This window comes from Azospira sp. MPR-E4 (assembly GCF_058809645.1).
Genome location: NZ_JBXAST010000011.1, coordinates 1 through 48,745, shown reverse-complemented (window position 1 = coordinate 48,745; position 48,745 = coordinate 1). Strand labels below are relative to the sequence as shown.

The following is a 48,745-nucleotide window of genomic DNA, read 5'->3' as shown; positions in this document are numbered from 1 at the left end:
CCCCGGAAAAAAATCCGGAAAAAAAAAAACGCGGCTCCGCGGAGCCGCTTTTTTTATTGCCCGGATTATTGTCCGGGCTTAGTCCAGGAGTGCCGGCAGTCCTACTGCTCCCCTTCCGGAAACACCGCCCCCCGCCGTGCCGCCATGCTGCGGCCGACGGCGGCCGCCTGCTCGGGGGACAGCAGGCGCCGCCCCAGGGGCAGCAGCTCCCGGGTTTCCAGATCGATGTGTCCCAGATAAAGCTCGGCCAGCCCTTCCACCATGGCCGCCGGCAGGGCCTCGCTGCACTCTCCCGGCTGGGCTGCGACGATGGCCTGCAGGCGGGCCAGCACCTCGTCCCGGGCCCGGTCCATGCGCCGGTGGTCGGCCAGGATGCGCTCGATGAGGGCCTCCACCTGGGCCGCCACCGCCGCTTCCCGGGCCACCGCCTGGCTCGCCCGCAGGGCGGGAAAGAGGTCATCCTCCTCGTCCGCATGGTGATGGGGAGCGGCCACGGAGAAATAGCGCAGCACACCCTGGGCCGCCTCCCGGGCGGCCTGGTCGGCGCCGTGCCGGGGCAGGTGCTGCACCAGGCGACGCAGGGTCTCGATCTGGGCCTGGATGCGACCGTGACAGGCATCCAGCATTTCCAGGGGTTCGTCGAAACTGGGGGCGGCGGCGCCCAACAGGCTGTGGCTCATGCAATTCCTTTCACAGACCGGCGAAGAAGCCGGCGGGATGACGCGTCAGGGCAACGGAAACGATATAGGCGAAACACGACAGGGCCATGACGAAAAAGATGCCCCGCACCGCCTTGCTGCGTCCCCGCTTGAGGGCCACGCTGCCGCAGCCGATGTAGGCCAGCAGGGCCAGCACCTTGGCCGTCAGCCAGCCCTGGACGAAGGGATACTGGCCGGAGAGAAAGGCCAGGGCCAGGGCGCTGCCGAGCAGCAGGGTATCCACCACATGGGGCGCCACCCGCGGCAGGCGCCCCTGCAGGCGGGGCGACTCCTGCAGCATCCAGAATCCGCGCAGGAGGAATCCGAGGCCGGAGAGGACGACGCAGGTGATGTGCAGATGCTTGAGGGCCAGGTACATGGGATGGCTCCGCGATCCGTCAGCCGGGCTGGCCGTCGGGCCGGGGCCGCAGGTACATGGCGCCGTGGCGCCGCACCCACAGGGCGAACACCAGCAGCCAGGCCAGGCTGGCCAGCCACTGCAGGTTGAAGGGGCCGGACAGGGGCAGGAACTCGCCGGCGATGCGCAGCAGGGGCACGCTCTGGAACAGCCAGAACAGGGGCCAGGTGGTCTGATCCCCGGCGTTGATGGGCCGGCCCGAATGCCCCAGGGTGACCCGGGTGACCATGCCCAGCAGCATGGAAACGAAATAGCCGATGCCGATGGCATGCAGGGGCGCCAGTCCGCCGAAGCTGCCGCCCAGCGCCAGGGCCAGCCCCTGGCAGGCATAGAGCACCAGCCCCAGGCCCAGCCAGACGGTGGCGCCATGGATCATGGCCAGCATGGGCACCGCCAGGCTGCGCCGAAGCTGCCACTTCCAGGAGAAATGAATGACCACGGCGGCGGCAACGGCGTCCGGCAGCCACAGGGCACCGTGCCAGCCGGCCAGAGCCAGCAGGGCGTGGCCGAGGAAGCAGGCCAGCACCAGCCACAGCAGGGGCATGGGCCGGTAGATGGTGTAGTTCTTCAGCACCGCTGCAGTGAAGAAGGGCAGCATGCGATGGCTGACGATGAAGAACACCGGCAGCAGGCAGCCCCACAGCCCCAGCTCGATGCCGGCCCGCACCCCGTCGCCGGCCATGGCCGCCAGGCCCCAGGCATAGGCCCAGAGGGCGACCAGACCCAGACCCAGGGCGGCCAGCAGCGCGTAGGCGTGGGAACGGTCCGGGGCGAAACCCCGGGGCTGGGGCCAGGTCACGGCCCGGGCCAGGGCGACCAAGCCCCACAGCCAGCCGAGGGACGCCACCACCAAGCCGGACACGGCCAGGGGCGCCGCCAGCAGGCCGCCCCAGAAGAGCAGCCAGCCGCCGGCCAGCAGAGCGAAGGCCGGCAGGTACTGGCCCCGCGTCAGGGCCGGGGCGCTCACCCACTTGGGCAGGGCCGTCATGAGAAAGCCGAAGATGAAGGGGGGAAACAGGCCGAACAGCATCAGGGCCCCATGCAGCCAGATGCCGGGCAGGGTCCAGGCCGGAGCCCCATAGAGGCCGGCATAGCGGCCGCCCAGGTCCGCCGCCCAGAACAGCACCGCCAGCAGGCTCTGCAGGGCGCCGAGGGCGAACATGACCCGGTGGGGGGCGCTGAAAAAGGCCTTGAACATGGAATCTCCGAAAAATCAGGCAGCCGCGGCGAGCTGCTCGCCGATATGCCGCAGGTGCCGCCGATAGACCTGCAGACAGCGCCAGAGGTTCACCAGCAGCCACAGGTTGGACAGCAGCAGGGCCAGTCCGGCCGGCCAGGCGAACCAGGCGGGGCGGACCACGGCGGCCAGCAGCAGGGCCAGGGAAGCGGCATGGGCCGCCATCTGCCGCGCCATGGCGCTCTCGGCCAGGATGCGCTTCATGTTCGGCGCCAGCACCCGGCCCTGGCCCGCGTTCTGCAGATGCAGCCAGATGAGGAAGGGCACGATCTTGTACAGCATGCCGGTGATCACGGACATGAACCCGCCCACCAGCAGGAGCATGCCCAGCAGCAGGGGCAGCCCGGGCCACAGGCCCAGGGCCGGCCACAGCTGCCCCACCGCCCACAGGGCCGCCCCGCCGACGGCGCAGGCCAGCCCCAGCCGCCAGTAGCGCTGGGTGGCATCGAGCCGGGCCCGCTTGCTGCGCACCAGCAACCACAGGGTTGCCAGGGCAAAGGTGCCGCAACCGGCCGCCACCAGGGCCGCCAGGAGGGGGGCACCGCCCCAGCCGGCCGCCTCGGCGCCGCTCCACAGGGCCAGCAGCAGGAACAGCAGGGGCGCCAGGAGCCGGGTCAGCCAGCCGGGAAAGGCCGGCGTCAGGAGGAACATGGGCACCACCACGTAGGCGACGCCGGACAGCAGCAGCACGCCCCAGCCCACCAGGCCCCAGGCCAGGTGGATGCCGGTGATTTCCAGCAGTGGCCAGGACAGCCCCCAGGCCAGGTTGACCAGCATGGACAGGCCCAGCAGCACCGTCACGCCGAGGCCGGCCACGGCCAGCTTGAGGGCCCACTGGATGGTGCTGCCCATGGGAATCTGGGCCAGGGCCCGGCCGACGGCAACGAGGAAGATGAGGACGCCGCCACCGAGACACAACAGGGCGCCCTGGAACAGTTCGCTACGGTAGGTGAGGAAGCCCCCCACCAGGAACAGCAGCCCCAGGGTGAGCAGGCCGTGCACCGCCCGGGCCACGCCCAGGGGCCGGGCCACGCCGGCGCCGGTGGCCACCGGCAGGATCTGCAGCAGGGCGCCGACCATGGTCTGCAACATGAAGCCGGCCGTCAGCAGGTGGGTGAAGGCCAGGGCGCCGGCGGTCCAGCGGGAGGCCAGCAGCTCCGGCCCGAGGAGCAGCAGGAGCAGGCCGGCGGCGGCCGCGAACAGGGGGGCGCTGAGGAAGAAGCGCAGGGGCGCCGCCAGGGGCGGGGCCTGGTCGAAGGACAGCATGGCTTGCATGGGAAGCGTCCTGGGCGGCGGCGTGACGATCAGCGGCGACGGGCCGGCGCCAGGGACCTCAGGCCGCCACCTTCCAGATGAGAATCTCCACCGTGCCGTCTTCTGCGGTCTGGGAACGGTAGGTATAGCCGTTGTTCACCAGGGTGCGGTACAGGGGATGGGGCTCCCGGTAGAGCAGGAGCAGCATCTTTTCCCCGTCCTTCAGCTCATCCAGGCCCTCCATGGTGCGCACGAAGGGTTCGGGCGGCTCCATCATGCGGGCATCCACCACCAGGGCGGCTTCGTCGCGGGCACTCATGACTGGGCACTCCCGGCGGTCTTCTGCAGCAGGGGCAGCAGCTCGCCGGCATGCCCGGCCAGATGTTCGTCGCACATGGGATACAAGACGTTTTCTTCCTTCAGGTTGTGCTGCTGCATGAGGATCAGCAGGGTCTCGGCCGCCCCCAGGTAGTCGTCCTGGTCGCCGGCGGCCAGGGCCTGGCGCGCCTCGTCCATGAGACTGCGCATCTGCACATGTTCCAGCCGCATCATCTGGGTGGGCCCCATGCGGATGCCGGTGGCCTGCTCGAAGGCGGGAAAGAGGGTTTCCTCCTCCGCCTGGAAATGGGCCAGGGTGGCTTGGCAGAAATCGGCGAAGAGCCGGGCCGGCAAGGCCGGGTCGGGTTGGGAGAGGGACTGCTCCACGGCCGCGAACAGGTCGTCGCAGCGGCGGTGGTCGCCACTCATGTAGTCTCGGATGGGGGTCATGCCTGCTTCCTCTCTGGGGTTCAGGCGGATTCTGCCCAGCCCGGCAGGAGGACTCCTTGACTGGAATCAAAAGCGCCGGACAGGTGTCCGGCGCCGGGCGAAACAGGGGGGCGGGAGGCCGTTCAGCCGCGCAGGATGCCGACCTGCAGCTCGTCGAACCAGTTGATGAAGCGCTGCACGTCGGCTCCCTGGTAGATGGCGCCGTGCTGGGGGCAGAGCATGTCGATTTCCATCTGGGCCACCCGTTCGCACCAGCGGCGCTTGGCTTCGTTGGAGCCCATCCAGCGGCGGTGGAAGCCTTCGGCGTGCTTGATGTGGCGGTCGAAATCCTCGACGAACAGACCTGCCTCCTCGGGCGGCAGCAGGGCTGCGCCGACGTCGCCGGAGAAGTACATGCGGGCCTGGCGGTCGTAGAGGTGGAAATTGCCGGAGGAATGCAGGTAGTGGGCCGGCACCGCCGTCAGGGTGAGGCCGTTGAGGCCGATCTCCATACCCTCGTCGGGAATGGGCACGAAGGTGTCGCTGGTGCCGCCGAAATGGGGAATGAAGCTCTCCCAGAGCCAGCTGGTGTAGCAGTGCATCTTGGGATTGAATTCCAGCCACATGGCCAGGGAGGAGATGATGTCCGGGTCCTGGTGGGAAGCGAACAGGCCGACCACTGCGGACGGATCGAACTCGGCCGCCAGGGCGGAGAACACCGCCGGGAAAATCTCGGCGCCGCCCGGGTCCAGGATCAGCCCCTGGACGCCGTTGGCCACCAGGTACTCATTGGTGTCGATGAGGGAATCGGGACGTTCCGGATCGCGCACGATGGCCACCCACTTGTGGGTGCCGTCCTGAAAGATGGTCTGGGTCTTTTTCATTATCTCCCCCCGAAGAAGCTGGATTTTTTCAGGGTCTCCAGGGAACCGCGGATCTCTTCGACAATGCCGTCGAACTCGCCGGAAACCTGGGCGAGGGCCCCGGCGAAGCTTTGCCCGTAGGCGGCTTCGATCTTGGCCGACTTGGCCAGCACGCCGCCCAGCTCCACCAGCTGGAAAGCATCTTCCAGGGCCAGCTTCAGCTCACGCCGCAGGCGGGAAAGGGTCTCGCGCCGCGCCTGGGCCTCCCGGTCGCGCCGGCGCAGCACCTCTTCCAGGCGGGCGTTGCCGCCGGAAAGCTGGACACCGGCCGCCAGCAGGCGGGAATAGCGGGAATGCTGCAGCAGGCGGGACACTTCCACCACGGAGGCATGGATCAGCTGGCGCAGGGACTCCATCTGGGTCCGCAGGTCCCGGGAAAAGACGCGCAATTCGTTGGAGAGAACGCCGAAGCCGAGGGCGGCACTGCCGGCCCGCTTGGCCAGGAAGATGGCGTTCAGGGCCATGATGTTGATCTTGAAGGCGACGGCCACCACCGCCTTGATCTGTTCGTTGATGCGCACGATGCGCAGCAGGTCCAGGGACGCCCCGGCAGTTCCTTCCGCGGCACGAATACCGGAAGGGGATGCCGGGTAGGTGTCGGAAACCTGCAGCGCCGTGGAGGTCATGTGAAGACGGGTTTTTCGCCAGTCAGCAGATAATGCATCAATTCTCGCACGGGGCGAATGGCGGAACCAAACGGCAGGCTGGAGGCGCCGCGGAAGAACAGGCCCTTCTGCACGTCGCCGGTGACGGCGGCAGCCAGCTGGTTGTCGATGCAGAACTGGCCGTGCTTGGGGTTGCTGTCCCGCAGGCCGCACTGCAGCAGGCAGTCCCAGGCCAGGGTGCATTTGTGCTCCTTGCCGGCGGCGGCAGCCATGAGCTTTTCTTCCCGGTTCAGGTACTTTTCCAGCCAGGGGGTCTTCACTGCCCGGGCCGGCAGGCCCGCACAACTCATGAAGTCCACCACGTCCTTGTCCTTGGCGCCGGCCAGGACCTTCTTGAATTCGATGTCGGCGTCGCCCTCTTCGGCCACGGCGAAGGCACTGCCCAGCTGCACGGCGGCGGCGCCCATGTCGATCAGCTCCCGCACCCGTTCGTGGCTGTTGATGCCGCCGGCGGGGATCAGGGGAATCTTCTCGGAAGCAATGCCCATTTCCTCGAAGGCTTCCAGCACGCCGGGGATGACCACCTCGAAGTTGAAGCGAGGATCGTTAACATCCTCCTTCTTGGCGGCACCCAGGTGGCCGCCGGCGTAGCGGGGATGTTCGATGACGATGGCGTCGGGGAGGCGGTTCTTGCGCATCCACTTCTTCAGCAGCAGCACGATGCCGCGCACGTCGGAGAGGATGGGCACCAGGGCCACGTCCGGGTAGCCCTCGGTCAGTTCGGGCAGATCCAGGGGCAGGCCGGCACCCATGACGATGGCCTCGGCGCCGGACTGACAGGACTGACGCACGTAATCCTGGTACTGGGTCACCGCCCGCATGACGTTCACGGCGATGACGCCGCGGCCCTGGGCGATGTCCTGGGCCATCTTGATTTCCCGGTCGAGGGCGATCAGGTTGGCCTTTTCGATGGCTTCCCGGTTGCGGGAACGGCCGGTCTCGGCCATCAGGTCCGGGTGGTGGCGGCGCAGATCGACGCTGGCGATGGTCCCCACCCCGTTAAGGGAGGCGACGGTACCGGCCAGGCGGTGGGCGGAAATACCGACCCCCATTCCCCCCTGGACGATGGGCACCAGGGTCTTACCTTTGATTTTGAGAGGGGGGAAAGCGGTGGAGCTCATCGAGTCTGGGGCCTAAAAACAAAGCCGCTCACGATATCACAATCCGGGATGCTTGGCTTGATCTGGATTAAGCCTTTTGTCGTAGCTCCCCCGCCGGACTTTCCCCTTCCCATGCCTGCCTCAGGGTTCCAGCACGTAGGTGCCTGGCGCCGGCGCCAGGGCCGGAAAGTCCTTGTGGGGCTTGGGCGGGGCCACCAGGGCGCCACTCTTGGGCACCAGCCACTGCACCCAGTCCTCCCACCAGCTGCCAGGACGCTTCTCGGCCGCCGCTTCCCAACGCTCGATATTCTCGCCCCGCTCCGGCTCTCCCACCCAGTAGCTGCGCTTGGGCGGATTCACCGGCGGATTGACGATGCCGAGGATGTGGCCGGAAGTGGACAGCACGAACCGGGTGGGCGCACTGACGTACTTGCGGATGCGATAGCACTGGCGCCAGGGGGCGATATGATCGTCCTCCGCCGTCACTGCATAGAGAGGCTGGGTGATGCGTTCCAGGTCGATGGCCTCACCGCCGATGGTAAGGGCATCCTTCTTCACCAGATTATTGTTGAGGTACATCTCCCGCAGGTAGTAGGAATGCATGGCGTAAGGCATGCGGGTGCTGTCCACGTTCCAGAACAGCACGTCGAAAGGCGCCAGGGGCTCGCCGTAGAGGTAGCTGTGCACGTAGTAGTGCCAGATCAGGCTGTTGGAACGCAGCATGCGGAAGGAGGACATCATTTCCTTGCCGTCGAGGTAGCCCTTCTTGGCCATGGAATCCTCGATCCACTTGACGCTGGCCGGATCCACGAAGACCTCGATGTCCCCGGGACGGGAGAAATCCGTCAGGGTGGTGAACAGGGTCCAGGAGGACACCGGCACCTTGTCGGCACTGCCGAACTTGCGGTTGGCCCAGGCCATGTAAGCCGTCAGGGTGGTACCGCCGATGCAGTAGCCCACCGCATTGACCTGAGGCACCTTGCAGATGGTGCGGGCGGCTTCCATGACCTCATGCACGCCCTCAGTCACATAGTCTTCGTAGGTGACCTGGGACATGTCCTCGGTCGGATTTTTCCAGCTGGTGATGAAAACCGTGAAGCCCTTCTCCACCAGATAGCGCACCAGGCTCTTCTTGGCGGTCAGGTCCAGAATGTAGAACTTGTTGATCCAGGGCGTGACGATGACGATGGGCTGCTTGTAAACCTGGGCCGTGGTCGGGGTGTACTGAATCAGTTCCACCAGCCGGTTGCGGAACACCACCTGGCCGGGCGTGGTTGCCAGATCGACACCGACCTTGAAGGCATCCTCATCCACCATGCGCACGGTGCCGGACTGGCTGTCCTTGAGATAGTTCTCCATGCCCTTGGCCAGGGATTCCCCCTTGCTCTCGACAAACTTGCGCAGGGCCACCGGGTTGGTCCAGAAGAAATTGGTGGGCGCCACGGCATTGAGCCATTTGCGCAGCCAGAAGGCGGCGCGGCGGCGCTCCTTGTCCGACAGGCCGGGGGTCTCGAAGTACATGTCCTCCAGCCGGTGGGTCATGGCCAGATACCACTCCTTCATGATGTCCCAGGTCGGGGACTGCTCCCATACCGGATCGGAAAAGCGGCTGTCATCCTCGTGGGGGCGCACCACATCCTCGGAAGGCAGGCCCAGGGCCCGGCGCATGACGTGGGCCTGGAGGGCCAGCAGGTCGCCGGAAAGGCCCGTCATGACGCGGCTCAGCTCCTGGGGATGCATCAGCCAGGCGGCCTGGGCATTGAGCATGGAAGTGGTGATGCCAAAAGGATCGACCTGCTTCTCCAGTTTCTCCCCCATGTCTTCCAGGGGACTGGCTCCCGAGAGGTTGATACTCTTGTGGTGCTTGGAGGAGGAAGCTGAATTGGGGTTGGCCGCCATGGTTTTCTGCCTTTTTAGGACTGACGCTGGAAGAGGAATTTTATATCAAACTATGACAGGGTCGTTGCAACGGGCTACGGCCACGTTGGCCCAGCCGTAGCGCTGTTCGATGGCATCGCGCAGGGCCTGGGCGGCCTCCGGCTCGCCATGGACGACCCGCACCTGGCCCGGCGCCCGGGAAAAGTGCCCGACCCAGTCCAGCAGCGCCTGCTGGTCCGCATGGGCGGAGAGGCCGCCGATGGTATGCACGTCCGCCCGCACCGGCACGATCTGGCCGAACAGGCGAACGGTCCGGGCCCCATCCACCAATCGACGCCCCAGAGTGCCCGCCGCCTGGAAGCCGGTGATCAGCACCGTGCTCTCGGGACGGGGCAGGTTGTAGGCCAGGTGGTGCTTGATGCGTCCCGCATCGCACATGCCGCTGGCGGAGATGATCACGGCGCCTTCCCGGATGTCGTTGAGGGCCATGGACTCTTCCACGTCGGCGGTGAAATGCACCCGCACCGCCTGGGGATTGGCTTCCTGCCAGGCCATCAGGTCCCGGGTTTCGTCGTCCCACAGATGGCGGTACTTGAGGGTGATGCGGGTGGCCGCATCGGCCATGGGGGAATCCACGTAAATCTTCAGGTGGGGCAGCCGCCCCTGCCGCACCAGGCCGCCCAGGACATAGAGGATTTCCTGGGTCCGCCCCACGGCGAAGGCGGGAATGATGATGTTGCCGCGCTTCTCGCCGAACGTGTGCTCAAAGGCCCGGATCAACTCCGCCTCGGTATCCTCCAGGGGCCGGTGCACCCGGTTGCCGTAGGTCGATTCGATGCACAGCAGGTCGGCCTCGGCGATGAACTCGGGGTCCCGCAGCACGGGGCGCCCCGGCTGCCCCAGGTCGCCAGAGAACACCAGCTTGCGCGGACCGTCGGCCGTGTCGATCTGCACCTCCAGAATGGCCGAACCCAAAATGTGGCCCGCATCCCGGAAACGCACGCTGACACCGGATGCCGGATGCAGGGGGGTGTCGTAATCGACGGCACGCAGCAGCTTCAGGCACTCCTGGGCCTGGGTCACCGTATAGAGCGGCGGCTGCAGACCCCGCCCGCCGCGGCCGGAGCGGTGGCTGCGACGCAATTGCCACTCCGACTCCTTCTCCTGGATATGGGCCGAATCGAGCAGCAGCACCTGCAGCAGGTCGGTCGTGGCGGCGGTGGCGTAGATGGGGCCGCGATAGCCCAGCATGGCCAGGCGCGGCAGCAATCCGGAATGGTCGATATGGGCGTGGGTCAGCAGGACGAAATCCAGATGGCGCACGTCAAAAGCCAGCGCGCGCTGGTTCTTGCCGTAGGCATCGCCGCCCCCCTGGAACATGCCGCAATCCACCAGGAAGCGCAGCCCTTCCATTTCCACCAGGGTGCACGACCCGGTGACCTCACCGGCCGCACCATGCATGCTGACCTGAATCTTGCCCTGCAGCGACATCGATACACTCCTTGCGTTTATGCCATTCTCGCCCCAAGAGTGGCTAGGGTTTTGACTTCCGTCAAAACTGACTTAGGATGGGGCCTAGAGATTTTTTCCCATAGAGGAGCCCCTCACATGTTCAAGCACATCCTACTCCCTACCGACGGTTCCGAACTCTCCCGCGAGACGGCCAAGAAGGCGGTCTCCTTCGCCAAGGAATGCGGCGCCCGCATTACCGCCTTCTACGCCAAGCCCGAATACCCCGTCACCTACTACGGTGAAGGCGCCCTGATCGATCCGACCACGCCGGAGAAATTTGCCGAATTGGCCGACAACCAGGCCAACGAATTCCTGGGTCAGGTGGAGCAACTCTGCCAGGCCAATGCCGTACCCTGCACCAAGGTCGCCGTCACCAGCGACATTCCCTATGAGGCCATCATTGAGACGGCCGAAAAGTCCGCCTGCGACCTCATCTTCATGGCCTCCCATGGCCGCAAGGGCATCACCGGCCTGTTACTGGGCAGCGAGACCAACAAGGTCCTGACCCACTCCAAGGTGCCGGTGCTGGTGTATCGCTGATCCCGGATCAGTTGCCGCAAATGAAAAAGGCCTGGAAATTCCAGGCCTTTTGCTTTGACGGAGACCGGATTACTTCTGACCGGGCTTCTCGTTCATTTTCTTGCTGAAATAGACGCCGAAGTAGGCGCCCATCACCACCACAAAGCCGATGGTGAAGAGACTCAGCAGACCGATATCAGTGGAAAACAATTCCTTCCAAGCCATGGTGTTACCTCCCGTTATTAACGATTAGAAGAAGAAACCGGTGCGGTCACTTTCATAGACAGCGACTCTTGCTTTTCCATTGCCCACTCGGCAGACAGACGCCAGTTGCCGGATTCGTCCTCAAGACGCACCAGCCAGCGATTGCCGACGATGGGATTATTCAATTTGCCACTATAGGCGCCCTGACCATCGGATGCCAGGGTAATTTCCTGATCGAATCCGGCCTTGGCCGGGTGGGCCAGTTTCAGGCGCACTTTCTCCGGCAGGGCCGCACCCTGGGTGCTCGTGAGCAGGACGCGGAAGCTGCCGTTGTTACCGGCGAAGACTTCCGCCTGGAGCCCCAATTCCTCGGCCCTGCGATCCCGCTGAATGACCTGGTTCACCTCCAGGCCCTGCTTGTAGTAATCGTCCGCCACCAGGCCGTCGTTGCTCTTGATGGCAAGCCAGACGGTGACGATGCCTGCCAGGATGACAGCGACAGGGCCGGCAGCCAGGATCCAGGGCCAGGGCTCGCGGTACCAGGGTTGTGCAGCAGTTCTCATAGGGGCTCGCTTGAAAAATCAGGGAAGCATGAAACTGGCCTTTTCACTGACGCGCACCTTGTCGTGATTCTGGGCCTGGATTTCAAAGAAAATATGGTTGGCACCCTTGGTACCGGACTCGGGGGGCACACGCACGGACACCAGGACCGACTCGGTGGTGGCGGCAGGCACCTCGACGATGCGCTCACCGATGATCTCGGCTCCCGGCAGCCCGCTGACGCTGAGGGCATAGCGCCGCGGCGCTTCTTCGGTGTTCATGATGCGCAGGGTGTAGATATTCTCGATGCGCCCGTCGTCGGCTTCCCGGGCCAGGGTCGCGCGGTCGCGGATGACGTCCACCTTGAGCGGAATGCGGGTACCGAGCCCCCAGGCTGTCGCCAGGATGATCATGCCGAGAATGGCGGAATAGAGCAGCACCCGGGGCCGCATCACATGGGCCACCATTTCCTTGGGCGTGTAGTGCTTGGCCAGGGCATTCTCCGTGGAGTAGCGGATCAGGCCCCGCGGATAGGACATCTTGTCCATCACCTCGTCGCAGGCGTCAATACAGGCGGAACAGCCGATGCACTCGTACTGCAGTCCGTTGCGGATATCGATACCGGTCGGACAGACCTGAACGCAGATGCCACAATCGACGCAGTCGCCCTTGCCCTCGCTACGGGGGTCAATCCCTTTCTTGCGCGCGCCCCGCGGCTCACCCCGTTCCGGGTCATAGGTGATGATCAGGGTATCCGGATCGAACATGACCCCCTGGAAACGGGCATAGGGGCACATGTACTTGCACACCTGCTCCCGCAGGAAGCCGGCCTGCATGTAGGTGAAACCGGCGTAGAACAGGATCCAGAAGATTTCCCAGGGGCCGAAGCCGAAGGAAGGAATGGAGGCCACCAGTTCCTTGACGGGGGTGAAATAGCCCACCAGGGTAAAACCGGTCCACAGCGAAAGGATCAGCCACAGGGCATGCTTGGTGGCTTTCAGGCGCAGTTTGCGCCCATCCAGCGGCCCCTTGTCCAGCTTCATGCGGGCGGGCCGGTCACCTTCGACCTTGGCTTCTATCCAGAGAAATAGTTCGGTGTAAACGGTCTGGGGGCAGGCATAGCCGCAAAAGAGCCGCCCGGCCACCGCAGTAAACAGGAACAGGGCATAGGCGGAAATGATCAGCAGCAGCGCCAGGTAAAAGACATCCTGGGGCCAGAACACCATGCCGAAAATGTAGAACTTGCGCTCGACCAGATGGAACAGGACCGCCTGGCGGCCATTCCAGTCGACCCAGCAGAGCCCGTAGAACAGGGCCTGGGTGAGGAACACCATCCCCCAACGCCAATTGTTGAAGAGGCCGGAGGCGGCCCGCACGTAGATCTTCTTGTGCTTTTCGTAGAGAGACCCGTTCGCTTCCGGTACAGCTGAATTGCCGTTCTCGATCTGGCTCATTGCTTGCTCTTAACGTTTATCAGAATCGCAGTACCGGGTCATGCCCGCACTGCGATTTTGATACAGGTCACAGCTCATACACGGTGAAAAAAAAGCGCGGCACAGAATCTCTGCACCGCGCTTCCTTTTGACTACAGCATTACTTCTTCTCGGCGCCGGACAGGCTCAGCACGTAGGCGGCCAGGATGTGCACCTTGCCTTCACCCAGGAAGTCCTTCCAAGCCGGCATGCGGTTGTTGCGGCCGTTCTTGATGGTCTCGGTGATGGTGGCCTCGGAGGAGCCGTACAGCCAGACCTTGTCGGTCAGGTTGGGGGCGCCCAGAGCCGGGGTGCCGGTAGCTTCCGGACCATGGCAGCCGGTGCAACCAACGGTACCGAAGGCTTCCTTGCCCTTAGCGGCCAGCACGGCATCGTGCGGCAGACCGGACAGGGAGCGGACGAAGTTGGCCAGGTTCTTGATGGTCTCGTCGCCCAGTTGAGCGTGAGGAGGCATCACACCGTTACGACCTTCCAGGATGGTGGTCTTGACGGTATCGGCCTCACCGCCCCACTGCCAGTCGGCATCAGCCAGGTTCGGGAAGCCCTTGGAACCGCGGGCATCAGAACCGTGACACTGGGAGCAGTAGGTCAGGAACAGGCGCTTGCCCATTTCGTTGGCTTCCTTGTCGGCAGCAACAGCCTTCAGATCCATCTTCAGGTACTTGTCGTAGATGGGACCGTAGGTGTCGTCAGCTTTCTTCACTTCAGCCTTGTACTGGCCAACGGAAGACCAACCCAGCACGCCCTGGAACTTGCCCAGGCCGGGATACAGGGCCAGATACACCAGAGCGAAGACGATGGTGATGTAGAACATCCACTTCCACCAGGCAGGCAGAGGGTTGTTGTACTCAGCCAGAGTCTCGTCCCACACGTGCCCGGTGGTATCCGTGGAGCCCTTGTGGACGCTCTGAAATTTCAAGAAAATGCCGCAGCCGATGATAGACACCAGCGAGATTACGACGACGTACAAGTTCCAAAACTCGCTAACGAAATCGCTCATGATGTTTTCCTCTCTTCTTTGCGGGAGAGATCGGTGATCACTTCCGCATCGTCATCTGCGAAGGGCAAGTTGGCCGCTTCGTCAAAGCCCTTGCGGGCCCCCTTGCCATAAGCCCACCAGACGATGCCGACGAACGACATAAATGCCAGCACCGTCACGATGGAACGCAGATCGTTGATGTCCATACCTTACTTAGTGTTCTTCAGGGCAGTGCCCATGCCTTGGAGGTAGGCGATCAGAACGTCGAGCTCGGTCTTGTCGCCAATCTCGGCCTTGGCACCGGCAATCTCCGCGTCGGTGTAAGGAACACCGACCTTGCGCAGAGCCCGCATCTTGGCCTCGATGTCGGCACCCACGCTGTCCTTGGCCTTGCTCTTGGCCAGGAAGGGGTAAGCCGGCATGTTGGACTCAGGAACGACATCGCGAGGATTGTTCAGGTGAGCAACGTGCCACTCGTTGGAGTAACGCTCGCCAACACGGGCCAGATCGGGACCGGTACGCTTGGAACCCCACTGGAACGGGTGGTCATAAACGAACTCACCAGCAACAGAGTAGTGACCATAGCGCTCGGTCTCGGCCCGGAACGGACGGACCATCTGGGAGTGGCAGTTGTAGCAGCCTTCCCGGATATACACATCGCGGCCAGCCAGGCGGACGGGATCGTAAGGCTTCACGCCTTCAACCGCCTGGGTCGTGGACTTCTGGAAGAAGAGCGGAACGATTTCCAGAGCGCCACCGAAACTGATCACGATGACGGTCAGAACGATCAGCCAACCAGCGTTCTTTTCGATTTGTTCATGCGTAAGCATTTGTAGCGTTCTCCCTGATTAAGCGTGATGAGCGGCAGGGGCCATGATGCGCTCGTCGGCGCCTTGGCTCTGACCGATGGTCTTCAGCACGTTGTAGAACATGATCAGCATACCGCCCAGGAACAGAACACCACCAACCAGACGGATGGTCCAGAACGGGTAGGAGCCCTTCACCGCTTCGACGAAGCTGTAGGTCAGGGTGCCATCAGGGTTGAAGGCGCGCCACATCAGGCCTTGCATCACACCGGCGATCCACATGGAAGCGATGTACAGCACCACGCCGATGGTAGCGATCCAGAAGTGCACGGTGACCAGCTTGACGCTGTACATCTGCTTGGCGCCGAACAGGCGGGGGATCAGGTAGTACAGGGAGCCAACGGAAACCATCGCCACCCAGCCCAGAGCACCAGCATGCACGTGACCAACGGTCCAGTCAGTGTAGTGGGACAGGGCATTCACGGACTTCACGGACATCATCGGACCTTCGAAGGTCGACATACCGTAGAAAGACAGGGAAGTGATCAGGAACTTCAGGATGGGATCGTCACGCAGCTTATGCCAGGCGCCGGACAGGGTCATGATGCCGTTGATCATACCGCCCCAGGAGGGAGCCAGCAGGATCAGGGAGAACAGCATGCCGATGGACTGGGTCCAGTCGGGCAGGGCGGTGTAGTGCAGATGGTGAGGACCTGCCCACATGTAGGTGAAGATCAGAGCCCAGAAGTGCACCACGGACAGGCGATAGGAGTAAACCGGACGCTCAGCCTGCTTCGGCACGAAGTAGTACATCATGCCCAGGAAGCCGGCGGTCAGGAAGAAGCCCACCGCATTGTGGCCGTACCACCACTGCACCATGGCATCCTGCACGCCGGCGTAGGCGGAGTAGGACTTCAGCATGGAGACCGGGATTTCGGCGCTGTTCACCAGGTGCAGCAGAGCCACAGCCAGGATCATGCCGCCGTAGAACCAGTTGGCAACGTAGATGTGGCTAACCTTGCGCTTGATCAGGGTACCGAAGAACACCAGGGCGTAGGCAACCCACACCAGGGTGATCAGGATATCGATCGGCCATTCCAGTTCGGCATATTCCTTGCCGGTGGTGATACCCAGGGGCAGGCTAACAGCAGCCAGCAGGATGACGATCTGCCAGCCCCAGAACGTAAAGGCGGCCAGTCCGTCGGAGAACAGACGAGTGTGGCAGGTACGCTGCGCCACCCAGTAGGAGGTTGCAAACAGCGCACAACCGCCAAAAGCGAAAATCACTGCATTGGTATGCAGCGGACGAAGACGACCATAGGTCAACCAGGGCCCGAAATTGAGCTCCGGCCAGACCAGCTGGGCGGCAATGATGACACCGACAAGCATGCCAACAATGCCCCAGACTACGGTCATGATGGCAAATTGCCGTACTACCTTATAGTTGTATGTGGATTGCGTTTCCGACATGGACCCACCTCTCGACTAGGAAAAGATAATCTTCATGCCACCTCCCTATGAACCCTTGGGCAGCATCGCAGGGATGCTATTGTAGCGGAGCCCCGCGCCTTTTGACATAGATCAAGCCGTCTCGCACAAAGTCAAAAAGGCGGCGGACCACATCAAAAAAATGGGCAAAAAAAAGGGTGCGTTACAAACGCACCCCAACCCCAACAGAGAAACAAACTTGGCGAAGCCCCCAACAAAATGAGGGACTTCCAAAACGAGAAGGATTCTCTCTGATGCCCCGTTTGGGATTGTTGACCCAGATCAAACCTGGGTTATTTCTCCCCCGCTCCCTCCTCCGCTCCCTTGGCAGCCGCCGCCCCATCCCGCTTCCCGGGCAGTTCGTCGTCCATCAGGATGCGGTAGGCAGGGCCCTCCAGATCGTCGAACTGGCCGTTGCGCACCGACCACCAGAAGGCGACGCCAATGGCGAAGACCAGAACGACCGAGAGGGGAATCAGCAGATACAGGCTTTCCATGGACGAAACTCCGCTAAAGGGGGCGTTGCAGCCGCAGGGAATTGAGCACTACCAGCAGGGAACTGCCGGACATGCCGATGCCGGCCATCCAGGGCGTGATGAAACCGAACATGGCCAGGGGCAGGGCGATGAAATTATAGGCAAAGGACCATACCAGGTTCTGCCGGATGATGCGTAGCGCCTTGCCGGAAAGGGCAATGCCGCGCCGCAGATGATCCAGGTTCTCCGACAGCAGGATCAGGTCGGCCTGGGTCCGCGCCAGCTGGGCGCCGCCGCCCATGGCCACGGATACCTGGGCCTGGGCCAGGACCGGGGCGTCGTTAACCCCATCCCCCACCATGGCCACCACGGCGCCGGCCTCCTGCAGGCGGGAGACAAAATCGTGCTTGCCTTGGGGCGAGACACCGCCATGGACGTCCTGGATGCCGAGCAGGGCGGCCACCCGGGCTGCCGCCTCCGGGGCATCGCCGGAAAGCAGCACCACCTGGCGCCCCGAGGCCAGCAGATCGGCCACCAGGGCCGGCGCCTCGGCCCGGATCTCGTCCCCCAGGGCGAACAGGGCAATCCAGCCGCTCGCCGCCCCCAGGGCAATCACCGTATCGCCCCGGGCGGCAAGGCCCCGGGCAGAGTCAGGCAGGGCAGCCCCCACCAGCTCGGCGACGAAGTCGGGACGGCCGATACGGTATTCGACACCGCCCAGCACCCCGGAAATGCCGCTCCCCGGAATACTGGTGACGACTTCGGTGCCATGGGGCCAGGCGGCCAGCTGCGCCGCCTCGCTGCGGAATACCTGGGCGATGGGATGCTCGGAAGCCCCTTCCAGCGCTCCCGCCAGCCGCAAACTGTCCTCGGCGCCGACAGCCCCGAGCGGCAGGACCTCCAGCAGGCGCATGCGGCCCGAGGTCAGGGTACCGGTCTTGTCGAAGACGACATGGGTGGAGCGGGCCAGGGTCTCGATGGCATGACCCCGGGTCACCAGCAGCCCTTCCCGGGCCAGCACACCGCTGGCCACCGTAAGGGCGATCGGGGTGGCCAGGGACAGGGCGCAGGGGCAGGTCACCACCAGCACGGAAACGGTGATCCACAGGGCCCGGGCCGGATCGATGAACCACCAGGCCAGGGCGACGGCCGCCGCCACCAGCAGCAGGGCGGCGACAAAACGGCTGGCGATGCGATCAGCCATCTCGACGATCCGCGGCTTTTCCATGGCCGCCCGTTCCATGAGGCGCACGATGGCGGAGAGCCGGGTGCCCTCCCCTACCTGTTCGACCCGTACCACCAGGGGGCTTTCCACATTGATGGCGCCGCCGGTGACTGTATCTCCGACCCGCTTGGACACCGGCAGGCTCTCGCCGGTGAGGAGCGATTCATTGACCGAACTCGTCCCTTCCAGCACCCGCCCGTCGGAGGGAATGGTGCCGCCGGGACGCACCAGGACGACATCCCCCGCCTGCAGGTCGACCACCACCACCTTGCCCGGCGTGCGGTCCTGGGGATAGGCGACGAGGCGCTCGGCAAAGGCCGGCAGCAGCTTGGCCAGGGCTTCGGTGACGCCGACGGCACGCTGGCGCGCATTCATTTCCAGGAATCGCCCGCCCAGCAGGAAAAACACGAACATAGTCACCGAGTCGAAATAGACCTCGCCATCGGCAACGAAAGTGGCCCAGATGCTGGCGGCGAAGGCCGAACCGACGCCCAGGGCCACCGGCACGTCCATGCCGACCCGGCGGAACTTGAGGTCGCGCCAGGCATTGCGGAAGAAGGGGGCCGCCGAATAGAAAACCACCGGCAGGGTCAGCAGCAGGCTGGCCCAACGCATCAGGGATTCGATGTCCGCCGTCATGTCCCCTTCCGCCATATAGACGGGGATGGCGTACATCATCACCTGCATCATGCCGAAACCAGCCACCCAGACGCGCCACAGGGCGTCCCGGCGTTCCTTGCGGGCCAGCTCCTCGGTCCGGGCCGGATCATAGGGGTAGGCCCGGTAGCCGATGGCCGAGATGGCCGCCAGGATGTCGGAAAGCTTGATCTTGCTCTCGTCCCAGCGCACCCGGGCGCGGCGCGTGGTGTAGTTGATATCCACCCCGGCAACCCCGGGCAGATGGGAGATGTGCTGTTCGTTGAGCCAGATGCAGGCGGCGCAGGTAATGCCTTCCAGGATCAGGGAGGCTTCCCGCTCGTTCTCGCCCAGGGCGCGCACGAAACTTTTCTGGAAATCGGCGTGGTCAAAGAGGCGCAGGTTGTCCAGCACCTCGGGCAGTGCTTCCCGCTTCGATTCGGGCAGGGCATCCCGGTTGCGGTAGTAGTCGTCCAGGCCGTTGTCCACGATGGCCTGGGCCACCGCCTGGCAACCGATACAACACATGGCACGGGGAGATTCGGAGACCCGGACCGTCAGATCGACGTCATCCGGAACGGGCTGACCACAGTGGTAACAGGCGCCTTTGCTCATGGCTCGCAAATAAGAAAGGCGCGAGCATTGCCCGCGCCTTTGGGTGGGACTGACAGGCCCGCAGTATAAGTTATTTCGCCGCCATGCGAATGGCGCCGTCCAGACGGATCACTTCGCCATTGAGGTAGGAGTTCTCCACGATGTGGCGCACCAGGGCAGCGTATTCGGCCGGTTTACCCATGCGGGAGGGGAACGGCACCATCTTGCCCAGGGAGTCCTGCACTTCCTGGGGCATGCCCATGAGCATGGGGGTTTCCATGATGCCGGGGGCGATGGTCATGACGCGGATGCCGCTGCGGGCCAGTTCCCGGGCGATGGGCAGGGTCATGGCTACGACGCCGCCCTTGGAGGCGGCATAGGCAGCCTGGCCCAGCTGCCCGTCGAAGGCAGCCACGGAGGCGGTGCTGACGATGACGCCGCGCTCGCCCTGGGCATTGGGTTCGCCCTTGGCCATGACTTCGGTGGCCAGGCGGATCATGTTGAAGGAGCCCACCAGGTTGATGTTGATGACCTTGGCAAAGCTCTCCAGGCGATGGGGACCTTCCTTGCCCAGCACCTTCTCCGCCGGCGCCACGCCGGCGCAGTTCACCAGGCCATTGAGCTTGCCGAAGGTGGAGACGGCCAGTTCGATGGCCGCCTTGGCGCTGGCTTCATTGGTTACGTCGGTTTCGGCGAAGCGGGCATTGGCGCCCAGTTCCGCCGCCAGGGCCTCGCCGGCTGCCTTGTTCACGTCGGCCAGGACCACCTTGCCGCCGCCGGCCACGATCATGCGGGCCGTCGCGGCACCCAGGCCGGAACCACCGCCGGTAACAACGAATACGCTCTCTTTGAGTTCCATATTGTGTTCTCCTCGTCCTCAAATTAATGACCGACGGATTCTATAGCATTTCCAGACGGTAGCGTATGGAGACGACGGCAAAATTTGGTACTCCTCCCAGACAAATTCAGGCGCCCAGGCAGAAAACGGGAAAGCACAAAATGCAGTTACAGAAAAGCAAAAAGCCGCACAGGGCGGCTTTTTCACTGCTGCAAGGCCAAAGGAAATGGTGCCGGAGATAGGAGTCGAACCTACGACCTTCGCATTACGAATGCGCTGCTCTACCAACTGAGCTACACCGGCATCTACTACTCAAGACCCGCAACAGAGGGTCGGATTCTAGCAACGAAACCCCACCTAGTGAACACTTCTGCCGCCCCGGCGCGGAACAAATGAAATATTTTCGTCTCGTTCGGTAACGGCAGGGATTAAAGCAGTTCCTTGGGCAGAGGGAAGTTCACCTCCGGCTCCCCATCCCCCAACTGGCGCACATTGCCGGCGCCCAGCGCCTGCAGGCGGGAAATGACCCCCTGTACCAGGGTCTCCGGTGCGGAGGCGCCGGCGGTGACGCCAATGGTGTTCACCCCCTGCAGCCATTCGGCCTCAATCTGCTCGGCCCCATCCACCAGATAGCCCCGCACACCGCGCAGCTTGGCCACTTCGAGCAGGCGGTTGGAATTGGAGCTGTTGCGGGAGCCCACCACGATCACCAGGTCGCAGGATTCGGCCAGATGCTTCACCGCATCCTGGCGGTTCTGGGTGGCATAGCAGATGTCGTCCTTGCGCGGTCCTGCGGCATCGGGGAAACGCCCGCGAATGGCCTGGATGACGTTGGCGGCGTCGTCCACCGACAGGGTGGTCTGGGTGACGAAGCCCAACTGCTCGGGGAACCGCACCATCAGCTGGTCCACATCCTCCCGGGTTTCCACCAGGTGCATGCCGCCATTGACGCTCTGCCCCATGGTGCCCTCGACTTCGGGATGGCCCTTGTGGCCGATCATGATGACTTCCCGTCCCTGTTCCCGCATCTTGGCCACCTCGTTATGCACCTTGGTGACCAGGGGACAGGTGGCGTCGAACACTTTGAGGCCGCGCCGGTCGGCTTCCTCGCGCACGGCCTTGGCGACGCCGTGGGCGCTGAAGATGACCGTGGCACCGGCAGGCACTTCGTCCAGTTCCTCGACGAAGACGGCGCCCTTGGCGCGCAGGCCGTCCACCACGAACTTGTTGTGCACCACTTCATGACGCACATAGATGGGGGCGCCGAAACGCTCCAGGGCCCGTTCGACGATGGCGATGGCCCGTTCGACGCCGGCACAGAAACCGCGGGGATTGGCGAGGATGACTTCCATGGATGACTCTCAGTTGGGCCGGGAGCCACAGCTCCCGGCACCGGGGGTTGGACGCGGCGGGGCCAAGGCCCCGGGGCAAGCCTTTAGAGGATGCCGATGATCTCCACCTCGAAGCGCACGGACTTGCCGGCCAGGGGGTGGTTGAAATCGAAGAGGGCGTGGCTTTCCGTCAGTTCCCGCAGGAAGCCGGCGAACTCGGCACCCTCGCCGTCGTTGAACTCCACCACGGAGTTTTCCTTCAGTTCCATGCCCGGCGGCAGGGCTTCCCGGGCGATGCGCTCCACCAGCCGGGGGTTGTGTTCGCCGAAGGCCTGGGCCGGTTCCAGCAGGAAGACGTGGCGCTGTCCGGCCACCTGGCCGAGCAGGCACTTCTCCAGGTTCTCCGCCAGCTGGCCGCTGCCCATCTGCAGGGTGGCGGGCTTCATGTCGAAGGTGTTGAGAATCTCGCTGCCGTCGCCGGTGGTGACGCGGTAGTGCAGGGTGAGAAAGCTGTCCGGCTGGACCGTTGCTTGATCGACTTGGCTCATCAGGAATACCGCTCTTCTTTCCAGGGATCTGCTTCGTTGTGGTAGCCGCGCACTTCCCAGTAACCGGGACGGTCTTCGGCGTGGAATTCGATGCCGGAGAGCCATTTGGCGCTCTTCCAGGCGTAGCGTTTGGGCAGCACCAGGCGCACCGGGCCGCCGTGTTCGACGGACAGGGGGGCGTCGTCCACCGTGTGGGCCACCAGCACGTCGTCGTCCAGCAGCGCCGCCAGAGGCACGTTGGTGGTATAGCCGTCGTAGCTGTGCAGGGTGACGTGGCGGGCTTCCGCCAGGGGGCCGGCCAGATTCACCACTTCCCGGGCCAGCACACCCTCCCAGGGCACGTCCAGCCGGGTCCAGGTGGTGACGCAGTGGAAATCGCTGGTCCGCTGCACCTGGGGCATGGCCAGCAACTGTTCCCAGTCCAGCACCACTTCCTGGGCCACCAGGCCGAACAGGCGCAACTGCCAGTTTTCATGGTGGATGTCGGGATGGATGCCCAGGTCCAGCACCGGAAAATCGGTGACGTGGCGCTGGCCGGGAGGAATGCGGTGGTCGCTCATGAACGGGCCCTGACGTTAGGAAGCGGAAGAATCCGGATTCCCTTGGACAGGTTTACGCCGGATTTGCTCCCAGGCCAGCAAAATTGCCCCCACGGTGATGGCGCAGTCGGCCACGTTGAAGGCCGGGTAGTACCAGCCGGCCACGTGGAACTGCAGGAAATCCACCACGGCGCCGAAACGCACCCGGTCGATGACGTTGCCCAGGGCGCCGCCCATGATCAGGGTCAGGGAGAAGCACAGCAGGCGCTCGGCCAGGTGCTGGCGCAGCATCCAGGCGATCCAGCCGGACACTCCCAGGGCCAGCAGGGTGAAGAACCAGCGCTGCCAGCCGGGCTGGTCGGCGAGGAAGCTGAAGGCGGCGCCCCGGTTGAAGACGAAGACCCAGTCGAAAAAGGGCGTCACGGTGACCGTGTCGCCGTAGTTCAGGCTCGCCAGCACCGCCCATTTGGAGAGCTGGTCGAGAACGATGACCAGGGCCGCCAGCCCGTACCAGCGGCCCAGGGAGGACTTAGGCACGCTCGCGTACCTCGCCCTCGCCGTGCAGGTTGCTGTCGCAACGGCCGCACAGTTCGGGGTGTTCCGGGTTGCTACCCACGTCCTCCCGGTAGTGCCAGCAGCGCTCGCACTTCTTCTGGGTGGAGGCCTCGGCGGCGATGGCATCGGCGCCCTGGGCCACGCTCACCTTGGAGCAGATGAGGACGAAGCGCAGGTCGTCGCCCAGGCTGGCCAGGGCCGCGTACTTGTCGCCCTCGGCGCTGATCCGCACTTCGGCCTGGAGGGAGGAGCCGATCTTGCCTTCCTCGCGCAGGGCCTCCAGGGCCTTGGTCACTTCGCCGCGCACCTCCCGGATCAGGGTCCACTTGGCCAGCAGCTCGCCTTCGTCGGCCTGGGCCGGCAGGTCGTGCCAGGTGTGGAACATGATGGACTGGTCCGCATCGCCGGAGAGGATCTGCCACACTTCCTCGGCGGTGAAGGAGAGGATCGGCGCCATCAGGCGGATGAAGCTCTGGGTCACGTGCCACAGGGCGCTCTGGGCCGAGCGGCGGGCCTTGGAGGCCGGTGCCGTGGTGTACAGGCGGTCCTTCAGGATATCCAGCCAGAAGCCGCCCAGGTCCTCGGAGCAGAAGGTCTGCAGGGCCTGCACCACGCGGTGGAACTCGTAGCGGTCGTAATCGGCCTGGGCCTGGGTCTGCAGCTGGCGGGTCAGGGCCAGGGCGTAGCGGTCGATCTCGAACCACTCGGCCACCGGCAGCATGTCCTTGGCGGCGTCGAAGTCGGCGATGTTGGCCAGCAGGAAACGCAGGGTGTTGCGGATGCGGCGGTAGGCTTCCACCACCCGGGCCAGGATTTCCTTGGACATGGCCAGCTCGCCGGAGTAGTCCGTGGCGGCCACCCACAGGCGCAGGATGTCGGCGCCCATCTTGTCCGAGACTTCCTGGGGCAGGATGGTGTTGCCCAGGGACTTGCTCATCTTGCGCCCCTGCTGGTCCACCGTGAAACCGTGGGTGAGCAGGGCCTTGTAGGGCGGATGGCCGTCGATGGCGGCGCCGGTGAGCAGGGAGGAATGGAACCAGCCCCGGTGCTGGTCCGAGCCTTCCAGGTAGAGGTCGGCCCGGGGGCCGGTGGCGTGGCCGTCGTTATGGGAGCCCCGCAGCACGTGCCAGTGGGTGGTGCCGGAGTCGAACCACACGTCCAGGGTGTCGCTGATCTTTTCGTACTGGGCGGCTTCGCCCCCCAGCAGTTCTGCCGCATCCAGCTTGAACCAGGCTTCGATGCCTTCCTTCTCCACGCGCTGGGCCACGGCTTCCATCAGCTCCACGGTGCGCGGATGCAGTTCCCCCGTTTCCTTGTGCAGGAAGAAGGGAATGGGCACGCCCCAGTTGCGCTGGCGGGAGATGCACCAGTCGGGCCGGTTGGCGATCATGGATTGCAGGCGGGGCTTGCCCCAGGCCGGATAGAAGGCGGTGGCCTCGACCCCGGCCAGGGCCTTTTCGCGCAGGGACTTGCCGTCGGTGGGCAGGCGGTCCATGCCGACGAACCACTGGGCGGTGGCCCGGTAGATCACCGGAGTCTTGTGGCGCCAGCAGTGCATGTAGCTGTGGCTGACATTGCCGTGGGAAAGCAGGCAGCCCACTTCGGACAGCTTGTCGCAGATGGCCTGGTTGGCCTTCCAGATGGAGAGGCCGCCGAAGAAGGGCAGCTCGTCCACATAGACACCGTCGCCCTTGACGATGGAAATGATCTCGTCGTTGCCGCGGCCGTAATGGCGCCAGGCGTTGAAGTCGTCCACGCCGTGGGCGGGGGCGCAATGGACGATGCCGGTGCCCGCATCCAGGCCCACGTAGTCGGCCAGGTAGACAACGGAAACCCGGTCGTAGAAAGGATGGCGGAATTCCAGGCGTTCCAGGGCCTTGCCCTTGACGGTCGCCAGCACCGTGCCTTCGCAGCCGTAGCGCTTGAGGCAGTCGGCCACCAGCTCCTTGGCCAGCACCAGCAGGCGATCACCCGCGTCCACCAGGGCGTACTCGTGTTCGGGGTGGATATTGAGGGCCTGGTTGGCGGGAATGGTCCACGGGGTGGTGGTCCAGATCACCGCATAGGCGGGCTTGGGCAGGGCGTTGAGGCCGAAGGCCGCAGCCAGCTTGGGGGCATCGGCTTCGCTGACGGGGAAAGCCACGTCGATGGTGGGGGACTTCTTGTCGGCGTATTCCACCTCGGCCTCGGCCAGGGCGGAGCCGCAGTCGAAGCACCAATTGACGGGCTTCAGGCCCTTGAAGACGTAGCCCTGCTTGACCATCTCGGCCAGGGCGCGGATCTCGCCGGCCTCGTTGGCGAAGTTCATGGTCAGGTAGGGGTTGTCCCAGTCGCCCAGCACGCCGAGGCGGATGAATTCCTTCTTCTGCACTTCCACCTGCTCGGCGGCGTAGCTGCGGCACAGTTCCCGCACCTTGTCGGCGGGCAGGTTCTTGCCGTGGGTGACTTCGATCTTGTGCTCGATGGGCAGGCCGTGGCAGTCCCAGCCCGGCACGTAGGGCGCATCAAAACCGGCCAGGGTCTTGGAGCGGACGATGATGTCCTTGAGGATCTTGTTCAGGGCGTGGCCCAGATGCAGGTTGCCGTTGGCGTAGGGAGGGCCGTCGTGCAGGATGAACTTGGGCCGGCCGGCGCAGATCTCGCGAATCTTCTGGTACAGCTTCTTTTCCTGCCATTGCTGCACCCACTGGGGCTCCCGCTTGGGCAGGTCGCCGCGCATGGGGAAGGGAGTGTCGGGAAGATTCAGGGAGTTCTTGTAGTCAGCCATAACAGCCTCAAATGCCTAAGGTTTTCTTAACGCTGGAAAAATGCGCGGGCGGCTTCCGCGTCCTGGCCGATCTGGGCCACGAGCGCGTTGAAGTCGGGGAATTTCATCTCGTCCCGCAGCTTGTGCAGGAAGGAAACGGAAAGGTGGGCGCCGTAGATGTCGCCGTCGAAATCGAAGAGGTGCACTTCCAGCAGGGGCTGCAGCTGGCCGCCCACGGTGGGGCGCACCCCCAGGTTGGCCACCCCGTTGAGGGGCCGGCCGGCGACGCCGGTGACGCTCACGGCGAAGACGCCGGTGAGCGGCAGGGGATTGTGCTTGATGCGGATGTTGGCGGTGGCAAAGCCCAGCTGGCGCCCCAGCTTCTGGCCGTGCACCACGCGACCGTCGATGCTGTAGGGACGGCCCAGGAGACGGGCGGCCCGGGCCATGTCGCCGGCCGCCAGGGCCTCGCGCACGCCGGAGCTGGAAGCCCGCTCGCCGCCCTGCACCACGCTCTCCATGGCCTCCACCTGGAAGCCGAAGGAGGCGCCGGCGGCCTGCAGCAGGGCGAAATCGCCGGCCCGGCGGGCGCCGAAGCGGAAGTCGTCGCCGATGATGAGGTGGCGCACCTTGAGACAGCGCACCAGCACCTGCTCGATGAACTCGTCCGCCGTCAGGGCCGCGAAGACGGTGTTGAAGGGGCTGACGCAGGTGAGGTCGGCGCCGTAGTTCTGCAGCAGTTCCAGCTTCTCGCGCAGGGTGGTGAGCCGGGCCGGGGCCGAGGCCGGGTCGAAGAACTCGCGGGGATGGGGCTCGAAGGTCAGCACCGCCGCCGGCAGGCCGCAGGCCCGGGCAGCCTGGCCGACGCGGGCAAGCAGGGCCTGGTGGCCAAGATGCACGCCATCGAAATTGCCGATGGTCAGCACCGTGGCACTGGGGGCCGGGGTTTTAACGCCGCGCAGGACGAGCATGGTGGAAGCCGGAATCCTTCTTATGCCCCGGGCGGGGCGCGAAAAAAGGCTGAATTATAACGGTTTTACCCCCGTCCTGCGGCACCGCCGCCCGCTCCGGGAGAGAACCGCCACAGGGGGCTGCCCGCCAGGGCAGAAGGGACGGCCCTGGACGGCATGACCTGCCTGCAAAGGCCGTCCCGCCTGCCTCTCCGGGCAGGCGTCAGAGACAGTGGGGACTTTGGCTCAGTCGAGCCGGGCCAGCCTGGATTTGGCCAGGGGCGGATTCTTGGCGAAGTACTGGCGGATGCCCTTGAGCATGGCCTCGGCCATGCGGTCCTGGTAGGCGTCGTCGTTGAGGCGCTTTTCCTCTTCCGGATTGCTGATGAAGGCCGTCTCCACCAGGATCGAGGGAATGTCCGGCGCCTTCAGCACGGCAAAGCCGGCCTGCTCCACGGTGGCCTTGTGCAGGGCGTTGATGCCGCCCAGCTCCCCCAGCACGGCCTTGCCCAGCTTGAGGCTGTCGTTGATGGTGGCGGTCTGGGAAAGGTCCAGCAGGGTGCGGGCGAGGAAGGGGTCCTTGACGCCGATGTTCACGCCGCCGATGAGGTCGGCCTCGTTTTCCTTCTGGGCCAGCCAGCGGGCCTGGGAACTGGAGGCGCCCCGCTCGGACAGCACGAACACGGAGGAACCCCGGGCATCGGGCTTGATCCAGGCGTCGGCATGGATGGAGACGAAGAGGTCGGCCTGGACCCGGCGGGCCTTCTGCACCCGCATGTGCAGGGGCACGAAGAAGTCCGAATCCCGGGTCAGCACGGCCCGCATGTTGGGCTCGGCGTCGATCTTGGCCTTCAGGCGCTTGGCGATGGACAGCACCACGTCCTTCTCGTGGCTGCCGCCCTTGCCCACGGCCCCCGGGTCTTCGCCGCCGTGGCCCGGGTCCAGGGTGATGGTGACGAGACGATCCACCACCGGCTTGGTGTTGCGCTTGGCCGGTTCCGCCGGCCGGGCTTCCTGGGCGCGGCCCGGGGCCTGCTGGGTCTGGGACGGCGCCTCGGCCACCGGTTCGCGCCGGCCGGCCTCGGCGATGGCATCCAGCCCGTCGCCGTCCTTCTTGTCCAGCAGGGACAGTAGGGGATCGGGCGGATTGGCCGGATAGACGTCCAGCACCAGCCGGCTGCCGTACTCGCCCACCGGCTTCAGGGAAAAGACCTGGGGCTGCACCTCGGTCTTCAGCTCCATGACCAGGCGCACCACGCCGGGCTTGAAGCGGCCGGCCCGCAGCAGCTTGATGTAGGGATCGTCCGGCGCCACCTTGTTGGAGAGGCCGTCGAGGACGCTGTTGAATTCGATGCCCTCGATATCCACCACCAGACGCTCGGGATTCTTCACCGAGAACTGGGTGAACTTCAGGGGAGCGCCACCCGGGGCGTCATGCTCCAGGGTGACCCGGGTGTAATCGGCGGCGGGCCACACCCGCACCGAGAGAATGGAGGGCGACTTGCCGGCGGCGGCCCGGGCCAGGGGCGTGACGAGCAGGACCAGGGCGGCCCCGCCGGCCTTCAGCAGGGCCCGGCGGCGCTCGACAGGCGGGACATGAGAGCGTTTACGCATTGCTCACCTCCCGGAGAATGGGGTTGCAGCAGGAGATCACGGCCGTCATCGTCGCGGAAGCGGAAAGCCAGGACGAGATCGGGCGGCAGCACAAAGCCCGCGGCTTTGTCCGGCCATTCCACGAGGCACAGGGCCCCTTGGCGGAAATAATCATCCAACCCAGCATCGACAAACTCTTCCGGCGACTCGAAACGATAAAAATCAAAGTGATACAAGTATAAGCTCGAAAGTTTGTAAACTTCAACCAAGGCGTAGGTCGGGCTCTTCACCGGACCGGTGTGGCCCAGGGCCCGCAGCAGGGCCCGCACCAGGGTGGTCTTGCCCGCCCCCAGGTCCCCTTCCAGGTAGATCACCAGGCCCGGCCCGGCGGCCTGGGCCAGGGCGGCCCCCAGGGCCTGGGTCGCCGCTTCGTTCGCCAGCAGCAGACTTTGGCCTGGATTAAGGGATTGGGCAGCAGATTCGCTATGATCGGGCATATGGAACCAACGGAAGAAATGCAGCAAACGGGAGCCGGCACCCCCGCCCGCCCGGCGGCGGCGGGAGGAGCGGCCCCGGACTGGCCCGGACTGGCCGCCCGCCTCAAGGGCTGGGGCCGGGAACTGGGCTTTGCCGAGGTGGCCGTCGGCCGGGCCGAGATCGGCGAGGCCGGGCAGCGGCTGCTGGCCTGGCTCGACCAGGGGCGCCACGGGAGCATGGATTATATGGCCAAACACGCCCCCCTGCGGCTCGATCCGGGCCAGCTGGTGCCCGGCGTGCAGACCGTCATTTCGGTGCGCCTGCCCTACCTGCCCCGGGGCGCCGAGCCCGAGCAGGTGCTGGCCGATCCGGCCCTGGGCTATGTTTCCCGCTACGCCCTGGGGCGGGACTACCACAAGGTCATCCGCAACCGCCTGCAGAAGCTGGCGGACCGGCTGCAGGCCGAGATCGGCGACTTCGGCTACCGGGTCTTTTCCGACTCGGCCCCGGTGATGGAGGTGGAATTTGCGCGCAAGTCCGGCCTGGGCTGGCGCGGCAAGCACACCCTGCTGCTGACCCGGGAGGGCTCCTGGCATTTCCTCGGCGAAATCTACACCGACCTGCCCCTGCCGGCGGATGCCGAGGTGAGCGATCACTGCGGCGCCTGTACGCGCTGCATCGACATCTGCCCGACCCGGGCCATCGTCGCTCCGTACCAGGTGGACGCCCGCCGCTGCATCTCCTACCTGACCATCGAGCTGGACGGCCCCATCCCCGAAGAGCTGCGGCCCCTGCTGGGCAACCGCATCTACGGTTGCGACGACTGCCAGCTGTTTTGCCCCTGGAACCGCTTCGGCCAGCAGGGCGATGTGGAATTCACCCCCCGCCAGGGCCTGGATGCGGCGCGGCTCTCGACCCTGATGGCCTGGAGCGAGGCGGATTTCCTCGAACGCATGGCCGGCAGCCCCATCCGCCGCATCGGCATTGAACGCTGGCGGCGCAACATCGCCGTGGCCCTGGGCAACGGCCCGGCGACGGAGGAAGCCAGGGCGGCCCTGGCCGCCCGCCGGGAGGACGACTCCGCCGTGGTGCGGGAGCACGTGGCCTGGGCCGAGCGGCAGCTGGAAAAGAAAACGCCGCCCGCAGGCGGCGTCTGAGGCCTCTTCAGGCGGCGGGGCCGTCGCCTCCGTCGCCCCTCTTCTTCCCGTCCCCCACGCTACCGGCGAAGCGCGCCTTGAGGCGCTCCCAGTAACGATCTTCCAGGGACAGATTGATGGCGGCGCCACGGGCCAGGCTCAGCTGGCTCATCAGCAGGCAGAGGCGCTGCCAGGCGGTACCGCGCTCCACCTCGTCGAGCAGTTCCAGTTCGGCACGCAGTTGGGCGATCTCCCGCCGCAGCCCCACTTCCGGCGGGATGTAGCCGGCATTCTTGAGGATGCGCTGGGCCAGGCGCTGGTCTTCCGGCACCAGCAGGTCGTCGCCCAGCTCCAGGGGCTGGCCGCTGCCGGGCAGGTCCGATAGCTCGCCCTTGGCCAGGGCCTCGTTGATGCGCTGTTCCGCCAGCAATTCGAAGGCCAGCACCGCCCGGCCCTTCAGCGCTCCACCGGCCGTGCCGGATCGGCGCACCACTCGCTCCAGGAGCCGGCGTAGAGCCGGGCACCGGGCAGGCCGGCGATTTCCATGGCCAGCAGGTTGTGGCAGGCGGAAACGCCGGAGCCGCACTGGTGCACCACCTGTTCCGGCGCAGCGCCGGCCAGGGTCGCCATCCATTCCTGGCGCAGCTGATCGGCCGGCTTGAAGCGGCCGTCGGGCCCCAGGTTGTCGCGGAAGAAGCGGTTGCGGGCGCCGGGGATATGGCCGCCCACCGGGTCGATGCTTTCGTTTTCGCCGCGGAAACGGTCCGGCGCCCGGGCATCGACGATGACCCGGTCCGGCCGGCCCAGGCCGGCCAGCACCTGGTCGGCGTCCAGCACCCAGTCCCGGGGCGCGGGCGTGAAGGTGCGGGCGGCAGGCTCGGGCATCACGGTGCTCAGGGCGCCGCCGGCGGCAGTCCACGCAGGCAGGCCGCCGTCCAGCAGGGCCACGGCCTCGTGGCCGAGCCAGCGCAGCAGCCACCACAGGCGCCCGGCCATCATGCCGCCGCAGTCGTCGTAGGCCACCACCTGGACCCCGGGGCCGATGCCGGCCCGGCCCAGAGCGGCGGCCAGGGTGGCGATATCAGGCAGGGGATGGCGGCCGTTGCGGCCGTTTTTCGCAGAGGAAAGGTCCCGGTCCAGATGCAGGAAGACGGCTCCGGGAATGTGCCCCCGGGCGTAGGCGGCCTCCCCGGCGGCCGGGTCGGCCAGATCATGGCGGCAATCCACCACCACCCAGGCCGGATCGCCCAGGCGGGCGGCCAGGGTGGCCCCATCCACCAGGGTGGTGTGGATGGCCGCAGGCATCAGATGACGTCCTGCTCGGCCAGCCAGGCCTTGGCTTCGGTTTCGTCGGAGAAGACGCGGATGCTGGCATCGACGAAGGCACGGGAGAGCCAGGCGCTCCAGGTCACCCACTGGCTCTCGGTGATGACGGCGATGCGCTCGAAATCGTTGGCGTGGGCCTTGGAGAAGCGGATTTCCTCCAGGGCCGTGTCCAGGGTCACGTCGGCCATCTGGCGCAGATCGAAAAAGAGATTCACCGGGCCTTCGAACTTCACCTTGAAATTCACCAGCTCCTCGAACTCCTTGTAGTCGGCCAGGGTGAATTCACCGAAAACGGCGACGGAAACCAGGTTGTCCTGGTGGTCGGTAACGATCATGGCTTGCTCCGTGTTGTTATGTGGATATGAGTTTAACTTGGAATGGGGCGACCAGCGCAGCCATGGGCGGGCCCGGCGGCGCCTGGTGCCGGCCTAGTCCTGCTCCGCCGGATTGGCCCGGGAGAAGCGGGTGGCGGCCATGCCGGAGAGGACGATGATGGCGATGGCCAGCCAGGCGGCGAGGGAAAGCACCTCGCCCCAGAAGAGCATGCCGAACAGGCTGGCGAAGACCACCGCCGTGTAGGCCAGGCTGGCTGCCACCAGGGTGCGGCCCCGGCTGTAGGCCCGGGTCATGGCCAGCTGGGCCAGGGTGGCGAAGATGCCGACCCCCAGCAGCAGGCCGGCGCCGCGCAGGGTCAGGGGATGAAAGCGGAAGAAGAGCATCCACAGGCCGGCGCCGAGGGTGGACAGCAGGGAGAAGTAGAACACCGTGCGCCACTCCGGCTCCCCCTTCTGCCCCAGTTCGCGCACGTTGTAATAGGCCAGGCCGGCGAGGACGCCGGAAGCCAGGCCCATCAGGCCGCCGGCCAGCTGGTCCGCATGGAAGGTGGGCTGCAGCAGCAACACCACCCCGGCAAAGCCGGCCACCAGGGCACCCACCAGGCTGGCGGGCAGGCGGGCGCCGGAGAGACCGGCGAGGAACAGGGCCAGAAACAGGGGCGAGGTGTAGTTGAGGGTCACCGCCGTCGCCAGGGGCAGCCAGGCGATGGCGTAGAAGTACAGCATGAGGGAGATGAAGCCGGAGACGCCCCGGTAGATCTGGAATTTCCAGTGGGGAGTGCGCGGATCGAGGCGTCCCCAGAGCATGGAGGCGCTCATCAGGGCCAGGGCGATGGCGTTGCGGTAGAAGACGATTTCCGCCGGGGAATAGCCCGCCTCGGCCGCCAGCTTGACGCACACGCCCATGCAGGCGAACAGGAATGCGGCGGCGACCATCCACAGGGATTGCATGGGCAGGAAATCCTTCAGCGATGAAGCCGGAAAAACGGCGCCGCAGAAACCGGCGCGGGGGAAACAAAAGGGGCGCCCGCAGGCGCCCCGATGCTTGGGCTGGGAGAATTCTACTTCAGGTGGGGCTCGACGATGCGGCGGTAGAACTCGTGGAAGTGCTGCATGCCGTCCTCGGTGGGGGACTGGTAGGGGCCCACTTCGTTGCGCCCCTCCTTGAGCAGCTGCCAGCGGCCCCGGTCCATGCGCTCGCCGATGTCGTCGTCCTCGATGGCGGTTTCCATATAGGCGGCCTGCTCGGCCTCGATGAATTCCCGCTCGAACTCGACGATTTCCTCGGGGTAGTAGAACTCCACCACGTTCATGGTCTTGTTCACCGACTGGGGGATGAGGGTGGACACCACCAGCACGTGGGGATACCACTCCACCATCACATTCGGGTAGTAGGTCAGCCACACGGCGCCCTGCTTGGGCTGCTCGCCCCGGGCGCCGTAGAAGTCCTTGACCGCCTTCTGCCAGCGGCCGTAGGGGGCGGAGCCGACCTTGTCCAGGTTGGTGATGCCCACCTTCTGCACGGAATACCACTCGCCAAACTGCCAGGTCAGGTCGTCACAAGTGACGAAGTTGCCCAGACCGGGGTGGAAGGGCACCACGTGGTAGTCCTCCAGGTACACCTCGATGAAGGTCTTCCAGTTGTAGTTGCACTCGTGCATCTCGACCCGGTCCAGCTTGTAGCCGGTGAAGTCGAACTCGCCGGCCACGTTCATCCCGGCCAGGTCTGCCTGGGCGTTGCGCGGACCCTTGAAGAGCAGGCCGTTCCAGGAATCCAGCTTGCGCTTGTTGAGGTTGAGGCAGGGATTGGCGGGGAAGTGGGGCGCGCCCTTGAGGCTGCCTTCGCTGTCGTAGGTCCAGCGGTGGATCGGGCAGACGATGTGCTCCGCATTGCCGCTGCCCTGCAGCATGATGGCCTGGCGGTGGCGGCAGATGTTGGACATGTCATAAACCCCGTCCGGCTGGCGCACCAGCATGCGGCCGTGGTCGCGCCACTCCATGGTGCGGTAGTCGTGCACATTGGGCACCATCAGCTCGTGGCCGACGTACCCCGGGCCCTGCTCGAAGAAGAGTTTCATCTCCAATTCGAACATTTTTTCGTCGAAATACCATTCGACGGGGAATTGGCTAACGGCAGGAGCCAGTTTGGTGCTGGATGCGATGTCGGACATGTCCACACCTCCGGAAAAAGGCAATGGGTGAAAAATGAAGCAAAATCAAAGAAGGCGGGATTCTACCCCGGCGCAAATTTGACCAAAAGCCCCGTGATACGGTATTTTTTGCATTTCCACCGGTTATTGATATGGATCAATCGCCCATGCCCGCTTCCACCAGCGCCGGCGGCCAGACCGGAACCCCTCCCGGCTCTCCCTCCTCCCCCTCCTTCGAAGAAGCCCTCGCCGACCTGGAGCACATCGCCCAGGCCATGGAAGGCGGCAACCTGTCCCTGGAAGAATCCCTGTCCGCCTACAAGCGCGGCGTCGAACTGCTGAAACTGTGCCAGGGCCAGCTGGCCGATGCGGAACAGCGGGTGCAGGTCCTGGAAAGCGGTACACTGAAGGACTTGAACAGCCCCGAGGCCTGAAGGCACGGCCCCACCTGCGCCTTCGCACCTCTTCTCCAGGTTTTCCCATGGCATCTTCCGACGCTTCCGCCCTGCCCTTCCCCGACTGGATGGCCCAGACCCAGGCCCGCACCGAGGCCGCCCTGGGCCGCTTCCTGCCCGCCGCCGAGACCATCCCCCAAGTCCTGCATGACGCCATGCGCTACAGCGCCCTGGGCGGCGGCAAGCGGGTCCGCCCCCTGCTGGCCTTCGCCGCCGGCGAACTGTGCGGGGCCACGGCGGAAGCCCTGGACTGCGTCGCCTGCGCGGTGGAGATGATCCACGTCTATTCCCTGGTGCACGACGACCTGCCCTGCATGGACGACGACGTGCTGCGCCGGGGCCGCCCCACCTGCCACGTGCAGTACGACGAGCCCACCGCCCTGCTGGTGGGGGATGCGCTGCAGTCCCGGGCCTTCGAGATCCTGGCCGCCCAGCCCTGGCCGAGCCCGGCCCAGGGCCTGGAACTGGTGCGCCTGCTGGCCCACGGCAGCGGCTCCTGCGGCATGGCCGGGGGCCAGGCCATCGACCTGGCCTCCGTCGGCAAGAGCCTCGACCAGCCCCAGCTGGAACTGATGCACGCCCTGAAGACCGGGGCGCTGATCCGCGCCGCCGTACTCATGGGCGCCCACTGCGGCACGCCCCTGAGCGCCGCCGAACTGGAGCGTCTGGACGCCTTCGCCAAGCGCGCCGGCCTGCTTTTCCAGGTGGTGGACGACATCCTGGACTGCACCGCCAGCACCGCCACCCTGGGCAAGACCGCCGGCAAGGACGAGGCGGCCGACAAGCCCACCTACGTCCGCCTGCTGGGCCTGGAAACGGCCCGCCAGCTGGCCGACGACCTGCGCCGCGACGCCCTCGGCGCCCTGGAGGGCTTCGGCCCCCGAGCCCGGCGCCTGATCGAACTGGCCCACTACATCACGACCCGCAAGTTCTAGAGCGGGCCTTCGCGCATCCACCGAATTCGAGCGCCGCACCATGATGACCGCCACACCCCTGCTAGACACCATCGACAGCCCGGCCCAGCTGCGCCGCCTGGACAAGCGCCAGCTGCCCCAGCTGGCCGAAGAACTGCGCACCTTCATCGTCGAATCGGTGTCCCGCACCGGCGGCCATCTCTCCTCCAACCTGGGCACGGTGGAACTGACCATCGCCCTGCACTACGTTTTCGACACCCCGGAAGACCGGCTGGTGTGGGACGTGGGCCATCAGACCTACCCCCACAAGATCCTCACCGGCCGCCGCGCCGGCATGGCCAAGCTGCGCATGCACGGCGGCCTCTCCGGCTTTCCCAAGCGCTGCGAATCGGCCTACGACACCTTCGGCGTCGGCCACTCCTCCACCTCCATCTCCGCCGCACTGGGCATGGCCCTGGCGGCCAAGCAGAAGGGGGAGAACCGCAAGGCGGTGGCCATCATCGGCGACGGCGCCATGTCCGCCGGCATGGCCTTCGAGGCCCTCAACAACGCCGGTGTCGCCGACGCCAACATGCTCGTCATCCTCAACGACAACGACATGTCCATCTCGCCCCCGGTGGGCGCGCTGAACAAGTACCTGGCCCGCCTGCTCTCCGGCGGCCTCTACTCCGCCGCCCGCCGCGCCGGCGAAAAGGTGCTGGGCGTGGCCCCGCCCCTGCTGGAACTGGCGAAACGGGCCGAGGAGCACGTCAAGGGCATGCTCACCCCGGGCACCCTGTTCGAGGAGCTGGGCTTCAACTACATCGGCCCCATCGACGGCCACGACCTGGATGCCCTGGTGCCCACCCTGCAGAATCTGAAGGGTCTCAAGGGGCCCCAGTTCCTCCACGTCATCACCAAGAAAGGCCAGGGCTACAAGCTGGCCGAGGCCAACCCGGTGCTCTACCACGGGGTTTCCAAGTTCCAGCCGGAAGTGGGCATCCAGAGCGGCAAGGGCGGCGGCAAGCTGACCTACACCCAGGTCTTCTCCGACTGGCTGTGCGACATGGCGGCGGCCGAGCCGCGCCTGGTGGGCATCACCCCGGCCATGGGCGAAGGCTCCGGCCTGGTGCGCTTTGCCGAGCTGTACCCGGAACGCTATTTCGACGTCGGCATCGCCGAGCAACATGCCGTCACCTTCGCCGCCGGCCTGGCCTGCGAAGGCCTGAAGCCGGTGGTGGCGATCTACTCCACCTTCCTGCAGCGAGGCTACGACCAGCTGGTGCACGACGTGGCCCTGCAGAATCTGCCGGTGGTCTTCGCCATCGACCGGGGCGGCCTGGTGGGCGCCGACGGTGCCACCCACCACGGCGCCTTCGACCTTTCCTTCATGACCTGCATCCCCAACCTGGTGATCATGGCCCCGGCGGACGAAGACGAATGCCGCAAGATGCTGACCACCGCCATGGGCATCGACGGCCCCAGCGCCGTGCGCTATCCCCGCGGCGGCGGCAGCGGCGTGACGCCGGAAACGGCCCTCACCGCCCTGCCCGTGGGCAAGGGCGAGATCCGGCGCCAGGGCAAGGGCGTGGCCCTGCTGGCCTTCGGCAGCATGGTGCAGGCGGCCCTGGGAGCCGGCGACGTTCTGGATGCCAGCGTCGCCAACATGCGCTTCGTCAAACCCCTGGACCGGGAGCTGCTGGCCGAGCTGGCGCGGAACCACGAGTTGCTGGTCAGCGTCGAAGAGAATGCCCTGATCGGCGGCGCCGGCAGCGAAGTGGCCCGGGCCCTGGAAGAGATGGGCCTGACCGTGCCCCTGCTGCGCCTGGGCCTGCCCGACCATTTCATCGACCACGGCGACCAGAACCTGCTGCTGGCCGGGCTGGGCCTGGACGTGGACGGCATCGTCCGCCAGGTGCAGCAACGGCTGCCCGCCTGAAGGCCGGGAAAGCGCGCCCCCATTGGCTCACCGCCCGGCTGGAAGGCGCATCCCGATTGCCTCTCCGCCCGGCCCACTGCAGATAAGCCCGCCATGACTACTTCCCAGACTCCCATTCCCGACGTCCAGAACAGCGAAGACACCCGCCGCATTGCCATCAACAAGGTGGGCATCCGGGCCATCCGCCATCCGGTGAAAATCCGCGACAAGGGCGGCGACGTGCGCCACACGGTGGCCAGCTTCAACATGTACGTGGGCCTGCCGCACAACTTCAAGGGCACCCACATGTCCCGCTTCGTGGAGATTCTCAACAGTCACGAACGGGAAATCTCGGTGGAATCCTTCCCCACCATGCTGCAGGCCATGGCCGCCCGCCTGGAGGCCCGCAGCGGCCACATCGAGATGAGCTTCCCCTACTTCATCGCCAAGACCGCCCCGGTCTCCGGCGTGCAGAGCCTGCTCGACTACGACGTCACCCTGATCGGCGAAATCGCCGACGGCCGCATCACCTCCACGGTGCGGGTGGTGGTGCCGGTGACCAGCCTGTGCCCCTGCTCCAAGGAAATCTCCAACTACGGCGCCCACAACCAGCGCTCCCACGTCACCGTCACCGCCCGCCTCAACGCCTTCCTCTGGATCGAGGACCTGGTGCAGATGGTGGAAGCCCAGGCCTCCTGCGAACTGTTCGGCCTGCTCAAGCGGCCGGACGAGAAGTGGGTCACCGAGCGGGCCTACGACAATCCCAAGTTCGTCGAGGACATGGTGCGGGACGTGGCCGCCCGCCTCAACGAAGATCCCCGCATCGACCACTACGTGGTGGAATCGGAAAACTTCGAGTCCATCCACAACCACTCCGCCTACGCCCTGATCGAGAAGGACAAGCGCGCCTGATAGCGCAAAACATTGCGAACCATTCTTGATAACGACTGACTAATCCGGCGAGTCCCCGGGGCGGGACACCAAGCCGAGGAGCTGCAATGTCAGGCAAGTGCTGCAAGAAGGGTTGCAAGAAATGTCCCTGGCGCAAGAAGAAGTAGCGCCGGAGGAATTCAGGCATAAAAAAAGGGCGCCTTGCGGCGCCCTTTTCATGGCAACGGCCAAACAGCTTAGCCGCGCTTGAGGACCAGCTTTTCCTTGATGCGGGCGGACTTGCCGGAACGGTCACGCAGGTAGTACAGCTTGGCACGACGCACGTCGCCGCGACGCTTCACTTCGATGGAAGCGATCAGGGGGGAGTAGGTCTGGAAAGTCCGTTCCACGCCTTCGCCGGAGGAAATCTTGCGCACGGTGAAAGCGGAGTTGAGGCCGCGGTTGCGCTTGGCGATGACCACGCCTTCGTAGGCCTGGACCCGCTTGCGGGTACCTTCCACCACGTTCACGCCAACCACCACGGTGTCGCCGGGGGCGAATTCGGGGATGGTCTTGCCGGCGGTCAGGCGGGCGATTTCTTCTTGTTCCAGTTGTGCAATCAGGTTCATGTGAGTACTTCCTAAGTTAAGAACTGCTTTTCATCTCACCGCATTGCTCCGCTTGCGCTTCTCTTTCGAGTTCGCCGAGGAGTTGCGTAATTTCCTTGGAAAGCTTTTTGCCTCCCTCGGTCTGTTGCGTCAGCCATTTGGCGTACAGCTCCGGGCGACGCTCCCGGGTCCGCGCCAGCGACTGTTTCAGTCGCCAGCGGCGAATGTCCTTGTGGTGGCCGGACAACAGCACCGGCGGCACCGGCATTTCTGCATACACCTCGGGGCGGGTGTAATGGGGGCAATCCAGCAGTCCGTCCACGAAGGAGTCCTGCTCGGCCGAGGTGGCATCGTTAAGCACCCCCGGCAATTGCCGCACCACGGCATCCATCAGGGCCATGGCCGGAATCTCGCCGCCCGAGAGGACGAAATCCCCGATCGACACTTCCTCGTCAACGCAGCGTTCGATCAGACGCTCGTCCACTCCCTCGTAGCGGCCGCAAAGCAGGATCAGACCCGCTTCTTCCTTCAGCCGCATGACGCTGGCGTGAGTCAGGGGACGGCCCTGGGGTGACAGATAGATCACCCGGGGCTGGGCCACCCCATTCTGCCGCTGGGACTCCTTGGCCGCCGCAATGGCTTTTTCCAGAGGCTCAGGCAGCATCACCATGCCCGGGCCGCCGCCATAGGGGCGATCGTCCACGGTCCGGTAATTGTTGTCGGTGAAATCCCGCGGGTTCCAGGTGTTCAACACCCAGCGCCCGTCCTCCAGGGCCCGACGGCTGATGCCGAAGTTGGCCAGGGCGGCGAACATCTCCGGAAAGAGGGTGACGACGTCGAAACGCACGCTCAACCGATCCTCGGAGGCGAAGCCGGGCGGACTTTCACCAATCCTTTTCCCACTCGACGCGAATGCGGTGGTCAGCCTGCTCCACCGCCAGCACCACCGCGGCAACGAAGGGCAGCAGACGCTCCTCCCCGTCTTCGGCGGCGACGCGCAACACGTCGTTGGCCCCGGTTTCGATCAGCCCGACCACCTGGCCCAGCTTCTCGTCGCGGGTATTGACCACGTCCAGACCGATCAGATCGGTCCAGTAAAACTCGTTTTCCGACGTAGCCGGCATCGCTTCCCGGGGAGCGCCCACCAGAAACCCTTGCAGGGCCTCGGCGGCATTCCGGTCGTCAACGCCTTCAAGCCTTGCAACCAGCCCGTCTCCGTGCCAGCGGCATTGCTTCAACTTGCAGGAGCGCCATTGTGCCAAAGGCACTTCGGCCGCCCCGTCCCCCTTCTCCGTTGCCACCCACCACTCGGGCATTTTGGCCCAGGCGAGGGGATCGTCGGCGAAGGGGTGGATTCTGACCCAGCCCTGGATACCGTAGGGGACGGTGATCTTCCCCAGGACGATGACCGGGTTGGTATCAGTTGCCGTCACGCTTTATCAGGCAGCCTTGGCAGCGAACTGCTTGACCAGGCGGGCCACGGTCGGGGACAGCTGGGCGCCGTTGTCGGTCCAGTAGGTCAGGCGATCCATCTTGATCACCAGGCCTTCGGCATTACCGGAGGCCACGGGGTTGTAGAAACCCACGCGCTCGACGAAACGGCCGTCGCGACGGTTACGGGAATCGGTAACCACCATGTTGTAGAAGGGGCGCTTCTTGGCGCCGCCACGGGCAAGGCGAATGACAACCATCGTTGTTCTCTTCCGAAATCAGAAAAAGGGCAAGATTATAACAATAAACCGCGGCAAAACAAGCAATAAAACAAGCCCCTACTTTGCCCCGGCGGAAACGGGAAGCAAATCCGCCCCGCCCCCGCCGCCTGGCGGCCGGGAACTCCCCGGAAACGCCCGCCTGTCGGGCAAATCCCTGGAGATGGCGACACGGCACGCTATAATCCACGCACCTTTACACTCCCGCGGGCGCCCTTGAGCCGGCGCCGCCGCCCCTAGCCGACCACGCCATGAGCGAACCGTCCTCCGTTCCCCCGGAAACCGCGCCGCCCCCCCTGGGCATCACCGCCATCATCGAATGGCTGGGACTGCCGCCGTCCGGCGACCTGGGGCAGGAGCTGACGACCCTCAAGGGCCACCTGCTGGCCATGGAGGACACAGCGGCCAGCGCCCAGCAGCGCCACCGGGTCCTGGACCTGATCCACGCCCGCAGCGTTGCCGCGGTGGCCCGGCTGACCCCCAGCCTGGATGAGGCCGGCCTGCCCCTGCCGCGCAAGCTGCGTGCCCTGGTCAAGTCCGCCCAGGAACTGCTGGAACTGCTGGCCCGCAACTTCCTTGCCATTCTGCAGGACCAGGTGGACGAACACCTGGTGAAGGGCCTGCGCCAGCCCCAGGACGTGATTCTCTGGCGCGCCCAGCACCTGCTCAAGCAGCACCTGCTGATCAGCGCCCTGGTAGCCTCCCCCGCCGCCGTCGGCATCTGGGAAGCCGCCCACCGCACCTACGCCCTGGCCCGGGAACGGGGCCTGCAGGGGCAACTGCCCGAAGGCACCGCCTCCAGCATCGAGAACGAATACGCCAGCACCCTGCTCCTGGCCTGCGCCCAGCCGGCCTCCTTCAGCGCCCGGGAACTGGAATTCATTGCCGACATCGCCCAACGGCACGGACACCGGCTGGAATTCCTCAGCATCACCGACGAGCGCCACCGGGGCCTGTTCTGGATCGATCCCAACCGGGACAGCCCGGCCGTGGCTCTGGCCCGCCGCCTGCCGCCGCCGGAAACGCCGGTGCTGTGGTTCTCCTGCGACCAGCTGGCCCATTTCCTCGAGCGGCAGCTGCACACCCTGGAATCCGGCAGCCAGCGGACGGGCACCAGCGAACTGCCCGAATTCGCCGCCACCTTGAGCGGGCGCAGCGTCCTGCGCCGCCTCATCCGCTTCTGGGGCAACCCGGCCCGGCGGCGCTTCCCGCGCCGGCGCCAGAGCTACCGGGTGACCCTGCACGCCGGCCTGGAACCCCTGGCCGGCCTGCTGCGCGGCCCTGCCCTGGAAGAAGGCGAAGGTTCCTCCTGGATGATCACCAACGAGAGCCCGGACGGCTACGCCCTGATGCACCTTGCCGGCACCTCGGAAAAGCTGGAAGTGGGCGACGTGGTGGCCCTCAAGCCGGAAAACCACCCGCCGGGCCGCGGCGGCTGGCAGGCCTGCATCGTGCGCTGGGCCCTCTCGGAAAATCCGGAGCACCTGGAGATCGGCCTGCAGATCCTGGCCCCCAAGGCCCTGCCCGCCACCATCGCCCTGCCCGGCGAGAATGCCAGCGCCCACCCCCATGTCCTGGTCCTGCCCGCCGTTCCGGGCCTGCGGCCCAACGACTCCCTGGTGACGCCGGCCGGGCTGCTGCCGGCGGACCAGGGACGCTTCGTACTGCTGGTGGAACGGGACAACCTGGAAATCAAGGAAGTGCGCACCACCAGCCTGGACGAACAGACGGCCCGGGTGGAGATTTTCTCCATCGCCGTCGAGGAACAGCCGGACTAGCCCACCAGGATCAGATGCACCCGGTAAGGCCCGTGGGCGCCGAGGGTCACGGTCTGCTCGATGTCGGCGGTGCGGGAGGGGCCGGAGACGAAATTGACGGCCCGGGGCGCCTCGCCCTTTTCCGCCCGCAGCAGGGCGAAACCGTCTTCCATGAGGGGCACCACCCGTTCCACCGGCACCACGGCGATGTGGGTTTCCGGCAGCAGACTGGTGGCCGCATGGGTGTCGGCGCCGGAGAGCAGCATCAGGGTGCCGGTGTCGGCCACGGCGCAGAAGGTGGAAGTGATGCCCACCAGATCGTCGCCCCGGGAGGGACGGGCCTCCACCTGCAGGCCAGCGCCGGCCCAGGCCTGGTCAGCCAGGGAGGGCCAGCACACGGCCCGGGTCGGCAGCTCCCGGGCAATAAGATAGGCAGCGGCCGCCGCCGGCACTTCGGCCCAGGATGGCACCCGTTCCACCGTGGAGGCGAGGGCCGTGGCCCGTTCAGTGAAGCGCTGCAGCAGGCCTTCCCGGCTGTCGCGCCAGGCGCCGCCGGGGGCGGGGCCCCGGGTGCGGGCCGCCAGATGGGGCGCCAGCACGGCACCGTCGGCCGGGGCACCGCGGCCGATGGAGGCGCGGATGCGGGAGAGGATCAGGTCGCGGGAACTCATCGGTGCAGCTCCTATCAGTGCAGGTTTTTGCGGGCGCGGTAGAGCTCGCGGAAGGTCTTGCCCGCCGGCGCCGGGAAATCCCGGCCGTCGGTCCAGCCGCCGCCCAGGGGCAGGCGGTGGATCAGCTTGTCGGCGCCGCCCAGGCGCTTGAGGAAGCGGGCGGCGATGGCCGTGCCGATGCCGTAGAGCCAGGACTGGCTGGCGCTCCAGCCCCACAGCTTGAGGGAAAGGCGCTCCTGCCAGGGCCGCAGGCCGGCCTCCACCTGCATTTCCCGCTCCTTGCGCATCAGTTCGGGCAGGGGAATGCGCACCGGGCAGACGGCGCTGCACTGGCCGCAGCCGGTGGCGGTGTGGGGCAGCTCGTGGGCGTGCTCCATGCCGGCGTAGGAGGGGGTCAGCACCGAACCCATGGGACCGGGATAGACCCAGCCGTAGGCGTGGCCGCCGACGGCCTGGTACACCGGGCAGTGGTTCATGCAGGCGCCGCAGCGGATGCAGCGCAGCATCTCCTTCAGCTCGGAACCCAGCACCCGGGAGCGACCGTTGTCGAGCAGGACGATGTGGAACTGCTCCGGGCCGTCGCTATCGCCATTGCCGGCAATGCCGGTGTTCATGGAAACGTAGTTGGTGATGGGCTGGCCGGTGGCGGAACGGGGCAGCAGGCGCAGCAGCACCGACAGGTCCTCCAGGGTCGGCACCACTTTTTCGATGCCGGTGAGGGCCACGTGGATGCGGGGCACGGTGGTGCACAGGCGGCCGTTGCCCTCGTTGGTGACGATCACCGTGGAGCCGGTCTCGGCCACCAGGAAGTTGGCGCCGGAAATGCCCATGTCGGCGGAGAGGAAGTGGGGCCGCAGGATTTCCCGGGCCTCCCGGCACAGGGCGCCGATGTCCTCGGTACGGGGCTTGCCGTGCTTGGCGTGGAACAGGTCGGAGACCTCGTCCCGGGTCTTGTGGATCACCGGGGCGACGATGTGGGAGGGCGGCTCGTGGTCGTTGATCTGCAGGATGTACTCGCCCAGATCGGTCTCGACGGGCGTCACGCCGGCCGCCTCCAGGGCGTCGTTGAGGCCGCACTCCTCGCTCACCATGGACTTGGACTTGACCACCTTCTTCACGCCGTTGGCCTGGGCGATGCCGACGATGATGGCATTGGCCTCGGCCGCGTCCCTGGCCCAGTGCACCCGGGCGCCGCGGCGGGTGGCCTCCTGCTCGAAGCGTTCCAGCCACAGGTCCAGGTTTTCCAGGGCCCGGTTGCGGATGTCGCGGCCGGCATCGCGCAGGGCCTCGAAGTCGCCGAACTCGGCGGCAGCGGCGGCCCGGCCGGGGACGAACTTCACCTGCACCAGCTTGAGGGCCTTCTGCAGGTTGGGATTGGCCAGGGCCTCCCGGGCCCGGGCCTTGAAGTCGTTGGAATGGATTTCCATGGCGGATCCTGATGAGGGCGGAAGAAGGGCGCCCGGCGGCAGCCGGGGCCGGGGTGAAACGGAATCTAGTCGAGCTTGCCGGCCAGCACTTCGGCCACGTGCAGCACCTGGGTCTTGCGGTCACCCTTGCGGCGCAGGCGGCCTTCGATATTGAGCAGGCAGCCCAGGTCGCCGCCGACGATGGCGTCGGCTCCGGTGGCGCAGGCGTTCTCACACTTGTTGTCGGCCAGCTTGGTGGAGATGTCGCCAAACTTGAGGGAGAAGGTGCCGCCGAAACCGCAGCAGGTCTCGGCCTCGCTCATTTCCTTGATTTCCACCTGGCCCATCTTGCCGAGGAGCTGGCGGGGCTGCTGCTTGATGCCCAGTTCCCGCAGGCCGGAACAGGAGTCGTGGTAGGTGATGCTGCCGGCGAAATCGCCGGGCACACTTTCCAGCTTGGCCACATTCACCAGGAAGTCGGTCAGTTCATAGGTGCAGGCCGCCAGCTTCTTGGCCCGGGCCAGCAGGGCAGGATCGTCCTTGCACAGTTCTTCGTAGTGGGCGCGGATCATGCCGGCGCAGGAGCCGGAGGGCAGCACCACGTATTCGTAGCCTTCAAACTCGTCGATGACCTTGCGCGCCAGGGTCAGGGCGGTGGCCCGGTCGCCGGAGTTGTAGGCGGGCTGGCCGCAGCAGGTCTGGGTCTCGGGGACTTCGACGGTGCAGCCGGCGAGCTTGAGCAGTTTCAGGGCGGCAAAAGCCACATTGGGCCGCATCAGGTCGGCCAGACAGGTGACGAAGAGGGCAACGCGCATGACGGTTCTTTCCCGGGCAGTGTTGGCGCCACGATAGCGCGCCGGCCCGCAAGATGAAATTGGGGAAATCCCCGTTTCCGGGGCAGGGGGCGATTGGACTCCCAAGCCAGGGCCCAGTCAACACGGCCCTGTCGGGGCAGGCACCGCCGGCAGGTCCGTCCCGTCTGCCTCCCCGGCCATGCCCCGTCAGCGTTCGGCCTGGCTCGACTCCAGGGCGCACTGCACCAGTTCGGCCAGGGAGCGCACTCCCATCTTTTCCATGACCCGGGCCCGGTGAGCCTCCACGGTCTTCATGCTGATGTTGAGCTCGTCGGCGATCTGCTTGTTGAGCTTGCCTTCCACCACCCGGTCCATCACCTCCCGCTCCCGGGCGGTGAGCTGGGCCAGGCGGCTGGCCACGGAATTTTCCCGGGCCCGGCGGGCGCGGCGTTCCGTATCCAGGTCCATGCACTGGCGGATCAGGCGCAGCATGTCCGTATCGTTGAAGGGCTTCTCGATGAAGTCGGCGGCGCCCTTCTTCAGGGCCGCCACGGCCATGGGCACGTCGCCGTGGCCGGTGATGAAGATCACCGGCAGGGTGGAACGCTGGGCCGCCAGCCGCTCGTACAGCTCCAGGCCGCTCATGCCGGGCATGCGCACGTCCAGCACCAGGCAGCCGGCCAGGCCGTCGGTGTAGGCGGCGAGAAAATCCTCGGCACTGGGAAAGGCGCGTACCGGATAGCCTTCGGACTCGATCAGCCAGACCATGGAATCGCGCATGGCCTCGTCGTCGTCCACCACGTAGACACACTGGGTTGAGGCGACGGCAGCGCTCTCCTGGCTGTTGTGTTGCGTCATGGCCTCATTCCTCCAAAGGCAGGGTGAATCGGAAAACGGTGCCGCCGCCCGGATTGGCGTCGGCCCACAGGCGGCCCTTGTGGTACTCGATGATGGACCGGCAGATGGGCAGGCCCATGCCCATGCCCTCGGGCTTGGTGGTGTAGAAGGGGGCGAACAGTTCCTCGGCGGTGGTGCTGCCGAGGCCGTGGCCCCGGTCGGCCACCGCCACCTCCAGGCTGTGATTGTCCGGGAGGGTCGCGGACACCGTCAATCGGCGTTCCGCCGGCAGGGTGTCGCGCATGGCCTCGATGCCGTTCTTCACCAGGTTGAGCAGCACCTGCTCGATCATGATGCGGTCGGCAAACAGGGGTGGCAGGTCCGGCGGCAGGTCCACGCAGATGTTCACCCCCTGCTTGCGCGCCTCGATCTCGGCGAAGCCCAGGGCTTCCTCGACGATGTCGCCGAGCAGCACCTGGCCCCGGTTGGGCTCGCTCTTTTTCACGAACTCCCGCATGCGGCGGATGATCTTGCCCGCCCGCTCGGCCTGGAAGCTGGCCTTTTCCATGGCCCCCAGCAGCTCCTCCGGCTTGGCGGCGCCGCCCTTCATGCGCTTGACACAGCCCATGCAGTAGTTGGCGATGGCGGCCAGGGGCTGGTTCAGTTCGTGGGCCAGGGAGGAGGCCATTTCGCCCATGGTGATGAGGCGCGAGGTCTGCTCCAGGCGCTTCTGCTGCTGCAGGTTCACTTCCTCGATCTGCTTGCGCTCGGTGATGTCGGTACCGATCTGCACCCGCACCACCCGGCCGTCCACCCAACGGATGGCCCGGTCGTGCAGGTGGTACCAGCGGCCGGAGAGGCTGTTCTGCACCTCGCCGTCGAACAGCTGGCGCGGCAGCACTTCCGGCGAGAGCAGGCGCAGGTCGCAGTCGAAGGCGCCCACCGGCGGCCGGCAGGCTTCGGTCACCTCCCAGCAGTTGCGGCCGACGGCGTCGAAACCGAAGATGCTCTTGAAGGCCCGGTTGCCGAAGAGGATTTCGTCGCTCTTGGCGTCGGCCACGTACACCGCCGAATCCAGACCGTCCAGCACCGCCATGAAGCGCTCCTGGGAGCGTTCCAGTTCGCCCCGCACCCGCTTCGGCTCGGTGATGTCGGTCATGGCCCCCATCCAGCCCGTCTGCTTGCCGTTGGCGTCGATCAGGGGGGAAATGTAGAAGCGTACGTCCATGCGCTCGCCGTTCTTGCGCATCACCCGCTGCTCGAAGCCCTTGGCGGGGGCCTGGCCGGCCAGGGTCAGCTCGATGTTGGTGGCCAGCTGGCGGGCGTGTTCCGGCGGCCAGTAGGGGAAGGGGGGCTTGAGACCCAGCAGCTCCGCCTCGCTCCAGCCCAGCATGCGGCAGAAGGCCGGGTTCACGTAGATGATGCGGCCTTCCATGTCGATGGCCCGCAGGCCGGTGGACACGGATTCCTCCATGGCCTTGCGGAAGGCGTATTCGTCGGTGAGGGCCTGCTCGGTGGTCTTGCGGTCGGTGATGTCGTGGGCCACGGCGTAGAGCAGCTTCTCTTCCGGCACCGGATTGATGCTCCACAGCAACCACTTGTCCTGGCCGTTGGCGCTGTGGAAGCGGCACTCGAATTCCTGGGCCGCCCCTTCCGCCAGATGGCGCAGCATGTCCACCACCAGGGCCATGTCGTCCGGGTGCACGAAGTCCAGCAGGGACTTGTCCCGCAGCTCCCCCAGGGGATAGCCCAGGACCCGCTCGAAAGCCGGATTGACCCGGCGCAGCTTGCCTTCCAGGGTGGCGATGCACTGCAGGCCGAGGGACAGGGAGAACAGCCGGTCCCGCTCCTTCTCCGCCTGCAGGCGGCGCTGCACGTCGCGCCGCAGCAGGGCCAGGCTCCAGATCAGGGCCAGGGTCAAAGCGCCGATCACCAGGGGCGGCAGGGTGCGGGACCAGGCGTCGTCGGTGGCGTAGGCAATGGCCCGCAGGGAAAGACCGTTGGCCGGCGGCTCCAGAGTCAGGCGGTAGGCCAGCTCCTTGCTGGTGGGGCGCACCGCCGTATTGGCCGCCACTTCCTTGCCCTCCCCGTCCTCCAGGGTGAGGCGGTATTTTTCGGTGAACCAGGTGGGCACCGGATGGCGCAGCAGGCCGTCGGTGCTGTAGATGCCGACGATGGCGCCCATGTCCTCGCGCCAGCGCTGCACCGGGATGGTCAGATCGAAGTAGGCGGCGCCCTGGCGGTTGCGGTAGGTGCTGCCGTAGAGGGGCCGGCCGCCGCGCAGGGCTTCGGCCAGGCGGTCCTGCTGGGTCGGGTCCAGGCTTTCCCCGGCCACCCATTCGGTGGCCTCGAAGGGCGCCACCCACTGCACCTTGCCCTTGGGGTCCACCCACAGCACCACCGACAGTTCCGGATTGTTGGCCAGGTGCTGGGCGGCGCGGATCTGGAAGTCCTCGTAGTCGAGCACGCCGTCGGCCAGGTTGCGGCCCAATTGGACGAGGAAATCCTGGTTGGCGGTGAGGTGCAGGCGCAGGGTCTGGTCGGCCCACTGCATGTCCCGCTCCACCATGGCGCGGCGCTCGTCAGCATCCCGCTTGTCGATGTAGCCCACCAGGGCAAACATGGTGAGGGCGAAGAGGACGATGGCCAGGTAGGGGACGAGCCAGTACCACCCGCCCCGGGCAACGGCGGCTTTATACGGCAGGGAGGCAGGTTCGGCGCGGTCCGGCATGGCGCTGGGAGGCAATTCGGGTCTCAATCTTCGCTGCCCGTACAAGCGCCGGGCCATTGGTGTTTACCCTGAGTATCGCATGGGCAGTGGCTCGGCGGCCCGGCGAGGGGTGCGGCGATGGGATAATGGCGGCTTGCGGGATAACCCGAATTGGCGCCCTCCCGACCCATCCCGTAGGCT

General features: G+C 65.7%; 50 protein-coding genes and 1 tRNA gene. 7 read left to right on the top strand and 44 right to left on the bottom strand.

The features are described 5' to 3' along the window. Nucleotides 1–101 precede the first annotated feature (101 nt). The 11 genes from AC1RTA_RS05595 to AC1RTA_RS05545 form a co-directional block, all read right to left on the bottom strand. Complete coding sequence (locus AC1RTA_RS05595; RefSeq protein WP_014236731.1) at nt 102–680, bottom strand: hemerythrin domain-containing protein; 579 nt, start codon at nt 678–680, stop codon at nt 102–104. Nucleotides 681–690: 10 nt separating this feature from the next. Further along, nucleotides 691–1,077, bottom strand: a complete 387-nt coding sequence (locus AC1RTA_RS05590) for a SirB2 family protein (RefSeq protein ID WP_014236730.1) — start codon at nt 1,075–1,077, stop codon at nt 691–693. A gap of 19 nt (nt 1,078–1,096) precedes the next feature. Next, a complete protein-coding gene (locus tag AC1RTA_RS05585) occupies nt 1,097–2,314 on the bottom strand; it encodes an NnrS family protein (protein WP_492784175.1) in 1,218 nt (405 codons plus the stop codon). A gap of 15 nt (nt 2,315–2,329) precedes the next feature. Continuing rightward, nucleotides 2,330–3,628: a hypothetical protein gene (locus tag AC1RTA_RS05580; protein ID WP_492784174.1), complete on the bottom strand. Its 1,299-nt coding sequence runs from the start codon at nt 3,626–3,628 to the stop codon at nt 2,330–2,332. A gap of 58 nt (nt 3,629–3,686) precedes the next feature. Next, nucleotides 3,687–3,926, bottom strand: coding sequence for a DUF2249 domain-containing protein (locus tag AC1RTA_RS05575; RefSeq protein WP_152090671.1), 240 nt, complete (start codon nt 3,924–3,926; stop codon nt 3,687–3,689). Further along, nucleotides 3,923–4,375: a hemerythrin domain-containing protein gene (locus AC1RTA_RS05570; RefSeq protein ID WP_492784173.1), complete on the bottom strand. Its 453-nt coding sequence runs from the start codon at nt 4,373–4,375 to the stop codon at nt 3,923–3,925. Before AC1RTA_RS05570 ends, AC1RTA_RS05575 begins: the two co-directional genes overlap by 4 nt. A gap of 122 nt (nt 4,376–4,497) precedes the next feature. Next, nucleotides 4,498–5,238 carry an oxygen-binding di-iron domain-containing protein gene (locus AC1RTA_RS05565; RefSeq protein WP_014236725.1) on the bottom strand — a complete coding sequence of 247 codons (741 nt, stop codon included), beginning with the start codon at nt 5,236–5,238 and terminating at the stop codon, nt 4,498–4,500. Next, nucleotides 5,238–5,903 carry a chemotaxis protein gene (locus tag AC1RTA_RS05560; protein ID WP_130460032.1) on the bottom strand — a complete coding sequence of 222 codons (666 nt, stop codon included), beginning with the start codon at nt 5,901–5,903 and terminating at the stop codon, nt 5,238–5,240. The genes AC1RTA_RS05565 and AC1RTA_RS05560 overlap by 1 nt, the downstream gene beginning before the upstream one ends. After that, nucleotides 5,900–7,063: an NAD(P)H-dependent flavin oxidoreductase gene (locus tag AC1RTA_RS05555; RefSeq protein WP_014236723.1), complete on the bottom strand. Its 1,164-nt coding sequence runs from the start codon at nt 7,061–7,063 to the stop codon at nt 5,900–5,902. The genes AC1RTA_RS05560 and AC1RTA_RS05555 overlap by 4 nt, the downstream gene beginning before the upstream one ends. Before the next feature lie 120 nt (nt 7,064–7,183). Beyond that, nucleotides 7,184–8,941, bottom strand: coding sequence for a PHA/PHB synthase family protein (locus AC1RTA_RS05550; RefSeq protein WP_492784172.1), 1,758 nt, complete (start codon nt 8,939–8,941; stop codon nt 7,184–7,186). 45 nt (nt 8,942–8,986) lie between these two features. Next, complete coding sequence (locus AC1RTA_RS05545; protein WP_232058813.1) at nt 8,987–10,411, bottom strand: MBL fold metallo-hydrolase RNA specificity domain-containing protein; 1,425 nt, start codon at nt 10,409–10,411, stop codon at nt 8,987–8,989. Between the two features lie 117 nt (nt 10,412–10,528). Here AC1RTA_RS05545 and AC1RTA_RS05540 point away from each other — a divergent pair, with 117 nt between their 5' ends. Beyond that, nucleotides 10,529–10,972 (top strand): universal stress protein, encoded by a 444-nt coding sequence (locus AC1RTA_RS05540; RefSeq protein WP_130460033.1) that lies wholly within the window; start codon nt 10,529–10,531, stop codon nt 10,970–10,972. 69 nt (nt 10,973–11,041) lie between these two features. Here the strand turns inward: AC1RTA_RS05540 and AC1RTA_RS05535 are convergent, their stop codons facing one another. The 19 genes from AC1RTA_RS05535 to tsaE all read right to left on the bottom strand — a co-directional run bounded on the left by AC1RTA_RS05535 (nt 11,042) and on the right by tsaE (nt 28,989). After that, on the bottom strand, nt 11,042–11,176 hold the full coding sequence (locus tag AC1RTA_RS05535; RefSeq protein ID WP_014236719.1) for a DUF3149 domain-containing protein: 135 nt from the start codon (nt 11,174–11,176) through the stop codon (nt 11,042–11,044). Nucleotides 11,177–11,193: 17 nt separating this feature from the next. Further along, nucleotides 11,194–11,718 (bottom strand): FixH family protein, encoded by a 525-nt coding sequence (locus AC1RTA_RS05530; RefSeq protein WP_130460034.1) that lies wholly within the window; start codon nt 11,716–11,718, stop codon nt 11,194–11,196. An 18-nt stretch (nt 11,719–11,736) separates the two neighbouring features. Next, nucleotides 11,737–13,149, bottom strand: coding sequence for a cytochrome c oxidase accessory protein CcoG (gene ccoG / locus AC1RTA_RS05525; protein ID WP_492784171.1), 1,413 nt, complete (start codon nt 13,147–13,149; stop codon nt 11,737–11,739). A gap of 139 nt (nt 13,150–13,288) precedes the next feature. Next, nucleotides 13,289–14,188, bottom strand: a complete 900-nt coding sequence (gene ccoP / locus AC1RTA_RS05520; protein ID WP_014236716.1) for a cytochrome-c oxidase, cbb3-type subunit III — start codon at nt 14,186–14,188, stop codon at nt 13,289–13,291. Next, nucleotides 14,185–14,373: a CcoQ/FixQ family Cbb3-type cytochrome c oxidase assembly chaperone gene (locus AC1RTA_RS05515; protein ID WP_014236715.1), complete on the bottom strand. Its 189-nt coding sequence runs from the start codon at nt 14,371–14,373 to the stop codon at nt 14,185–14,187. The genes ccoP and AC1RTA_RS05515 overlap by 4 nt, the downstream gene beginning before the upstream one ends. A 3-nt stretch (nt 14,374–14,376) precedes the next feature. After that, complete coding sequence (gene ccoO, locus AC1RTA_RS05510) at nt 14,377–14,997, bottom strand: cytochrome-c oxidase, cbb3-type subunit II (RefSeq protein ID WP_014236714.1); 621 nt, start codon at nt 14,995–14,997, stop codon at nt 14,377–14,379. An 18-nt stretch (nt 14,998–15,015) separates the two neighbouring features. Next, on the bottom strand, nt 15,016–16,443 hold the full coding sequence (ccoN, locus tag AC1RTA_RS05505; RefSeq protein WP_014236713.1) for a cytochrome-c oxidase, cbb3-type subunit I: 1,428 nt from the start codon (nt 16,441–16,443) through the stop codon (nt 15,016–15,018). 311 nt (nt 16,444–16,754) lie between these two features. Further along, nucleotides 16,755–16,958, bottom strand: a complete 204-nt coding sequence (gene ccoS, locus AC1RTA_RS05500; protein ID WP_492784170.1) for a cbb3-type cytochrome oxidase assembly protein CcoS — start codon at nt 16,956–16,958, stop codon at nt 16,755–16,757. A gap of 13 nt (nt 16,959–16,971) precedes the next feature. Next, entirely contained in the window at nt 16,972–19,413 is a 2,442-nt protein-coding gene (locus AC1RTA_RS05495) for a heavy metal translocating P-type ATPase (RefSeq protein ID WP_492784169.1), read from the bottom strand. A gap of 70 nt (nt 19,414–19,483) precedes the next feature. Next, on the bottom strand, nt 19,484–20,251 hold the full coding sequence (locus tag AC1RTA_RS05490) for a 3-hydroxyacyl-CoA dehydrogenase (RefSeq protein WP_492784168.1): 768 nt from the start codon (nt 20,249–20,251) through the stop codon (nt 19,484–19,486). A 206-nt stretch (nt 20,252–20,457) separates the two neighbouring features. Then, nucleotides 20,458–20,533, bottom strand: a tRNA-Thr gene (locus AC1RTA_RS05485). Between the two features lie 125 nt (nt 20,534–20,658). Further along, nucleotides 20,659–21,582 carry a 4-hydroxy-3-methylbut-2-enyl diphosphate reductase gene (gene ispH, locus AC1RTA_RS05480; RefSeq protein ID WP_492784167.1) on the bottom strand — a complete coding sequence of 308 codons (924 nt, stop codon included), beginning with the start codon at nt 21,580–21,582 and terminating at the stop codon, nt 20,659–20,661. Between the two features lie 83 nt (nt 21,583–21,665). Further along, a complete protein-coding gene (locus AC1RTA_RS05475; RefSeq protein WP_130459047.1) occupies nt 21,666–22,109 on the bottom strand; it encodes an FKBP-type peptidyl-prolyl cis-trans isomerase in 444 nt (147 codons plus the stop codon). Continuing rightward, complete coding sequence (locus AC1RTA_RS05470) at nt 22,109–22,669, bottom strand: sulfite oxidase-like oxidoreductase (RefSeq protein WP_492784166.1); 561 nt, start codon at nt 22,667–22,669, stop codon at nt 22,109–22,111. Before AC1RTA_RS05470 ends, AC1RTA_RS05475 begins: the two co-directional genes overlap by 1 nt. A gap of 15 nt (nt 22,670–22,684) precedes the next feature. Beyond that, nucleotides 22,685–23,185 carry a signal peptidase II gene (gene lspA, locus AC1RTA_RS05465; RefSeq protein WP_014238505.1) on the bottom strand — a complete coding sequence of 167 codons (501 nt, stop codon included), beginning with the start codon at nt 23,183–23,185 and terminating at the stop codon, nt 22,685–22,687. Further along, nucleotides 23,178–25,970: an isoleucine--tRNA ligase gene (gene ileS, locus AC1RTA_RS05460; protein WP_492784165.1), complete on the bottom strand. Its 2,793-nt coding sequence runs from the start codon at nt 25,968–25,970 to the stop codon at nt 23,178–23,180. Before ileS ends, lspA begins: the two co-directional genes overlap by 8 nt. 26 nt (nt 25,971–25,996) lie before the next feature. Further along, on the bottom strand, nt 25,997–26,920 hold the full coding sequence (locus tag AC1RTA_RS05455; RefSeq protein WP_492784164.1) for a bifunctional riboflavin kinase/FAD synthetase: 924 nt from the start codon (nt 26,918–26,920) through the stop codon (nt 25,997–25,999). A gap of 225 nt (nt 26,921–27,145) precedes the next feature. Beyond that, nucleotides 27,146–28,513: an N-acetylmuramoyl-L-alanine amidase gene (locus AC1RTA_RS05450; protein WP_492784163.1), complete on the bottom strand. Its 1,368-nt coding sequence runs from the start codon at nt 28,511–28,513 to the stop codon at nt 27,146–27,148. Beyond that, nucleotides 28,462–28,989: a tRNA (adenosine(37)-N6)-threonylcarbamoyltransferase complex ATPase subunit type 1 TsaE gene (tsaE, locus tag AC1RTA_RS05445; protein ID WP_492784191.1), complete on the bottom strand. Its 528-nt coding sequence runs from the start codon at nt 28,987–28,989 to the stop codon at nt 28,462–28,464. The genes AC1RTA_RS05450 and tsaE overlap by 52 nt, the downstream gene beginning before the upstream one ends. 18 nt (nt 28,990–29,007) lie before the next feature. Here tsaE and queG point away from each other — a divergent pair, with 18 nt between their 5' ends. After that, complete coding sequence (gene queG, locus AC1RTA_RS05440) at nt 29,008–30,126, top strand: tRNA epoxyqueuosine(34) reductase QueG (protein WP_492784190.1); 1,119 nt, start codon at nt 29,008–29,010, stop codon at nt 30,124–30,126. A gap of 7 nt (nt 30,127–30,133) precedes the next feature. On the opposite strand, the gene AC1RTA_RS05435 is transcribed toward queG, so the two are convergent. The 5 genes from AC1RTA_RS05435 to AC1RTA_RS05415 all read right to left on the bottom strand — a co-directional run bounded on the left by AC1RTA_RS05435 (nt 30,134) and on the right by AC1RTA_RS05415 (nt 33,937). Next, nucleotides 30,134–30,595, bottom strand: a complete 462-nt coding sequence (locus tag AC1RTA_RS05435; RefSeq protein WP_492784162.1) for a DnaJ family domain-containing protein — start codon at nt 30,593–30,595, stop codon at nt 30,134–30,136. Further along, nucleotides 30,562–31,410 (bottom strand): sulfurtransferase, encoded by an 849-nt coding sequence (locus tag AC1RTA_RS05430; RefSeq protein WP_492784161.1) that lies wholly within the window; start codon nt 31,408–31,410, stop codon nt 30,562–30,564. The genes AC1RTA_RS05435 and AC1RTA_RS05430 overlap by 34 nt, the downstream gene beginning before the upstream one ends. Beyond that, nucleotides 31,410–31,766 carry a SpoIIAA family protein gene (locus AC1RTA_RS05425; RefSeq protein WP_492784160.1) on the bottom strand — a complete coding sequence of 119 codons (357 nt, stop codon included), beginning with the start codon at nt 31,764–31,766 and terminating at the stop codon, nt 31,410–31,412. Before AC1RTA_RS05425 ends, AC1RTA_RS05430 begins: the two co-directional genes overlap by 1 nt. Nucleotides 31,767–31,859: 93 nt before the next feature. After that, the gene (locus AC1RTA_RS05420; RefSeq protein WP_130459055.1) at nt 31,860–32,717 is read right to left on the bottom strand and encodes a DMT family transporter; all 858 of its coding nucleotides are present in this window, start codon (nt 32,715–32,717) and stop codon (nt 31,860–31,862) included. Nucleotides 32,718–32,827: 110 nt separating this feature from the next. Beyond that, a complete protein-coding gene (locus AC1RTA_RS05415; RefSeq protein ID WP_014238515.1) occupies nt 32,828–33,937 on the bottom strand; it encodes an aromatic ring-hydroxylating oxygenase subunit alpha in 1,110 nt (369 codons plus the stop codon). A 146-nt stretch (nt 33,938–34,083) separates the two neighbouring features. Here AC1RTA_RS05415 and AC1RTA_RS05410 point away from each other — a divergent pair, with 146 nt between their 5' ends. The 4 genes from AC1RTA_RS05410 to folE2 all read left to right on the top strand — a co-directional run bounded on the left by AC1RTA_RS05410 (nt 34,084) and on the right by folE2 (nt 38,094). Next, entirely contained in the window at nt 34,084–34,350 is a 267-nt protein-coding gene (locus AC1RTA_RS05410) for an exodeoxyribonuclease VII small subunit (protein ID WP_492784159.1), read from the top strand. A gap of 47 nt (nt 34,351–34,397) precedes the next feature. Further along, entirely contained in the window at nt 34,398–35,306 is a 909-nt protein-coding gene (locus tag AC1RTA_RS05405) for a polyprenyl synthetase family protein (protein WP_492784158.1), read from the top strand. 43 nt (nt 35,307–35,349) lie between these two features. Then, nucleotides 35,350–37,203, top strand: a complete 1,854-nt coding sequence (dxs, locus tag AC1RTA_RS05400) for a 1-deoxy-D-xylulose-5-phosphate synthase (protein WP_492784189.1) — start codon at nt 35,350–35,352, stop codon at nt 37,201–37,203. A gap of 93 nt (nt 37,204–37,296) precedes the next feature. Then, nucleotides 37,297–38,094 (top strand): GTP cyclohydrolase FolE2, encoded by a 798-nt coding sequence (gene folE2 / locus AC1RTA_RS05395; RefSeq protein ID WP_130459057.1) that lies wholly within the window; start codon nt 37,297–37,299, stop codon nt 38,092–38,094. Between the two features lie 215 nt (nt 38,095–38,309). On the opposite strand, the gene rplS is transcribed toward folE2, so the two are convergent. The 4 genes from rplS to rpsP are packed head-to-tail and all read right to left on the bottom strand — an operon-like array spanning nt 38,310 to nt 40,351. Then, nucleotides 38,310–38,681 carry a 50S ribosomal protein L19 gene (gene rplS / locus AC1RTA_RS05390; RefSeq protein ID WP_014238520.1) on the bottom strand — a complete coding sequence of 124 codons (372 nt, stop codon included), beginning with the start codon at nt 38,679–38,681 and terminating at the stop codon, nt 38,310–38,312. Nucleotides 38,682–38,697: 16 nt separating this feature from the next. Then, nucleotides 38,698–39,507: a tRNA (guanosine(37)-N1)-methyltransferase TrmD gene (gene trmD / locus AC1RTA_RS05385; RefSeq protein WP_130459058.1), complete on the bottom strand. Its 810-nt coding sequence runs from the start codon at nt 39,505–39,507 to the stop codon at nt 38,698–38,700. Nucleotides 39,508–39,544: 37 nt separating this feature from the next. After that, complete coding sequence (gene rimM / locus AC1RTA_RS05380) at nt 39,545–40,093, bottom strand: ribosome maturation factor RimM (RefSeq protein ID WP_014238522.1); 549 nt, start codon at nt 40,091–40,093, stop codon at nt 39,545–39,547. 6 nt (nt 40,094–40,099) lie between these two features. Then, on the bottom strand, nt 40,100–40,351 hold the full coding sequence (rpsP, locus tag AC1RTA_RS05375; protein ID WP_014238523.1) for a 30S ribosomal protein S16: 252 nt from the start codon (nt 40,349–40,351) through the stop codon (nt 40,100–40,102). Between the two features lie 269 nt (nt 40,352–40,620). On the opposite strand from rpsP, the gene AC1RTA_RS05370 reads away from it, so the two are divergent. Further along, a complete protein-coding gene (locus AC1RTA_RS05370; RefSeq protein WP_492784157.1) occupies nt 40,621–42,147 on the top strand; it encodes a cyclic-di-GMP receptor FimW-related protein in 1,527 nt (508 codons plus the stop codon). Here the strand turns inward: AC1RTA_RS05370 and AC1RTA_RS05365 are convergent. The 5 genes from AC1RTA_RS05365 to AC1RTA_RS05345 form a co-directional block, all read right to left on the bottom strand. After that, nucleotides 42,144–42,797, bottom strand: coding sequence for a LutC/YkgG family protein (locus AC1RTA_RS05365; RefSeq protein WP_014236672.1), 654 nt, complete (start codon nt 42,795–42,797; stop codon nt 42,144–42,146). The two genes, AC1RTA_RS05370 and AC1RTA_RS05365, sit on opposite strands and share 4 nt — an antisense overlap. A 14-nt stretch (nt 42,798–42,811) precedes the next feature. Next, nucleotides 42,812–44,224: a LutB/LldF family L-lactate oxidation iron-sulfur protein gene (locus AC1RTA_RS05360; RefSeq protein WP_492784156.1), complete on the bottom strand. Its 1,413-nt coding sequence runs from the start codon at nt 44,222–44,224 to the stop codon at nt 42,812–42,814. Between the two features lie 65 nt (nt 44,225–44,289). Beyond that, on the bottom strand, nt 44,290–45,018 hold the full coding sequence (locus tag AC1RTA_RS05355) for a (Fe-S)-binding protein (RefSeq protein WP_014236670.1): 729 nt from the start codon (nt 45,016–45,018) through the stop codon (nt 44,290–44,292). 186 nt (nt 45,019–45,204) lie between these two features. Then, the gene (locus AC1RTA_RS05350) at nt 45,205–45,855 is read right to left on the bottom strand and encodes a response regulator transcription factor (RefSeq protein ID WP_492784155.1); all 651 of its coding nucleotides are present in this window, start codon (nt 45,853–45,855) and stop codon (nt 45,205–45,207) included. 4 nt (nt 45,856–45,859) lie between these two features. Further along, the gene (locus AC1RTA_RS05345) at nt 45,860–48,565 is read right to left on the bottom strand and encodes a PAS domain-containing sensor histidine kinase (protein WP_492784154.1); all 2,706 of its coding nucleotides are present in this window, start codon (nt 48,563–48,565) and stop codon (nt 45,860–45,862) included. Between the last annotated feature and the right edge of the window lie 180 nt (nt 48,566–48,745).

Bases quoted from the DNA above. Each gene is read 5' to 3' on its own strand.
- AC1RTA_RS05425 (WP_492784160.1), bottom strand. From the start codon at position 31,766: ATGATCGTTACCGACCACCAGGACAACCTGGTTTCCGTCGCCGTTTTC.
- AC1RTA_RS05530 (WP_130460034.1), bottom strand. From the start codon at position 11,718: ATGAGAACTGCTGCACAACCCTGGTACCGCGAGCCCTGGCCCTGGATC.
- AC1RTA_RS05455 (WP_492784164.1), bottom strand. From the start codon at position 26,920: ATGCTCGTCCTGCGCGGCGTTAAAACCCCGGCCCCCAGTGCCACGGTG.
- AC1RTA_RS05405 (WP_492784158.1), top strand. From the start codon at position 34,398: ATGGCATCTTCCGACGCTTCCGCCCTGCCCTTCCCCGACTGGATGGCC.
- AC1RTA_RS05545 (WP_232058813.1), bottom strand. From the start codon at position 10,411: ATGTCGCTGCAGGGCAAGATTCAGGTCAGCATGCATGGTGCGGCCGGT.
- AC1RTA_RS05565 (WP_014236725.1), bottom strand. From the start codon at position 5,238: ATGAAAAAGACCCAGACCATCTTTCAGGACGGCACCCACAAGTGGGTG.
- AC1RTA_RS05560 (WP_130460032.1), bottom strand. From the start codon at position 5,903: ATGACCTCCACGGCGCTGCAGGTTTCCGACACCTACCCGGCATCCCCT.
- AC1RTA_RS05580 (WP_492784174.1), bottom strand. From the start codon at position 3,628: ATGCAAGCCATGCTGTCCTTCGACCAGGCCCCGCCCCTGGCGGCGCCC.
- AC1RTA_RS05535 (WP_014236719.1), bottom strand. From the start codon at position 11,176: ATGGCTTGGAAGGAATTGTTTTCCACTGATATCGGTCTGCTGAGTCTC.
- ccoP (WP_014236716.1), bottom strand. From the start codon at position 14,188: ATGAGCGATTTCGTTAGCGAGTTTTGGAACTTGTACGTCGTCGTAATC.
- ccoS (WP_492784170.1), bottom strand. From the start codon at position 16,958: ATGGAAAGCCTGTATCTGCTGATTCCCCTCTCGGTCGTTCTGGTCTTC.
- AC1RTA_RS05370 (WP_492784157.1), top strand. From the start codon at position 40,621: ATGAGCGAACCGTCCTCCGTTCCCCCGGAAACCGCGCCGCCCCCCCTG.
- ccoN (WP_014236713.1), bottom strand. From the start codon at position 16,443: ATGTCGGAAACGCAATCCACATACAACTATAAGGTAGTACGGCAATTT.
- ileS (WP_492784165.1), bottom strand. From the start codon at position 25,970: ATGGCTGACTACAAGAACTCCCTGAATCTTCCCGACACTCCCTTCCCC.
- AC1RTA_RS05450 (WP_492784163.1), bottom strand. From the start codon at position 28,513: ATGCGTAAACGCTCTCATGTCCCGCCTGTCGAGCGCCGCCGGGCCCTG.
- tsaE (WP_492784191.1), bottom strand. From the start codon at position 28,989: ATGCCCGATCATAGCGAATCTGCTGCCCAATCCCTTAATCCAGGCCAA.
- AC1RTA_RS05475 (WP_130459047.1), bottom strand. From the start codon at position 22,109: ATGAGCCAAGTCGATCAAGCAACGGTCCAGCCGGACAGCTTTCTCACC.
- AC1RTA_RS05570 (WP_492784173.1), bottom strand. From the start codon at position 4,375: ATGACCCCCATCCGAGACTACATGAGTGGCGACCACCGCCGCTGCGAC.
- AC1RTA_RS05470 (WP_492784166.1), bottom strand. From the start codon at position 22,669: ATGAGCGACCACCGCATTCCTCCCGGCCAGCGCCACGTCACCGATTTT.
- ispH (WP_492784167.1), bottom strand. From the start codon at position 21,582: ATGGAAGTCATCCTCGCCAATCCCCGCGGTTTCTGTGCCGGCGTCGAA.
- AC1RTA_RS05595 (WP_014236731.1), bottom strand. From the start codon at position 680: ATGAGCCACAGCCTGTTGGGCGCCGCCGCCCCCAGTTTCGACGAACCC.
- folE2 (WP_130459057.1), top strand. From the start codon at position 37,297: ATGACTACTTCCCAGACTCCCATTCCCGACGTCCAGAACAGCGAAGAC.
- queG (WP_492784190.1), top strand. From the start codon at position 29,008: ATGCAGCAAACGGGAGCCGGCACCCCCGCCCGCCCGGCGGCGGCGGGA.
- AC1RTA_RS05590 (WP_014236730.1), bottom strand. From the start codon at position 1,077: ATGTACCTGGCCCTCAAGCATCTGCACATCACCTGCGTCGTCCTCTCC.
- AC1RTA_RS05550 (WP_492784172.1), bottom strand. From the start codon at position 8,941: ATGGCGGCCAACCCCAATTCAGCTTCCTCCTCCAAGCACCACAAGAGT.
- AC1RTA_RS05365 (WP_014236672.1), bottom strand. From the start codon at position 42,797: ATGAGTTCCCGCGACCTGATCCTCTCCCGCATCCGCGCCTCCATCGGC.
- rpsP (WP_014238523.1), bottom strand. From the start codon at position 40,351: ATGGTTGTCATTCGCCTTGCCCGTGGCGGCGCCAAGAAGCGCCCCTTC.
- AC1RTA_RS05585 (WP_492784175.1), bottom strand. From the start codon at position 2,314: ATGTTCAAGGCCTTTTTCAGCGCCCCCCACCGGGTCATGTTCGCCCTC.
- AC1RTA_RS05420 (WP_130459055.1), bottom strand. From the start codon at position 32,717: ATGCAATCCCTGTGGATGGTCGCCGCCGCATTCCTGTTCGCCTGCATG.
- AC1RTA_RS05495 (WP_492784169.1), bottom strand. From the start codon at position 19,413: ATGAGCAAAGGCGCCTGTTACCACTGTGGTCAGCCCGTTCCGGATGAC.
- ccoO (WP_014236714.1), bottom strand. From the start codon at position 14,997: ATGCTTACGCATGAACAAATCGAAAAGAACGCTGGTTGGCTGATCGTT.
- AC1RTA_RS05410 (WP_492784159.1), top strand. From the start codon at position 34,084: ATGCCCGCTTCCACCAGCGCCGGCGGCCAGACCGGAACCCCTCCCGGC.
- AC1RTA_RS05415 (WP_014238515.1), bottom strand. From the start codon at position 33,937: ATGTCCGACATCGCATCCAGCACCAAACTGGCTCCTGCCGTTAGCCAA.
- rplS (WP_014238520.1), bottom strand. From the start codon at position 38,681: ATGAACCTGATTGCACAACTGGAACAAGAAGAAATCGCCCGCCTGACC.
- ccoG (WP_492784171.1), bottom strand. From the start codon at position 13,149: ATGAGCCAGATCGAGAACGGCAATTCAGCTGTACCGGAAGCGAACGGG.
- AC1RTA_RS05555 (WP_014236723.1), bottom strand. From the start codon at position 7,063: ATGAGCTCCACCGCTTTCCCCCCTCTCAAAATCAAAGGTAAGACCCTG.
- AC1RTA_RS05355 (WP_014236670.1), bottom strand. From the start codon at position 45,018: ATGCGCGTTGCCCTCTTCGTCACCTGTCTGGCCGACCTGATGCGGCCC.
- dxs (WP_492784189.1), top strand. From the start codon at position 35,350: ATGACCGCCACACCCCTGCTAGACACCATCGACAGCCCGGCCCAGCTG.
- AC1RTA_RS05540 (WP_130460033.1), top strand. From the start codon at position 10,529: ATGTTCAAGCACATCCTACTCCCTACCGACGGTTCCGAACTCTCCCGC.
- AC1RTA_RS05360 (WP_492784156.1), bottom strand. From the start codon at position 44,224: ATGGAAATCCATTCCAACGACTTCAAGGCCCGGGCCCGGGAGGCCCTG.
- AC1RTA_RS05430 (WP_492784161.1), bottom strand. From the start codon at position 31,410: ATGCCTGCGGCCATCCACACCACCCTGGTGGATGGGGCCACCCTGGCC.
- AC1RTA_RS05490 (WP_492784168.1), bottom strand. From the start codon at position 20,251: ATGGAACTCAAAGAGAGCGTATTCGTTGTTACCGGCGGTGGTTCCGGC.
- AC1RTA_RS05515 (WP_014236715.1), bottom strand. From the start codon at position 14,373: ATGGACATCAACGATCTGCGTTCCATCGTGACGGTGCTGGCATTTATG.
- AC1RTA_RS05575 (WP_152090671.1), bottom strand. From the start codon at position 3,926: ATGAGTGCCCGCGACGAAGCCGCCCTGGTGGTGGATGCCCGCATGATG.
- AC1RTA_RS05350 (WP_492784155.1), bottom strand. From the start codon at position 45,855: ATGACGCAACACAACAGCCAGGAGAGCGCTGCCGTCGCCTCAACCCAG.
- AC1RTA_RS05345 (WP_492784154.1), bottom strand. From the start codon at position 48,565: ATGCCGGACCGCGCCGAACCTGCCTCCCTGCCGTATAAAGCCGCCGTT.